Raw genomic sequence first — 43647 nt, 5'->3', positions numbered from 1 at the left:
AACAGGGGAGAATCCGTGATTTCGAATCACGGATTCTCCCCTGTTTCGGGCCTGCTTGCTTCCTAGAATTCGTTGATAAACGGCCGCATTTTTAAACAGCATGTGTACGCCTGCCCGCCTGTCCCTCATCGGCGCGGTCCCCCTACACCTTAATTACCCCCTGCCGATACTCATTAGAGAATGCCGTCTTGAATTTATCCGTGATGACGGATGTATATAGGTTTGACGCGAGTATATCGTGATAGAGCATTTTCTGCCCGATTTCGGGGATATCATCTGTCTCATAAAGGCTGGTCAGCAGCGGCAGTGTTCCATTTTTGACTACGCTGCCCAGGATTCTTTCTCGGTCTTTGCGGTAACCCAGAAGACGGGCGTAGTAGTGATAGCCTCCCTCGATATATTCTTCCACACTGTCCTTTTTGATGCCCAGCATGATGTGAAGAAGGGCGCGGTTAATGCGGGTCTGGGTGATTTCTTTTGTCTTAAGCAGCTCGCAGAACTGTTTGTAGTTGAAAAAGTTGTTGAGCTGGTTGATGATACGGTTGGCAAGCTCCACGGATACGTCCATGTAACGGCTCAGGTCATTGGCCGTCTTATTCAGAAGTTTGTACTTCATGATAAGGGAAAAGTCATTCTGGTAGACCGGATATTTCACGCGGTGGTAGTCTTTTAACAGCTCAAGACAGCTGGAGGGCACCTGGTCTTCCAGCTCATTTAATATGTTGGAAAAAGGCGTGTTTTCGAACGTGCTGCCTACGGACCGGGTGCTGATAGCGGAGCTGGAGTAGGCCAGGAGGGAACGGATGGCGGATGCGGAGCTGTAGCTGGAATTTAGTTTCTTGTCGTGGTAGTTGGATTCCACTCTTTTGATGGTATATGGGCGGATCGGGCTGTTCAGCTTTTTGAGTGCTTTTAGGTATTCGACTCCGAGGATGTTGTTCGGATCGTTGAGCAGGAAGGTATAGTCCGTGCTGCCCATATAGGCGGCCAGGGCCTCCTGCCTGGCGGCAGGGAAAGTATGACCGTTCTTTAAACCGTTCTGAAGAAAGCTTTTGTATTCTTCCGGCTCCTCATATAAGATGTCCGCAATTTTCTGAAGCCCATCCAGATCATTACATTCGCTGCCGAAACAGATGGAGTCCACGATTCCCAAGCTGTCCAGAAAGGAGACGGCGCCCATGGCGAATAATTCGGCGCTTCCGGTGGAATAGCAGACAGGCAGCTCGAAGACCGCACCGGCGCCGCATTTTAAAGCCATCTCTGCGCGTATGTATTTGGGCATGATGGCCGGGGTACCTCTCTGGACGTAATCCCCGGTCATGATGGCAATGGCGGTGTCGGCGCCGGTGACTTCCTTCGCTTTTTCTATATGGTATTGATGTCCGTTGTGAAACGGATTGTATTCTGTGATTAAACCGACAATTTTCATAAGATTCTCCTTGTATATCAATTTATTAACCATTATACTATAAAATGACAGGATGTTATAGGCTGAAATGTGTTTATTAAGGTTGATTTCTGTTAAATATAAGTAAGTACAGAGATTTTTTAGAATAATGTAGCTGTTCATGGTTCAGAACAGATACGAATAAATCAGGACAAAAGAGGGTGTATGGCATGGAAAAAACGAAGATTGAAGAGCTTCTGGAACAGCGCAGATTTAAGGAATTGAAAGAAGAATTAGAAGCCATACATCCAGTCGATATCGTGGAGATGCTGGAGGATTTTGACAGAAAACAGGCGCTCCTTATTTTCCGGCTTCTGGCCAAGGAGGAGGCGGCAGAGGTCTTTACGGATATGAACAGCGATATGCGTGAGGATCTGATCAATGCCCTTACGGACTCCGAGCTGGAAGAAGTTATGGACGAGATGTATGTGGACGATACCGTGGATGTTCTGGAGGAGATGCCCGCCAATGTGGTGGACCGTCTGCTTATGGCCACGGATGAAGATACAAGGAAGAAGATCAATGTGCTGCTGCAGTATCCGGAGGACAGTGCGGGCAGTATCATGAATGTGGATTACATCAGCCTGAGAAAAGAGATGACGGTGGCGGATGCTATCCTGAAGATCCGCCAGGTCGGCATTAATAAGGAAACGATCTATACCTGCTATGTGACGGAGAAGAAGCGGCTGATCGGCGCGGTGGATGTCAAGGATCTGCTGACGGCCGGGGATACCTGGCTGATCGAGGAGATCATGGATGAGAATGTGCTTTGCGCCAAGACGCTGGACGACCAGGAGGATGTGGCCGTTACGATTAAGAAGTACGGATTGATAGCGATTCCCATCATAGACCACGAAAACTGTCTGGTCGGGATTGTTACGGTTGACGACGCGATGTTCGTCCTGCAGGATGAGACAACCGAGGATATCAGTATCATGGCCGGTGTCAGCCCGAATGAAGATTCTTATTTTGGAACTTCGGTGTTCCGGCATGCAAAGAACAGGAGTCTCTGGCTGATGCTTTTGATGCTTTCCGCCACGGTGACAGGGGAAATCCTCGGATTCTATGAGGAGGCGATGGCGGTGATGCCGGTTCTGATTACATTTATTCCCATGCTCATGGGGACGGGCGGTAACTGTGGATCCCAAAGTTCCACCCTGGTGATCCGCGGGCTGGCCGTGGGTGAGATACAGTTCAAAGACATTTTCCGCGTTATCTTTAAAGAGATCCGTGTGGCGCTTGTGGTCAGTGTTTTGCTGGCGGTAGTGAATGGTATCCGCATTTATATCATGTATGGACAGAACATCACACTGGCAATAGCGCTTGGTATCACGATGATGGCGGTCGTTGTCATGGCGAAATGCATCGGCTGCACGCTGCCTCTGCTGGCGAAGAAGCTTGGGCTGGATCCGGCGATCATGGCAGCACCTCTGATAACCACGATTCTCGATACATGCACAATTCTGGTTTATTTTAATATCGTTACTGCTATATTTCACCTGAATGCCTGATGCAGCGGCAAGAATTGGTTTCATATGGGATTGTATTTAAAAATACACATAGTATATACTTGTATACAAAAATTCTTTGGGTTATAATGGAAAGAGTGAGAAAAAATGAAAGGTGGCATTTAAATCATGGGATTTATTGACGAAATCAAGGCAAGAGCGAAAGCTGATAAGAAAACAATCGTACTTCCGGAGACGGAAGATGTCAGGACTTACCAGGCTGCGGAAGCAGTTTTGAAGGAGGGGACAGCCAATCTGATCCTCGTGGGCAGCAAAGAGGAAGTTGAGAAAAACGGGGCGGGATATGATATCTCCGGCGCTGTGGTTGTAGACCCTGCAACGAGTGAAAAGACAGCGGCTTACATTGCAAAATTAGTAGAACTCAGGCAGAAAAAGGGAATGACGGAAGATCAGGCCAAAGAACTGCTTCTGAATAATTACCTGTATTATGGCGTTATGATGGTGAAGATGGGGGATGCGGACGGCATGGTATCCGGCGCATGCCACTCAACGGCGGACACGCTTCGTCCATGTCTGCAGATTTTAAAGACCAAGCCGGGCACAAAGCTTGTTTCTGCATTTTTCCTGATGGTGGTACCGGACTGTGATATGGGAGCGGACGGAACATTTATCTTCGGGGATTCAGGACTGGAACAGAACCCGGATCCGGAGAAGCTTGCCAACATTGCGGTTTCATCCGCAGATTCTTTCCGTACGCTGACAGGGAAAGAACCGATTGTAGCCATGCTGTCACATTCCACAAAGGGAAGCGCAAAGCATGCGGATGTTGACAAAGTAGTAGAGGCAACAAAGATTGCAAAAGAACTGGCGCCGGAACTGAAGCTGGACGGAGAGTTACAGCTGGATGCAGCTATCGTGCCGTCAGTAGGGGAATCCAAGGCTCCGGGAAGCCCGGTTGCAGGACATGCCAACGTATTGATTTTCCCGGATCTGGATGCAGGGAACATCGGATATAAGCTAGTACAGAGGCTGGCGAAAGCAGAAGCTTACGGACCGCTTACACAGGGGATCGCGGCTCCTGTCAATGATTTGTCACGCGGATGCAGTGCCGAGGATATTGAGGGCGTTGTAGCGATCACGGCAGTGCAGGCTCAGGCACAATAAACCGTTGGTAACAGTTCAAGCTTAACCGGACTGTTAAAAAGTTGTATGTAAGAGAGGCGGAGAACGCCCCTTATATAGAAATTCAGGAGGATAATAAAATGAATGTATTAGTAATCAACTGCGGAAGTTCTTCTCTGAAATTCCAGTTAATCGACTCTGAATCAGAGAAGGTGCTGGCAAAAGGCCTCTGCGAGAGGATCGGAATCGACGGCAGCCTTACCTATCAGCCGGCGGGCGGAGAGAAAGTGAAGTCGGAAAAAGACATGCCTACCCATACAGAGGCAATCAAGTACGTGATCGACGCGTTGACGGATTCCGAGACAGGTGTTGTTAAGAGCCTGGACGAGATCGGTGCTGTAGGACACCGTATGGTACACGGAGGAGAGAAGTTTGCCTCTTCTGTAGTGATCACAGAAGAAGTTAAGAAGGCAGTAGAGGAGTGTAACGACCTGGCGCCGTTACATAACCCGGCAAACCTGATTGGCGTGAATGCATGTGAGGAGCTGATGCCGAATACTCCTATGGTTGGCGTATTCGATACGGCGTTCCACCAGACGATGCCTGAAAAAGCATATATGTACGGACTTCCTTATGCATATTATGACAAATATAAAGTAAGACGCTACGGCTTCCACGGGACAAGCCACAGCTTCGTATCCAAACGGGCAGCGGAGATTTCAGGTAAGCCTTATGACGCCGTGAAGACGATCGTCTGCCACCTTGGAAACGGCGCAAGCGTGTGTGCCGTATTAAACGGCAAATCCGTAGACACATCCATGGGACTGACCCCGCTGGAAGGGCTGGTTATGGGAACACGTTCCGGAGATATTGATCCGGCGATCATGGAATTTATAGCAAAGAAAGAAAATCTGGATATCGAAGGCCTGATGAAAGTCCTGAACAAGGATTCCGGCGTATACGGTCTGTCAGGGCTGTCCAGCGATTTCAGGGACCTGTCCTCTGCAGCTGCGGAAGGAAACAAACAGGCACAGATCGCCCTGAAGGTATTCTCATACAGAGTAGCCAAATATGTCGGAAGCTATGCAGCAGCTATGAACGGCGTGGATAACATCGTCTTCACAGCAGGAATCGGCGAGAACGACCACGAAGTACGCGAAGAGGTTTGCAGTTACCTGCAGTTCCTTGGCATAGAGCTTGACAAAGAAGCCAATGCCAAGAGAGGCGAGGAAGTGATGATCTCGACTCCAGACTCAAAAGTAAAAGTCTATGTAATACCGACGAACGAAGAGCTGGCAATCGCAAGAGAGACAGTTGCACTTGTAAAATAAGGCTGACGATAAAAAGAATGAGCGGATAGATCCCATGTCTGTCCGCTCATCTGATTTGTTAGAATATTCTGAAAACGGTGCGCAAAGGGGTCAGACCCCTATGAAGATCCCCTTTATTTTACATTTTTTAGTTGACAAACTTATTTTACATGATATAATAATCTAGGTATGAATAGGAGTAATGAAGATGTTAATTAGCCTATCAGACGTTCTGTCAGACCAGCATAAGACAGTTGAAGAAACAGTGCCTGTGGAATTGGAAGAACTGCAGTTGAAGACCGGTTTGTTTCCGGTGGTCAGCAAAAAACCTGTGCACGTTGTCGTTACACACGTAAAGAACAAGGAATTACAGATCAAGGCAGAGACGAAAGTTTCGGTTATGATACCATGTGACCGTTGCCTGGAGGATGTAAAGCAGGAGTTTGTACTGGATTTTATCAAGCGCGTGGATTTGAATGTTGCGGATGCCGATTTGCCGGAAGGATTAGATGAATCAAATTTCATTGACGGATATCATCTTGACGTGGACAAAATGCTCTTTAATGAGATATTGATAGGATGGCCGACGAAAGTTCTATGCAGCGAAGACTGTAAAGGCATTTGTAACGTTTGTGGTCAGAACCTAAATATGGGTACCTGTGACTGTGAAGATACGGGGCTTGACCCAAGAATGTCAGTTGTCCGTGATTTGTTTAAGAATTTTAAGGAGGTGTAACCTATGTCTATCTGTCCAAAGAATAAATCTTCAAAAGCTAGAAGAGATAAGAGAAGAGCTAATTGGAAGATGAGTGCTCCAAACCTTGTGAAGTGCAGCAAGTGCGGAGAACTTATGATGCCTCACAGAGTATGTAAGGCTTGCGGCTCTTACAACAAAAAAGAAATCATTTCTGTTGACTAAGTACAGAGAAGACAAGGCTTCCCGGGATTCCGGGAAGCCTTTTTTCATGGGTTTACACCAATTCTGTCACTATGGAGATATATAATCATGTGAACCAAACACGTGTGCGTGATGAAATGAATAAAATCGGAAACATTCAGTGAAAGAAGTGTCTTTTCTCTATATTCCTGTTATAATATAGAATATAGAAGGAAATTCTGTTTCAAGCAGGAAGGTGATAAAATGCCTGCAATAAAAGAAAAGGCTTTTGAATTAATTGAAAAGATGCCAGATGATAAAGTGGTATATATTGTAAATATTATGGAGAATTTAGATTCTCTTTTTAATGGAACGGAACCTGATGAAGAGAAAATGCAGGCTTATGAGAATTTGAAAAAGTACAGAAGACCTGCATGTACAAGTAACCTTTTAAAAATAAGTAGAAAGGGGTGCTGATGTGTGTAGGAAGTCTGAATTTAATATCATTATAGAGCAGATGAAAAAAATTTATGAAAAGGCATTTGGAGAAAATCTTGTAAGAATATTTTTATATGGTTCCTATGCCAGAGGTGATTATAACGAATTTTCAGATATAGATTTGGCAGCGATTGCCAAAGGAGACAGAATAACTCTGCAAAAGATTCTGGAAGAGGTATGGGATGAAGCGGCTGATTTGGGGCTTGAATATGACACAATTATTTCCCCTACAGTAATACCATTTGATGAGTTTGAGCGGTATAAGGAGATATTGCCATACTACCGTAATATTGAAGCGGAAGGGGTTGTTATCAGTGCTTAGTGACGATATAATCAATTTAGTAAAGTACCGTATTACTAATGCAGAAGAGAAAATGATATCAGCTAATTTATTATTAGAGGCGGGGCAGTTTAAAGACTCAATAGGCAGATCATACTACGCGATGTTTTCAGCAGTAAGAGCACTGTTAGCTTGTGATGGAGTAGATTACTCTAAACATTTAGGGGTAATTGCATATTTCCAGAAAAACTAAATTAAAGAGGGGATATTCAATAAGAAGTATTCCAAATATATACAGAATGCTTTTCAGGTGAGAAATACCAGTGAGTATGATGATTTTTACATCGTATCAAAAGAATCAGCATTAATACAATATGAAAGAGCTGAGGAGATGCTGATGGAAGTAAAAGAATATTTGAGAAAAAGCATAGGTATAATATTGCCTTCTTCGGATAACGAATGAATAGGCTTAGAATTAGGATATGTTCAAATGGTTTCGATGATGAGGGGCTAATAGATAGGAGGAAATTATGGCTATAGCGGCGAAAGACAGAAAAAAGGAATATGAAAAAGACCAGAATGAATTATTCGCAATGCTTGACAAAGGCATTGCTGATATGAGATCTGGCAGAACGATAGAACATGATGAAGCTATGAGGATTATCAGGGAGAAGCTAGCACAGTATGATGTATAAAATACGGGAAACTCAGGAAGCAGTAAAGGATGTGACTGATTTAGCCGTATACATGATAGAAAACTTTGAAAACCCTAAAGCATCACATGATTTTCTGGAGAGGTATGATAAGGAAATCCAACAGCTAAAAACATTTCCTTTTGGTTATCGCGGGATAAGCTTTGAGTATCAGGGAATGGAGATCAGGCTGAAACCTTATGCTACATACAATATCTTCTTTGTGGTTGACCAGGGTATACAGGAGATTATTATCTTAAGGGTTTTAAAGGACAGGCAGAATTGGAAAGCCATCCTGTCAGGGGAAACAGACTATAGGCTATAACATGCAGTCTCTTTTCTCATTTACATAGTTTACACCAATCTTTACACCAAATGACTGCTGTACTGACGAAGGCGGATACAATATGATAAAAAGAGAAAATGGGCGAAACCCTTGAATTTTCGCCGTTACAGCGCGTGATAATGTATTAGGTTGATGCACCTTCGCTTAAAACAAAAAAGAAATCATTTCTGTTGACTAAGTACAGAGAAGACAAGGCTTCCCGGGATTCCGGGAAGCCTTTTTTCATCTTATGGGAAAGTTCGCCTATAAGATAAAAAAGCCCTCCCGGCGGGATACGCATTGCGGCGTAAGCATTAGATGCCGCTATGCGACAGCAGCAGACGCGAGCATCGCTGGTGAAACTCTATTTTTGTATTACAGAAAAATGAAATAAGAAACGGTTAAAAGCCAGGTGCGGAAGATTGTTCTTGGCTTATTATGATGTATGTAGACAATTGCTGAATCATAAAGGTTTCAGGAGCATGTAAAAATATGGAAATATATAAGGAATAATTCAATGTAATAAGCAGATGATAAAATATTGAATTTTCTGTATAGTTACCGCAGGAAGGAGGGATTGGCTTGCTAATCACAGCAGATAAACGAGAAGGCCTGGCAGAGATATACAATCAGCTGGTTGATCTTGTGGGCATAGAAAATACGGAAGAGATCTATAAAAACATGAAGGGACAGCAAATAACCTTCCCCATGCGGCTTTACAGAACTGACTACATATCTAAAATAGTAAATGAACGGTATGACGGTAAAAATCTGAAGGCTCTGGCGAGAGAGTACGGATATACCGAAAGACACCTTAGAAACCTCTTAAATAAGAGACAAAGTTAAACATATCTATATGGAATGCAGGTCATTCAAAAAGTAAGTAAATAAATAATGGTAACAAGCAAGTCTTAAACAAAAGATTAAGGAGGCAGGAGGTTTCGATGGGATTAGTTTTCTCTATGATACTGATTTATGTGTTCGGCAGAGTAAAAATCTGTTCGATGCGTTTTATAGCAATACTGACACTCGGTACATTTTTATGGCCGCCGGGAACAGGGGGAATCCTGATATGGATTCTAATTAAGTGTTGTAAGTTCTTATATTAGTACATCGAAAAATAAGTAATTTACTGTTAAACTGACCGAAATTTTCGATGTACAAGGGGTGTTAAAAAGCGCGTATTTTAGGTATAATAACATAGAAGTAAAATCATAAATACAGAACCAGTACATCGTAAAATTAAGAAATATATGGGGCATGTCGTTTGATTTTCCAAGGGGAGGATGGAACGATCATTTTGACGGAGCCATATCTTTTACAGGATGAATAAAATCAGGGAGGTCGTATGATGGAACACCAAAAGCATGTTGTATGTGTTGGGCAGGCATTAGTTGACTGCATCACCAGAGGGATGGAAGAGAAGCCTTATAAGAAAAATGTATACCGGGCGGATTCAATCTCGTTAAATACAGGAGGTGATGCCTTAAACGAGTCCATTGTCCTATCCCATCTGGGGCACCAGGTCAGCCTGGTGTGCGCAGTGGGAGATGACCTGGCAGGCCACATCGTGCTTCATACGGCCAGGAGCAACGGGGTAGATGTATCCCATGCGGCGGTATCAGAAAGTATCACAACCCCGGTGGCTAACCTGATGGTACAAAAAAACGGGAGCCGGCAGTCCGCTAACAGCCCTGCAACCATGCTGACGGGATACGAGCCGGACGAACGTGCCTTTCGCGGGGCAGAGGCCGTATCATTTGCCAGTTTGTTCCGGGCGCCGCTGGACAAAAGAGAAAGTATTCTTCGGTTGATGAAGGCGGCCAAAGCCGAAGGCGCAGTCGTCTGTGCGGATACCAAAATGCCCACATACAGGGAGATTTTCAGGGAGGATCTCTTAGAAATCCTGCCTTACATAGACTATCTGTTCCCGAATGAAAACGAAGCCTCCTATTACTGTCGCATTATGACGGGGGAGGAGCAGAGAACCCTTGCCGGAATGGGCAGTGTCTTCCTTCAATATGGCGTGAAGAATGTGATCATAAAGACCGGAGAGAAAGGATGCACGGCAGTCAGCGGGAACGGGAGTTTTCAGATTCCCGCCAGAAAGGTTAAGGCAGTGGACTCCACAGGGGCCGGAGATAATTTTGTGGCCGGATTTATTCACGGGCTGCTGTGTGGGTGGGACTTAAGAAAATGCTGTGATTACGGCACACACTGCGCGGCTGTGTCCGTCCAGTATGTAGGGGCGGTAACCGGGATCAAACAGCAAAAAATGAACGGCAGCCGGACAAATACAATAAAATAGATCAATGAGTCAGTGGACATCTGGAAATCATAAAGGTATTTCCAGGTGTTTTCTTTTTAGTAAAAACAGAGAAATTTTCAAGTTATAAATAGCGAAAATATACAAAAATAAAGTGAAGAGCAAAAAGCGATTGACAATTAAATATACAGGTGATATTCTGAGAAAAAGAAAGTCCGTGCACGGGCACAATAACAAAGTTATCAGAATATTCATTTGAAAGGAGAAAGTATTATGAAAAAAACTCTTTGTATGCTGCTATGTATTGGTATGGCCGCGGCCATGTGTGCATGCAGTCCGGGGGAAAAGAAAGCGGAGGAAGCGCCCAAGAAAACAGAAGGAGAGAGCAAAGGTTTAATCGGGATTACCACATCAATGTACACCAACGAAGGTCTCACGATCATGTGTGACACAATTAAAGAGAAAGTAGAAGAAGAGGGCTATCAGGCAGTCATAAAGGATGCAAACCTGGATCAGGCCCAGCAGACAAAGGATGTAGAGGATTTCATAAGCCAGGGGGCCAAGCTGATTATTGTAGAGGCATGTGATTCCGTGGGCGTAAAATCTGCATTTGAATTGTGCAACAAGGCAGATATCCCTGTTCTGAGTGTGAACCAGGTATTGGGAGATGATCTGCTGGAACTTGTGGTGGGCTCCGTTACAAGTGACAATTATACGGCAGGATATGAAGTGGGACAGGAAGTAGCCAAAAAACTTGGCGGAAAAGGCAAGGTATGCATTCTGACCTACGATGTAGCATTTGTATGCAGGGAGAGAGGCGACGGCTTCAAGGCTGCCATGGCCGAAAATGAGGGGATCGAGGTACTGGAAGTCTTTGACGGTGTGTGTACGGAAGATGCCGCCATGAAAAAGACGGAAGACTGGCTGCAGCAGTACCCGGACGTTACGGCAATCTTTGGAAATAATTCGAACTGCGGAGTCGGGATTGCGGCGGCGGTCAGATCGGCCGGCAAGACGGATGATATTTTAGTTGCAAATGTAGATGGACTTTCAGGGGATATCAGAAACATGGAAGACGGGGCCCTGGATATCACAGCGGTATACCCGATGAAGGAACTGGCGGCAGAAGCAGCAGATAAGGCGGTTGAGGTCCTGGAAACCGGAAAATGCGGTGAGGATCCGCGCTTAAAATTCAGCCTTTGTACAATAGATGACCTGGATACATACAAAGAGTATTGGGGAATTGAGTAAATACAGGTGCGTAATATATACTTGCGGCAGCGCACACGATGTACTGGTACATCGTGTGCAGCCATAAAGGAGACATAGATGATGAATGAAGAAAACATTCTGCAGATGAAGGGCATCAATAAGAGCTTCGGCGGCGTGCAGGTATTGCATGATGTGGATTTTTCCATGCACGCAGGGGAAGTGAGGGCGCTCGCGGGAGAAAATGGCGCGGGAAAGTCTACTTTAATGAAGATACTGGGAGGGATCTATGACTGTGATACAGGTGAGGTGATCATCGACGGTGTGCCAATTGGCCTGGGTTCTGTCGAAGAGGCGCAAAAACATGGTATAGCAGTCATTCATCAGGAAATCGTGCTTGTGCAGGATATGACAGTCGGTGAAAATATTTTTTTGGGAAGAGAGTTTCAGACAAAAGCAGGCTTTGTGGACTATCATCAGATGTACAAGAAAGCGGCGGAAATATTGGAAAGGATCGGCCTCTCAACCCTGAAGCCGGATACAATAGTCAGAGAACTCAGCATATCACAGAAGCAGATGGTGGAGATTGCGAAAGCACTTTCCACTGATGCCAGGATTATCGTTATGGACGAGCCGACTTCATCGCTGACCGACAGAGAAGTGGAATTTTTGTTTGGACAAATAAAATCACTGAGTGAAAAAGGGGTATCGATTATCTACATATCCCACAAGATGGACGAAATCAATCAGATTGCGGACAGTATCACGATCATGCGGGATGGCCGCCATATTGTAACAGCTCCTATCAGAGAGATCAGCTATGAGCAGATCATCCAGAATATGGTGGGGCATAAAATAGAAGACTATTACCCTGATTATGATGTGACATTGGGAAAAGAAGTGCTCAGGGTTGAAAATTTGACAACGGAAAAGGTAGAAAATATTAATTTTTCACTTTTTGAAGGGGAAATTCTTGGGATAACAGGTCTCATGGGGGCAGGAAGGACAGAGCTTGCAAAAGCTTTGTTTGGCTTAGACGAAGTTCAGGCCGGCAGTATCTATCTGGAGGGTGAAAAATGTATCATAAAATCACCGCGGGAAGCAATCCAAAAGAAGATAGCGCTTGTCCCGGAAGACAGAAAAGAAAACGGCCTGTTTTTGGAAAATTCAATTTCCTTTAATATGACAGTCACAGTAATGGATGAATTTATAAAGGGAATCTCCGTAGACGCCAAAAAGGAGCAGCAGATCTTAGATGAATATGTAAACCAGCTTGAAATAAAGATGGCGGATACCGAGCAGCTTGCGGTTGAACTCAGCGGAGGAAACCAGCAAAAGGTAGTAATATCGAAATGGCTGGCGTCGAACCCGAAGATCTTAATCCTGGACGAACCGACCAGGGGGGTAGATGTAGGCGCAAAGTCAGATATATACCATTTAATCTGTCAGATTGCAGAGCGGGGCGTGGCAATCATCTTAATCTCTTCGGAGCTGCCCGAGGTTATGAATATGAGCTCCAGAATCGGTGTCATGTGTGAGGGAAAACTGGTCAGGTTTTTTCATCCGAAGAAGGAAGAAGTCACCCAGGAACAGATCATGCATTATGCAACAGGAGGATATGAACATGAAATTTATCACCAATAAAAGCCCGGTCAGTCAGAGCCTTAGTAAATTTTTGAAGCGCAACTTTATGATATTAATCGCGCTGCTGCTGATTGTACTGGCTCTTTCGGTTTTCACAGATACATTTTTAACAGCCGATAATATTTTGTCCGTTACACGGCAGATCAGCGTGGATTCCGTGCTGGCGTTTGGAATGGCAATGGTATTGATTATCGGATGCATTGACCTGTCCGTAGGCAGCGTTCTTGCCCTGAGCGGCTGTGTCTGCGTTTCTATGATTGAAAGCGGCATCCCTACGGCTGCGGCAGTTATCATTACGCTGGTATTCGGGGCCTTCTGCGGGATCATCAATGGCCTGCTTGCAACATTTACAACCATTCCGAGTTTTATTATAACCCTTGCCACGCAGCAGTGCTTCAGAGGCGCGGCATATCTTATGACAAACGGAAAATCAATCATGTGCTATGATGAGACGTTCAGTGCGATCGGGACCGGATATATAGGACCTGTCCCAATTTTGGGGATCGTCATTATTGTATGCCTTGTATTTACCAGCATCCTGCTTAATAAGACAAAATTCGGAAGAGGCATGTATGCAATAGGAGGGAACAGAAGCGCGGCTGTATATGCAGGAATCAAGGTGAAAAAAATAACCGCCAGCGTCTTTATATTTACCGGCATCATGAGCGCAATGGCTGGCATTATGCTGGCATCGAGAGTGTATTCGGCGCAGCCTGCATCCGGTGCGGGATATGAATGCAATGCGATTGCGGCAGCGGTTTTAGGCGGCGTCAGCTTTAACGGGGGAATTGGAACGGCAGGAGGCGTGATGATCGGCGTGCTGATTATCGGGTTTATGAATAATGGACTGAATATGCTGCATGTCACCTCCTACTGGCAGATTATTGTAAAAGGACTTCTTATATTATTGGCAGTGTATCTGGATACTCTGAGGAATAACAAGCGATTACATATTAAGAAAAGGGGATAGGCATGTATACAGAAATAGAATTTATAAGACAGTATGAAAAATATTCCGTGCTGATGAAAGGAAACTGCGGGAAGGGGGAACCGGGGCTGGAAATATTTCTCGATTTTCCCGTGGTTATGCAGGACATTTCCGGCGCGAAAACAAAGCTTAGGTACGACCGTTATGAAAGTACAAAACAGGGATATCAGGCTGGGATAGAAGCCAGGGATTTATATGGAAACTGTTATACCATCACGGACGTATGGACGGCAGAGAAGGGCAGCTATAAACTGGAACGAAAAGTGTCCTGCAAAGAGGTAAAAGAGCAGACGGGGATCCGCCTGACTTCGGAATTCCGGTGCAGGGATTTAAAGGCAGCATCTTTTAACGACTATGAATTTATTATACCCGGGGCCCTGTATAACCATAATGATACGGACGGGGACGGGGTAGACGATTATCTGGGAACATTCAGCCAGGACTATAAGGACGACAGAAATCCGGCTCTTGCGGTCACAGCTTATGGAAAAAAAGGAAATTGGTCGGTATCTCTGATCAGAGGTGATTTACCGCAGGAGGATGAGACCATCACCCGGGAGCAGATCAAAGCCCGCCATTTTATTCATCATACGGATATAGGTTCTCTGGGAATCGCACCATCCCAGTATCGGACGCAGGAATTTATCCTGAGGTGTGATTATCCCTTCTATGAAAGAAATTCTTTCTGTCTCAATGTAGATGGTTCCGAGTGGTCGGCCTACAAAGAGATTGGAGAAAGCCAGGAATTTTCCATGACATATCTGCTCTGCATAGGGGAGGCAGAAAGCCTGACAGAGGCATCCTGGAATACGACACTTCTTCAGATGGACAGAATTTTGGATCAGGAGACAGCACTGCCCTTTACCTTAGAGGAGGCGCAGTATTACAGGCGTGAAATGATCCACAACAGCTTCCGGGAGTTCCCGGAAAAGAAGGGAGCGCCGGCGGGGTATTTCGTACATTTTTCTCCACGCAGCAATTATGGGGAACAAAATCTTCTGGAATATGGCTTCTGCGGGGCACAGACGCTCCTGAGCCTGGACATGCTGGCGGCGGCAAAGGACAATGGCTCCGGAGAATACAGGGAAAGGGCGCTTAAAACAGTCGATTATTTTGTGGATCACTGTATCGAGGAATCGGGACTGCCGAACGGGATTTACAATGTGGATAAGGAGGAGTATGTATACTGGTGGACGGGAATCCTGTTTCCGTTCCAGTACTCGGATGACAGGGAGGAACTGGAGGGGTATCTTGGCAGCCAGGTGGTAAGCTCTTTGATGGAAATCGCAGAGGAGCTGAAAAAGGTAAAGGGTAACTACTGCAGGTCTATGGTCGATTCCATGTACTATTTGCTGCGGTGCTATTTGTTCGAAAAGGAACAAGGAAATGAACATCCGAAATGGCTGGAAGCCGTAATCAAATTCTGCGATAAGCTGGTTGAGATACAAAATGAAGACGGTTCCTGGAACCGCGGATATTCGATGGAGGGAGCACCGCTTACAAATCCGCCGCAGTGGTTCGGGGCGTCCAAAAAGGAGCAGGGTTCCGGGGCAATCTTCCCGGCCCAGATTCTGACAGCACTGTATTCGCTTACAAAGTCGGAGAAGTACTTGAAGTCTGCCGAAAGAGCCGCGTATTTTGTGTACGGCAATTACGCTTCCCAGGTGGAATATATCGGCGGCCTCAACGATACGACACATAAAAAGTCGGTGAAAATAGACGCAGTCGGCGTGATGTTTGCCATGCGCACCATGCTGGTGGTGTACGAGCAGACAAAGGATGAGAAGCTTCTTACAGGGGCAAGGGATGCCGCCCGTATACTGGCAAGCTGGACTTACCTTTGGGACATCCCCTTCGATAAAAATACCCTCCTCGGAAAGCATGGGTTTAAAACGACAGGGTGGGCAGTATGCGATGTGATACCTGCGGGCAGTTACGTGGACTGTGAATTTGTAGAATTTATTCCGGAACTGCTGCGTATCGCCGGATACCTCAAGGACCGGGAACTGGCAGTATTGGCGAAAATCGTGACACGGGGGATGCAGCACGGCCTGTCCATGCCTCAGAATATGTACGGATATGCAATGCCGGGGGTACAGTGTGAGGGGTATATGACCTCCCTCTGGCTGGCGGATACGGAGTATAAGGGCTTTTCCGGCGCTGCAGCCAAGAACAAGGGGGATGATAACGATACCTGCAATGGACTGGTGAACGGGCAGGCGCTGTTGAACTTAGACTATTTATCACAGAAGTACCATACGATGGATTTTGACACAATCATAGAACAAACAGTGAAAGAAGGATAAAGAGTGTTCAGAACTATGAGCGGTTTCGACGGAGGTATATATGGCAGAAATAATTAAAAATCCGGTACTGAAAGGCTTCCATCCGGATCCCTGTATCTGTAGGGCGGGAGACGACTATTATATTGCAGTTTCGACGTTTCAGTGGTTTCCGGGGGTAGAAATCTATCACAGCAGAGATTTAGTACATTGGGAGTTTGCAGGCAGGCCTTTAAATGAAAAGAGACTTCTGGATATGACGGGAGTGCCTGACTCAGGCGGTGTATGGGCGCCGTGCCTGACATACGACGAGGGTATGTTCTATCTGATATATTCCAATGTAAAGACCTACCGGAATTACTATAAGGATGTGGACAATTTTCTGACATGCAGCAAGAGCATCTGCGGTCCATGGTCTGATCCTGTTTATCTGAACAGCAGTGGTTTTGATCCGTCCTTTTTTCATGATGACGACGGGAAAAAGTATCTGCTGAACCAGCGGTGGGATCATCGGGATAAATCAGCTTCATTTGATGGAATTGTTCTGCAGGAATACGACGAAGAGAAACAATGTCTGACAGGAGATCCGCAGAAGATATTCCAGGGAAGCAGTATTGGGCTGACGGAAGGGCCGCATCTGTATAAGATCAATGGAATGTACTATCTTTTCTGCGCCGAGGGCGGGACCTTCTATGAGCATGCAGTAACAGTTGCACGTGCAGGGAACATCGAAGGCCCTTACGAGCTCTCCCCCTATCATCCCTTGCTGACATCCTATGGACATCCGGAACTGGCGCTGCAGAAATGCGGGCATGGCAGCCTGGTCAGCACGCAGGATGGGGAATGGTATATGGCGCATCTGTGCGGACGGCCCAACGGGAACCAGAACCGGTGTATGTTAGGCAGAGAGACGGCAATTCAGAAGCTGGAAATGACGGAGGACGGCTGGTTCGTACTGGATCAGACATCAGGGCTGCCAAAGGAAGCGGTAACGGCTCCAAAACTGCCCGATTTTCCAGTACAGAAAAAGAGTGTAAAGAAGGTCTTTCCGGGCAGGCTCCCGGATGAATTCCAGACATTGCGCATCCCTTTGGACAGCAGGTGGATGGATTTTGACAGAGAAAAGCAGTCTCTGATCCTTTATGGGAAAGAGTCTATGGAATCACTGCATACGCAGAGCCTGGCTGGTATGAGGCGGGAACACTTTCACTTTACAGCTGAGACGAAGCTTAAGTTTGATCCGGTCCACTATCAGCAGGCAGCAGGCCTGGCGCTGTATTATGATACGACAAATTATTTTTATCTGAATCTGAGCTGGGACGAGGAAAAAGGGAGAGTCTTATCGGTGCTTGTCTGCGATCATGGAAAGATCAGGGTCAGCAAAGGCGAACGCCAGCCAGCCGGCAGTGCACAGGAACTATATCTGAGAATCGAAGTGAGAAACAGGGAGGCGCAGTTTTGCTGGTCGCCCGACGGGGAAAGGTATCAGAATATAGGGGAAATACTGGACGCTTCGCAGCTGTCGGATGATTATTATGATGAGGCAGTGCATGGACTTAGGTTCACGGGAACCTTTCTTGTTCTGTGCTGCCAGGACACTTCAGGGCGGCGCTGCAGGGCGGAATTTGAATATATGATTTATCAGCCGCTCGATGAGGAAGAGTGACGAAGAAAGAGGGAGTATTGTGTTTGCAGGCAATATTCCCTTTCATGATAAAAAGGAGGGAGTACCATGTTTATAGACTTGGAATTTATACGCCAATTTGAGGCCTATTCTCCTATGATATCCATATGGAAGACCAGAGAAGAGTCCAGTCCGGATATGAGAGTATTTGTGGACTTTCCTGTTGTGCTAAAGGATATCAAAGGGGCAAAGAAAAAAATCCGCTATGATGCCTGCGGTGTATATGAGGATGGTTTTTACGGAGAGGCACAGGCAGAAGACCGGTATGGCAATCAGTATAAGATCAGAGATATCTGGAAAATAGAAAACCAGTTGATCAGACTGGACAGAACGGCGGCATGTACCCGCTTTACCGAAGAAACAGGGATTCATCTGACCACAGAGTTTCGGGTCAGGGGCAGCAGGGAATCTTCTTTTGACGATTATCAATTCGTGATTCCGGGGGCCTTTTATAACAAAAATGATACAGACGGAGACGGCGAGGAGGATTACCTTGGGACTTACAGCCAGGATTACAAGGATGACAGAAACCCATCTATGTCCGTGACCGCATATGCACAAAAAAGCCAATGTTTTCTATCACTGCTCAGGGCAGATATCCCATGCAAAGACACGACAATTACCCGTCGGCAGATCCAGAAGCGTCATTTTATTCATGACACAGACATCGGATCCTTAGGGCTCGCCCCCTCGGAATACCATGTAGGAGAATGCATTCTGCGCTGTGATTACCCCTTTTATGAAAGAAATACATTCTGCCTGAACGTGGACGGCTCCGAATGGGCGGCTTATCAGGGGGTGGAAGAGGGAACAAAATTACAAATGTCCTATCTGCTGCAGGCGGGGGAAGCAGAGAGGCTTACGGATGCTTCATGGCAGACCACGTCCCTCCAGATCGACCGGCTTCTGCAGGAAGAGGTGCCTCTTCCATTTACCTTAGAGGAATCCATACAGTACAGGAGGGATATGGTCCTCAATAGTTTCCGGGAATTTCCGGATAAAAAGGGAAGACCGGCGGGTTACTTTATCCATTTTTCGCCCCGTCAGAGTTATGGGGAACAGAATCTGCTCGAATATGGGTTCTGTGGTGCGCAGACACTTCTTGCATATGACATGCTGTCGGCTGCATGGGAAAAAGGACAGCACGGTACAGAACGTTTTTTGCAATACAGAGAGAGTGCACGAAAGACATTGGACTATTTCGTAGAAAACTGCGTAGAGGAATCGGGGCTGCCGATCGGCCTCTATTCTGTAGATAAAGAAGAAATTGTCTACTGGTGGACGGGGATTCTGCTTCCTTTCCAATATTCCCATGACAGAAAAGAGCTGGAAGATTATCTCGGGAACCAGATTGTGGGGGCTTTGATGGATATCGCCGGGGAGCTTGCAAAGGTAGAGGGCAATTACTTCAGATCCATGACCGATACGATGTTCTATTTGATGAAATCATATCTGATCGAGAAAGAAAATGGACAGGGGCATCCGGAGTGGCTGCAGGCGGTTTTGAATTTCTGTGAAAGGCTCCTGAGGATACAGAATGCCAATGGTTCCTGGAATCGAGGATATACGATGGAAGGAGAGCCTTTGGCGCATCCGCAGGAGTGGTTTGGGCGGTCAGAAAAGGAACAGGGGTCAGGGGCGATATTTCCGATACCGCTTCTGGTAGAAGTGTACCGCTATACAAAGGAAGAAAAGTATCTGGAATCAGCCAGAAAGGCGGCCGGGTTTATCCTTCGCCAATATATCGGGGACACCACATATATTGGCGGCATTAACGATACCTCCCACAAAAAATCCGTAAAGATGGATGCCGCGAGTGTGATGTTTGTTATGAGAAGTATGCTCGCATTATATGAGCAGTGCGGCGATGCAGTATATCTTTCGGGTGCGGCAGATGCGGCCAGAATCCTTGCGGGCTGGACGTATTTGTGGGACATTCCCTTTGATGCGGATACGCTGCTCGGAAGGCATGGCTTTAGGACCACAGGCTGGGCGGGCTGTGACGTGATTCCGGCCGGCAGTTACGTAGACTGTTCCTTTGAAGAGGTTGTCCCGGAATTTCTAAGAATTGCAGAGTATTGCCATGACGGCAGGCTGGCAAGAGTGGCGGAGGCCGTGACGAGAGGGATGCAGCAGGGGCTGTCAACGCCCGCGGACATGTATGGATATGCCATGCCTGGTGTCCAGTGCGAGGGATATATGACCTCCCTTTGGCTGGCGGATACGGAGTATAAAGAATTTTCCGGCGCTGCCGCAAAGAATAAAGGAGATGATAACGATACCTGCAATGGTTTTGTAAACGGCATGACACTTCTGAACCTGGATTCCTTGAAAAGAAAATATGGGACCCTGGATTTCGGAAATATTTGTAAAAATCTGTATAATAAATAAACAAGATTGGCAGAATGCGTGGTATAATTCATTTTGAAGAAAATGAACTGTGTACTGACACATTGAGAGTTAGCCTAATATCGTAGAATATAAATGTGTCAGTACACTGGCCGGAAGAGGAATGAACTATGGTAACGATTAAAAAGATTGCAGAAATAGCAGGAGTATCCAGGGGAACCGTGGACCGGGTATTAAATAACCGGCCGGGAGTAAATGCAGAGACCTATCACAAGGTCAAGGAAATAGCAGACAAGTTAGGATATGAGCCCAATATGGCCGGGCAGATGCTGGCGGCCAGAAAGAAAAAAATCAGACTTGGATTCGTAGTATGTGATACTCCGGTGGATTTGTTTTTTGCGGATGTTTACCGGGCGGCAAGGAAAAAGGCAGAGGAGCTGAAGACCTTTGGTGTCACCGTCCATTTTTATCTGATCAAAGAATTGTCGGATCAGTTTATTGCGCCCCTTCTTCAGGAAGCAGAGGACGATGAACTGGATGGAATCGCATTAGTGCCTCTTAATATGGACTCCATCAGGCAATTTGTTCAAAAGATGAATAAGAAAAATATCCCAATGGTCTTTTTTAATCTGGATATGGAAGATGCCAGGAGGCTCTCTTACGTTGGATGCAATTACCATGATTCCGGAAAAGTTGCGGCCGGTCTGGTCGCGCTTGTGACCCGTGAAAAGGGGAAGATCGCCCTGGCAACCAGTTTTGACGAACAGTCGCCTTCCTTTCTCCAGAGGCTGGATGGGTTCATAGAGGAGCTGGATGAAGGATACCCGCAGATCGAGATTGTAAACAGGGATTCGAATATTGTCTTTCAAAAGGGAGAATATTCAAATGTACTTGAGGTCGTGAAAAAAAATGCAGATTTAGATGCGCTGTATATCATCAACCCGGGTGACTACAGCATATGTGAAGAAGTCGAAAAGCTGGATAAAGAAAGAAGAATCAAGATGATCACCAACGACGTAATCAATAAGCAGAAACCCTTTATGGACAGAGGGGTCATAGCCGCAACCATTGGGCAGCAGCCGGAAAAACAGGGTGCACTGCCGCTGCAGATTTTGTATGATTATATCGGGCTGGGGATAGAACCGTCGGAACAATATTTAACAGAGCTCTCCATCCATATCAGACAAAATATATCGTGGAAGCGGGAGGGATAGGATGGGGGGGACGCTTACCGGCAGCCGTGACGTGCTGAGAAAAGCCCCTGTCCTGTTGGAAATACAGGCCGCTGCGTCAAGCAGCAGTAAGTGGAAATCCGCAGAATCAGCCGGAACCGAACACATTCACCGCTTAATCTGATGATTAAGCGGCTCAGGTGTTCTGAAAAGCTGCTTTGGTGAGCAGCTTTTCTCCGGCTGATTCTGCGGATTTCCACTAACTGCTGCTAGGCTCGCTGGAAGCATTTCCAACAGGACAGGGGCTTTTCTCAGCACGTCACGGCTGTCGGTAAGTTGGTGCTTCCAAGCGGCAGGTAAGGGGGTGCGCTCCGGGGGAGCTTGGACCGTGGCGGCGTATGGGGATGACTTTATGGGGGGATTAGGAGGAGTTTGGCTGTGAATGAAGTTGGAAGGGAGATTGAGTATGGAGATGACACGAGTTATTGTTTTGCCTTATGATGCTAAGTGGAAAACGGATTTTGAAAATATCAGGAAGGAAATTGTAGATGCTGTTGGCGGTTTGATTATTGGCATTGAACATGTTGGCAGCACTTCAGTGGAAGGGCTTTCTGCTAACCCCTGTATTGATATTGATGTGATGATCAAGGATTATTCGGTTTTTCATGTTGTTGTCAGCAGATTAGAAACAATCGGCTATATCCATGAAGGCGATCTTGGAATAAAAGACAGAGAAGCTTTTCGATATTGGGATAAACCACATCTGCAAACCCACCATTTATATGTGTGTCCGCAAACATCCGAAGAATTATACCGTCATATCACATTTAGAGATTTTCTCAGACGGAATCCGGATGCAGCAAAAAAGTATGGCAAGATCAAAGAAAAAGCCGCCCAATTATTCCCGTATGATATGGACCAATATATAGCATACAAATCTCCTTGCATAAAGGAGCTATATGCAAGGTGTGGCTTAAAATAATTTCAGCCAACCCCCATCCACTGCACCCATCCGGGTCTGGTACGCCGACCATTGGGAGCGTCCCCCTCCGACCACAAAAGCAGCGAATCCCCTCACAACTATTTCCAATTTCTTGTTGATTTTTAGATTGATGTCTAGTAGAATTAATGCAGTAGCGTTAGGAGGAAAGAAAATGTCTGATATTACAAGAATCGCGTTAGATGCCATGGGCGGGGACAATGCCCCCGGCGAGATGATTAAGGGCGCGGTAGAGGCTGTCCGGCAGAGGAAAGATATTAAGGTTCTGCTTACGGGACAGGAGGTACTGCTTAGGAAGACGTTATCAGAATATACTTACCCGACAGATCAGATTGAGATTGTGAATGCAACAGAGGTTATTGAGACTGCAGAACCACCGGTTATGGCGATTCGCAGGAAGAAAGACTCTTCCATTGTAGTAGCCATGAATCTGGTGAAAAAGGGCGAGGCAGATGCATTTGTATCTGCGGGAAGTTCTGGTGCGGTACTGGTCGGAGGCCAGGTGATTGTAGGTCGCATAAAGGGCGTGGAGAGACCCCCTTTGGCTCCGCTGATCCCGACTGCAAAGGGCGTATCACTGCTGATAGACTGCGGGGCCAATGTGGATGCAAGGCCGTCGCATCTTGTCCAGTTTGCTAAGATGGGATCCATCTATATGGAGAATATTATCGGAAAGAAGAACCCCACCGTCGGCATTGTGAATATCGGGGCAGAGGAAGAAAAAGGGAATGCTCTTGTGAAAGAGACCTTTCCGCTGCTCAAGGAATGCAGGGATATTAATTTTGTGGGGAGCGTAGAGGCAAGGGATATACCGGCGGGAGCTGTGGATGTAGTCGTCTGCGAGGCATTTGTGGGCAACGTGATCCTGAAGCTCTTTGAAGGCGTAGGCGGAACTCTGATCAGCAAGATTAAGGGAAGTATGATGACCTCACTGCGGACAAAGATAGGCGCGCTTCTGGTCAAACCGGCGCTCAAATCCACACTGAAAGACTTTGATGCCAGCGAATACGGCGGAGCGCCGCTGCTGGGATTAAACGGACTAGTTGTCAAGACACATGGAAGCTCTACTTCAAAAGAAGTATGTAATTCAATTATTCAATGCGTCACATTTAAGGAGCAGCAGATCAATGAGAAGATAAAGGCTGCCATCCAGGCGCAGGAAGAAAAAACGACAAATTAATGTAACGAAGAAAGGGAAGAGGACTATGGAATTTGAAAAATTACAGGAAATTATTGCAGACGTATTAAATGTTTCTACTGAGGATATTACGATGGAAACAACATTTGTAGATGATTTAGGGGCAGATTCATTGGACATTTTCCAGATAATCATGGGTATTGAGGAAGAATTCGACATTGAGATTGACAACGATGAGGCAGAGAAGATTACAACAGTGGGAGATGCTGTTGAGCAGATTAGAAAGGCTGTAGAATAAGTGGTAACAGATGAAAAAGCCCCTATGGGCTTTTTCATTTTAACTGAAAGGTGAAAAATATGAAAGATAGTTTAAAAGAACTGGAGAGTAAGATCGGTTATAAGTTCCGGGATTTTTCTCTGCTGCGCCGGGCCATGATGCACAGTTCCTATACGAACGAGAAGCATCTTGAGAAGTACCACTGCAATGAACGCCTGGAGTTCCTTGGAGATGCGGTGCTTGAACTGGTTTCCAGCGAATATCTGTTCCTGGAATCTCCGAAGGTGTCGGAGGGGGAACTGACAAAGACAAGGGCCAGCATGGTATGTGAGCCGTCCCTGGCTTTCTGTGCAAGGGATATAGACCTGGGCTCCTATCTGCTGCTTGGCAAGGGAGAAGAGGCAACCGGCGGAAGGCACCGGGATTCCATCACATCGGACGCACTGGAAGCCCTGATCGGGGCGATTTACCTGGACGGTGGTTTTACTAATGCAAAAGAGTTTATTCATCGGTTTATACTGACGGATTTAGAAGATAAAAAGCTCTTTTTCGATAGCAAGACTATTTTGCAGGAGATTGTGCAGGCAAGAATGGCGGGGAGTATTTCGTACCGCCTGATCAAGGAAGAAGGGCCTGATCACAATAAGGCTTTTTTCGTGGAGGTCATGATTGAGGAAAATGGCTACGGCATAGGAAAGGGAAGAACCAAAAAGGCCGCGGAACAGGAAGCTGCATATAAAGCAATACTAGCATTGAGAAAAGAAAAATAGAGCAGGTGTTATATGTATTTAAAAAGCATTGAGGTACAGGGCTTTAAGTCTTTTGCCAACAAAATCAAATTCGACTTCCACAACGGAATAACCGGCATCGTCGGCCCGAACGGCAGCGGCAAGAGCAACGTTGCCGATGCGGTACGCTGGGTTCTCGGTGAACAGCGGGTAAAGCAGCTTCGGGGCGGGAGCATGCAGGATGTCATCTTTTCCGGCACAGAGAACCGAAAGCCGCTGAGCTATGCATCGGTAGCCATTACGCTGGACAATTCGGATCATCAGCTCCCGGTAGACTACGAGGAGGTTACGGTTACGAGAAAGCTGTACAGGTCCGGTGAGAGCGAATATCTGATAAATGGCGCAGGATGCCGTCTGAAGGACATCAATGAGATGTTTTATGACACCGGCATCGGGAAAGAGGGATATTCGATTATCGGACAGGGGCAGATCGATAAGATTCTGAGCGGAAAGCCGGAGGAGAGAAGAGAGCTGTTCGACGAGGCTGCGGGGATTGTTAAGTTCAAGCGGCGCAAGAACCTGTCGGTCAGAAAACTGGATGAGGAAAGACAGAACCTGACCCGTGTCAATGATATTCTCTCAGAGCTTGAAAAACAGATCGGGCCATTAAAACGGCAGTCCGAGGTAGCGAGGGAGTATCTTAAGAAAAAGGAAGAACTCAAGACTTACGATATTAACATGTTTCTGCTGGAGACGGAGCGGATCAAAGAACAGATTCGTGATCTGGACAGTAAGTATCAAATCGCTTCGGACGAGCTTGAAGAAGCAAACGTCCGGTATGAAGAGATGAAGACGGAGTACGAGGCCATTGAGGAGGAAGTGGACAGCATCGACTTCTCCATTGAAAAGGCAAAGAGCCAGCTCAATGAGACGACCCTTCTCAAGCAGCAGCTGGAGGGACAGATCAATGTCCTGAAAGAACAGATCAATACGGTTCGGATGAATGACGAGCACTATGATAACCGTCTCAATACGATCCGCGTGGAGATAGAGACCAGACAGGCCCAGCGGGCGGAACTTGCCAGGGAGCAGACCTCCGTAAGGGCCAGGCTCGCGGAAGTTGCAAAGAGCGATGCACAGGCAAAGGAAGCGCTGGTGGATGTGCAGAGCCGGATTGCCTCGGGTACGGCGCAGATAGAACATAGTAAGGCTGAGATCATAGAGCTTTTGAATAACAGGGCTTCCACAAAGGCTAAAATCCAGCATTATGCAACGACACAGGAGCAGATTACAACGAGAAAATCTGAACTGGGCAGGCTGATCCTGGAGGTATCGTCAGAGGCGGAGAAACAGAATGAAGTACTCGCCGCTTACGAAGAAGAGCTGCAGCAGATTTCCGGGAGAATCCATGCTTATACGGAACAGATCAGCACGAATGAGCAGGAGATCGATAAGCTCCAGCAGGAACTGTCCGGGAAGCAGGAGCAGCTGCGTATTGGGCAGACCGCTTACCACAGAGAGTCTTCCCGGCTGGAATCCTTAAAGAACATAACCGAGCGTTATGACGGATACGGCAACAGCATCCGCAGGGTCATGAGCAATAAGGACAGGGAAAAGGGACTGATCGGTGTTGTTGCGGATATTATTAAAGTAGAAAAAGAATATGAGATCGCCGTGGAGACGGCTCTGGGAGGCAATATCCAGAACATTGTCACCGACAATGAGGAGACCGCCAAGCGGATGATCGCCTATCTTAAGCAGAACAAGTTCGGGCGTGCCACGTTCCTGCCTCTGACAAGCATGCATGGAGGCGGCGGGATCCGCCAGCAGGAAGCACTGAAGGAGCCCGGTGTGATCGGCCTTGCCAGCACGCTGGTGCAGGTTGAAGACCGATTTATGGGGCTGGCTGAACAGCTGCTTGGCAGAACCATTGTAGTGGATAACATAGATAATGGAATCCGCCTGGCCAGAAAATACAAACAGTCGCTCCGGCTTGTCACTCTGGAAGGGGAACTCATGAATCCCGGAGGATCCATGACCGGGGGCGCTTTCAAGAATTCCAGCAACCTGTTGAGCAGAAGGCGGGAGATAGAAGAATTCGAAAAAACGGTCAGGATGCTGAAAAAAGAGATGGATGACTGTGAGCAGTCGGTAAACGAGATCAAGGCAAAACGTACCGCATGCTACAGCGCTATTGATGAGATCCAGCAGAAGCTCAGAAGAGCATCCGTCAAAGAGAACACTGCGAAGATGAATGTGGAGCAGGTTCAGAACCGGCAGCGTGAAGCGAAATTACGCTGTGAAGGGTATCTCAGGGAGCAGGAGGGCTTAGAACTAAGGCTGCAGGAGATCCTGGATAATGAGGACTCCATTCAGATGGAACTAGAGACGTCAGAAGCCCTGGAGAAGGAACTGAACAACCGGATCGGCGAGCTGCAGGAAAGCCTGGAATCCGACAAGGAAAAGGAGACCGTCCAGCTGAGACATTCGGAAGAAGTGCACCTGGCATATGCGAGCCTGGAACAGCAGAATGCGTTTATTCTGGAAAACATAACGCGAATTCAGGAAGAGACGGAAAAGTTCGAGACAGAATTAAAGGAACTGGACATCAATAAAGGCAATGCTTCCGAAGAAATTCAGGAAAAAGAGGACAAGATTCAGGACCTTAGAGAGACCATTGAAAATTCAAAAGAGCTGTTTGAGGAGATAAACACAGAGATCAAGAGCCAGGTCGCCAAGCGGGAGGAGCTGAACCAGAAGCATAAGGCATTTCTCGGAAAGCGGGAGGAACTCTCCAAACACATGTCCGAACTGGATAAGGAGTGCTTCCGGCTGAGCAGCCGCAGGGAATCCTATGAGGAGGCCTCTGAGAAGCAGATCAACTATATGTGGGATGAGTATGAACTGACCTACAACCATGCGATGGAGCTGCGCAATGAAAATCTGACGGATCTCTCCTATATGAAGCGCCAGATCCAGGTGCTGAAAGGCGAGATTAAGAAACTGGGTTCCGTAAATGTCAATGCAATCGACGACTATAAAAGTGTATCGGAGCGCTACGAGTTCCTCAAGGGGCAGCACGATGACCTGGTGGAGGCGGAAGCGACGCTGATGAAAATCATAGATGAGCTGGATGCTGCCATGAGAAAGCAGTTTGAAGAACAGTTCGCGCTGATTTCCAAGGAGTTTGACATTGTATTCAAACAGCTTTTCGGAGGCGGAAAAGGAACGCTGGAACTGATGGAGGACGAGGATATCCTGGAAGCAGGGATCCGGATCATTGCACAGCCGCCGGGCAAAAAGCTTCAGAATATGATGCAGCTCTCCGGCGGGGAGAAGGCGCTCACAGCAATTTCTCTGCTGTTTGCGATACAAAACCTGAAGCCCTCTCCGTTCTGCCTTCTGGATGAGATTGAGGCGGCCCTGGATGACAACAACGTAGTGCGTTTTGCACAGTATCTGCACAAATTGACCAGGAACACGCAGTTCATTGTCATTACCCACAGAAGAGGAACCATGACTTCTGCGGACAGGCTGTACGGGATCACCATGCAGGAGAAGGGGGTGTCCACGCTGGTATCCGTGGATCTTCTGGAGGATGAACTGGAAAAATAGACAGCAGTTCCGACTTATCTGAACTGTTAAAAAAAGATAGCGAGGGAGAAGAAAATGGAGGAAAAGCAGGGTTTTTTTAAACGGCTGGTATCCGGCCTGACCAAAACAAGAGATAATATCGTCTCCGGCATGGACAGCATTTTCCATGGCTTTTCAAAAATAGATGATGATTTTTACGAAGAGCTGGAAGAGACACTGATCATGGGAGATCTGGGTGTCCACACGACCATGGAGATCATGGAAGACCTGAAAGCAAAAGTGAAGGAAAAGCATATCAAAGAACCAATCGAATGCAGGGAGCTGCTCATTGAAAGTATCAAGGAGCAGATGAATGTGGGGGAGACTGCGTACGAATTCGAGAACCGCACTTCGGTCGTATTCGTGATTGGGGTCAATGGGGTCGGCAAGACAACTACAATTGGAAAGCTGGCCGGCAAGTTCCGTGAGCAGCACAAGAAAGTAATACTGGCGGCTGCGGATACATTTCGTGCGGCAGCGGGAGAGCAGCTGAAAGAGTGGGCGAACCGGGCGCAGGTAGAGATGATAGGCGGTCAGGAGGGCGCGGATCCCGCCTCCATAGTCTTTGACGCAGTGGCGGCAGCAAGGGCAAGAAAGGCCGATATCCTGCTGTGTGATACGGCGGGACGCCTCCACAACAAGAAAAACCTGATGGAGGAACTGAAAAAGATCAACCGGGTGATCGACAGAGAATATCCGGAGGCACATAAAGAAACGCTGGTTGTTCTGGATGCCACCACAGGGCAGAACGCACTGTCGCAGGCAAAAGAATTCAACGAAGTATCCGATATTACAGGAGTCATACTCACGAAGATGGACGGAACTGCAAAAGGCGGAATTGCAGTGGCAATCCAGGCGGAGCTGGGAATCCCCGTTAAATATATCGGCGTGGGCGAGACCATAGATGATTTACAGAAATTTGATGCGGATGAATTTGTAAACGCGCTATTCTATAGTGACTCAAAAGAAGAGAACAGCGGGGAATAGCCTAAGAAAGAAGGGGTAAAATGTTAACATTAGAGAAGTTTGAAGAAGCAAGCGAAATCGTAAAACAGGTAACAAACCAGACCAAGCTGATCTACAGCGATTATCTGAGCGAGGCGAGCGGCGGCAAGGTATATCTGAAGCCCGAGAATATGCAGCATACCGGTGCATATAAGCTCCGGGGCGCCTATTACAAGATCAGTACCCTGTCTGAGGAAGCCCGGCAGAAAGGCCTGATTACCGCATCCGCCGGCAACCATGCCCAGGGAGTTGCCTACGCCGCTAAAAAATACGGATGCAAGGCAACGATTGTCATGCCGACAGTTACACCTCTGATCAAAGTAAACCGCACAAAGAGTTACGGGGCCGAGGTCATTCTTTACGGGGATGTATATGACGATGCCTGCACCTATGCCTTAGAACTGGCCGAAAAGCACGGCTATACCTTCGTCCATCCATTTGACGACCTGGACGTTGCAACCGGCCAGGGAACCATTGCCATGGAGATCGTCCAGGAACTGCCGACGGTGGACTATATCCTCGTCCCCATAGGGGGAGGCGGCCTCATATCCGGAGTGGCCACGCTGGCAAAAATGCTGAATCCGAAGATCAAAGTGATCGGTGTGGAGCCGGCGGAGGCAGCCAGCATGACGGCGGCCCTTCAGGCCGGGGAAGTGGTGGAACTGGAGAGCGCCAACACAATAGCGGACGGCACTGCGGTGAAAGCCGTCGGAGTTCAGAATCTGCCCTACGTACAGGAAAATGTGGACGATATCCTTCTGGTTGAGGACGACGAGCTGATCGGCGCCTTTCTGGATATGGTGGAGAACCACAAAATGATCGTGGAGAATTCCGGGCTGCTCTCTGTAGCTGCATTAAAACAGCTCGAGTGCAAGGGCAAGAAGGTTGTCTGCCTTCTGAGCGGCGGCAACATGGATGTCATAACCATGTCTTCCATCGTACAGCACGGCCTGATCCAAAGAGACCGTATCTTCTCCGTATCCGTACTGCTTCCGGACAAGCCGGGTGAGCTGGTGAGTGTGGCCGCTACAATTGCGGACGAGCAGGGCAATGTGATCAAGTTGGAGCACAACCAGTTTGTAAGCACAAACAGAAACGCAGCGGTGGAACTTCGTATAACAATGGAGGCTTTCGGCACAGAACACAAACATAAGATACTAAATGCCCTTGAGAAAAAAGGCTTCCGTCCGAAACTGATCAGCGCAAAGTTATACTAAAGAAAAAATGATATTGAAATAGCAGCAGCCGGCAGATGAATGTAAATTGATTTGCCGGCAGTTTTGATAAACAGCAGGCCCGACTTTCGTAGCACTGCTTTTGTCCCGCGGGATGTAAGGTCCAAGAACCAGTAGTTCTTACTACTGGAATTAAAGAGTAGAAAAGGAGAGTTTCATATGAGCCGCAAAAGACCAGAAGAGGGAGAAATTTACACACATTTTAAAGGAAAATGCTACAAAGTACTGCACTTAGCAGTGCACACGGAAACAAACGAGGAGCTGGTGGTGTATGAAGCCCTCTACGGCGGACACGGCATCTATGCACGTCCTCTGGACATGTTCCTAAGCCCGGTGGACCATGAAAAATATCCGGATGCCCTCCAGGAATACCGCTTCGAACTGACCGGCATTGTAAAGCCAGGGGAGCCGTTATCCGAAGAAGAGCCGGTACAAGAAGAAGTCCCCCTGATCATCCGCTTCCTGGATCTGGATTCCAATGAAGAAAAACTTAAGTTCCTCCAGCGCCACAGGGCGGAGCTGAACCAGCACTTCCTGAGTACAGCGGCCGAAAGCCTGGGATACACAGAAACAGGAAAAACACCCGAACTGCAGTTTGAGGGAGTCATCAATTGCCTGCGAATGAAAATCAAGTACGAGACGGGGAGGCTTAGATAAGGCGGGAATGTGGCTGGTATGGGGACGCGTCAGTCCTGCTGTGCCGGTGCGGGGGCTGGCCGGGCGTGAACGTTTTCTAAGCGGAAAAACCGGGCAGGATGCGGACACCACTGACATTCAACGTGAAACCTGGATGGTTTCACGTCTCAGGTCAGCTTGAATCGTGATTTGGAAATCACGATTCAGTCCGCATCCTGCCCGGTTTTTCCGCTAAGAAAACGTAATAAGCCCTCTGAAGCCCCCGCACCGGCACAGCAGGACTGACGCTGGACATTCCCGCCGGAATGCCTGATCCTGAAGCCGACGCACCCTTTTACGGGGGAGGTGGATCTTGGTTGTCTGGTTTGGAGACATTATTTACACTGGCATTAGGCATATAGATACGCATCCGCCGGTAGACATCCGCTGCTTTCCGTCCCCGAAAACACCTGCCCCTTCTCTGAGACGGCCCCGTGAGTCGACACCCTCCTACCCCCTGCGCTTTTTTTCGAGGAGTGCGTGGATTTTGTCTGTTGGATTCAGTACGGATCCGATGGAGGTGTCGTGGTTCAATGAATCTATGATGAGTGCCAGGAATTTGCTCATATCTGCTTTTACGAAGTAGGGTTTTTCGTTTACGATCGGCGGCAGATAGGTGAGGTTTGTTGTGATTACCCGGTCGATGTAGCCGTTTTCGTAGTATTCGTCGAATTTTTCGAAGCCGTCCGTGAAGAGGCCGAATGTGGTGCAGACGAAGACTCTGGCCGCGTGGCGGTCTTTTAGCTGTTTGGCTACATCCAGCATGCTTTCACCGGAGGAAATCATGTCGTCTACGACGATGACGTCTTTTCCTGTTACATCGTCGCCGAGAAATTCGTGGGCCACGATGGGGTTCTTGCCGTTGACTACAGTAGAATAGTCGCGGCGCTTGTAGAACATACCCATCTCTACGCCGAGGATGTTGGAGAAGTAGACTGCACGGTGCATGGCTCCCTCGTCAGGACTGATGATCATCAGATGTTCCTTATCTACCCGTAAATCTGGCACTGAGCGGAACAATGCCTTCATAAACTGATAGGGCGGATTGAAGCTGTCGAACCCTTTCAGCGGGATCGCGTTCTGAACCCTGGGATCGTGCGCGTCAAAGGTCACGATGTTGGTGACGCCCATGGCGGTCAGTTCTTCCAGGGCAATGGCACAGTCGAGGGACTCCCTTTTGGTCCTTTTGTGCTGACGGCTCTCATACATGAATGGCATGATGACATTGATCCGCTTTGCCTTGCCTGTAGCCGCGGAAATGATCCTTTTGAGATCCTGGAAATGATCGTCCGGGGACATGTGATTGATATGTCCGTTGACCGTGTACGTAAGGCTGTAGTTGCATACATCGGTCATGATAAACAGATCCGTGCCCCGGATTGTCTCCTTCAGGACCCCCTTTGCCTCACCGGAGCCAAAACGGGGACAGCAGCAGTCCACCAGATAGTTACGTGATTCATAGTTCACATAGAGGGGGGAGGAGGATTTTACTTCGCAGATCGTATTCTCCCGGAAGGATACGAGGTAGTCATTGACCTTTTTCCCCAGTTTTTCACAGCTTTCCATGGCCGCCAGCTTGAGGGGGGCAACGGGAAGCGTTTTTTCTAATAATTCAATATTTGACATGATTTTCTCCTATGTTTGACGAATTTGACGGGCTGGAATCCAGCCTGCTACCTATATATGGTTATATCATTTTTTATGCTGAAATTCAAGCACAGCTTGCGCAAACCGCGAATTATGATATAATGAGGTTACTGTGCGCACCCGCAGGATTTGAACAGTAACATGATGAAAAGCGAGCCGGACAAGTCTATTCCGGACTTTGAGGAGATAGAAGATGAAACATGAGCATATTGTGAGTACCGTACATCCGGGAAGCATTGGGGAAGAGATGGGGATCGAGCCCGGGGACAGGCTACTGGCCATCAACGGCAATACGATAGAGGATGTATTTGATTATCACTACTACGTTGACGATGAAAATATTGTATTATTGATAGAGAAACCCGACGGAGAACAGTGGGAGCTGGAGATTGAAAAGGACGAGGACGAAGGACTGGGGCTGGAGTTCGGGCAGAGCCTGATGGACGAGTACCGTTCCTGCCGGAATAAATGCATGTTCTGCTTTATAGACCAGATGCCCGCAGGAATGAGAGAGACGCTGTATTTTAAGGACGATGATTCCAGGCTCTCCTTTCTGCAGGGGAATTATATTACCCTGACAAATATGAGTGATCATGATGTGGAGCGGATTGTGAAGTACCATCTGGAACCGATCAACATCTCATTCCACACAACCAATCCCGAACTGCGCTGTAAGATGCTGCATAACCGTTTTGCAGGCGATGCCCTGAAGAAAGTGGATATCCTGTATCAGGGAGGGATTGAGATGAACGGGCAGATTGTACTCTGCAAGGGCGTGAATGACGGGGCAGAGCTGGAGCGAAGCATCCGTGACCTGACCGGCTATCTGCCGTATCTCAAGAGTGTTTCCGTGGTGCCTGTGGGGCTGACGAAGTTTAGGGACGGTCTGTATCCTTTGGAGCCATTTACGAAGGATGATGCAAAGGAAGTCCTCCGGGTGATCCATAAGTGGCAGGAGCAGATATATGAGGCTCATGGGATTCATTTCATCCATGCAGGGGATGAGTGGTATATCCTGGCAGGGGAGGAATTGCCCCGGGAGGAAAGATACGACGGTTATCTCCAGCTGGAGAACGGCGTGGGTATGCTGCGTCTGCTAATGGATGAATTCGGGGAAGGACTGGAGCGCATCAAAGGGGACGACAGGAAGAGAGAGCTGTCATTCGCAACCGGGCGGCTTGCTTACCCCTATTTAGAGCGCATGCTAAGCAGACTAAAAGAGAAGTTTCCTAATATAACCCTGCACCTCTATGAGGTAAGGAATGACTTTTTCGGAGAACTGATTACGGTATCCGGGCTGATCACCGGGCAGGATCTGGCCGCGCAGCTTAAAGGCAGGGAGCTTGGCGATACACTGCTGATCCCCTGCAATATGTTAAGGACCGGCGAGGATGTATTTCTAGATGATTTTACCGTGAAGGATGTGGAGAAGGCTTTACAAGTGCCGGTAGATATTGTAAAATCAAGCGGGCAGGATCTGATCGACGCAGTTCTGGGCCGAAACTGATAATTTGAAAATGAGAAAGGTAGCAGATAAATATGAGTAAACCAGTAGTAGCGATTGTAGGAAGGCCGAATGTTGGAAAATCTACATTGTTCAATGCTCTGGCAGGCGAGATGATTTCGATTGTAAAGGATACGCCTGGTGTCACCAGGGACCGTATCTATGCGGATGTGAGCTGGCTGGACCGGGAGTTCACTTTAATTGACACCGGAGGAATTGAACCGGACAGTAAGGATGTGATTCTGTCACAGATGCGGGAGCAGGCACAGATCGCCATTGACACGGCGGATGTTATTATTTTTATAACAGATGTAAAACAGGGATTGGTAGATTCCGACTCTAAAGTGGCGGACATGCTGCGCAGGTCGGCAAAACCGGTGATCCTTGTTGTAAATAAAGTCGATAATTTTGACAAGTTTATGCCGGATGTATACGAATTCTATAATCTGGGAATCGGTGATCCGGTTCCGATCTCAGCCGCTTCCAGGCTGGGGCTGGGAGACATGCTGGATGAAGTTGCGGCACATTTCCCGGAAGGCTCGGGGGAAGAGGAAGAGGATGACAGGCCGAGGATTGCCATTGTGGGCAAGCCGAATGTCGGGAAATCTTCTATTATCAATAAACTTTTGGGCGAGAACCGGGTGATCGTTTCTGACGTGGCGGGTACCACAAGGGATGCCATTGATACCGAGATTCTTCATGACGGCAAGGAGTATATTTTTATTGACACGGCGGGGCTGCGCAGAAAGAGCCGGATCAAGGAAGAGCTGGAGCGCTACAGCATCATCCGGACAGTTACTGCAGTGGAGCGTGCCGATGTGGTCCTGGTGGTCATTGATGCCGCAGAGGGCGTGACGGAGCAGGATGCGAAGATTGCAGGGATTGCCCACGAACGCGGAAAAGGGATTATTATCGTTGTAAATAAATGGGATGCTGTAGAGAAAAATGATAAGACGATGCGCGAATACGACAATAAGATCCGCCAGGTGTTATCCTATCTGTCTTACGCGGAGATTATGTATGTTTCCGCAGAGACCGGGCAGCGTCTGAACAAGCTCTATGAGATGATTGACATTGTGATCGAAAACCAGACTCTGAGAGTGGCGACAGGAGTTCTCAATGAGATCATGGCGGAAGCGGTGGCTATGCAGCAGCCGCCGTCGGACAAGGGGAAGAGGCTGAAGCTGTATTATATTACGCAGGTGTCCGTAAAGCCGCCGACATTTGTTATATTTGTAAATGATAAAGAATTAATGCATTTCTCTTATACCAGATATCTGGAGAATAAGATCAGGGAGGCATTTGGTTTCCGGGGAACATCGCTGAAATTCTTTGTCAGGGAGAGAAAAGAAAAGGAGCAATAGTTATGGAACGTATTATCTGCCTTTGCATAGGATATGTCTGCGGGCTTCTGCAGACAGGTTATCTTGTGGGGAAGATCAATCATATCGACATCAGAAAAGAGGGAAGCGGCAACGCCGGCTCCACCAACGCGGTGCGCGTCATGGGGTGGAAGGCCGGGCTGCTGACATTCGCCGGGGATGTTGTAAAATGTATGGTTGCGATTTTTATTGTCCGTTATATTTACAGGGGAAGCGAGTATCTTCCTCTCTTAGCGATGTATGCCGGGCTGGGGGCTACCCTGGGCCACAATTTTCCATTTTATCTGCGCTTTAAAGGCGGGAAAGGGATTGCTGTGCTGGCAGGGCTGGTTGTTTCGACGAATCCGCTGCTGGTGCCGATTCCGCTTGCGGGGTTCCTGATTGCGGCTGTTTTTACAAGATACGTGTCTTTGGGCTCACTACTTGCATCTTCACTGTTTTTTCTCGAGATACTATTATTCGGGCACCTGGGTGAATTCCATATGGCTGCCCCTTATACATATGAGCTGTATATCTTAGTACTTCTGCTCACAATACTTGCATGGTACAGGCATAAAGCAAATATCGGCCGGCTGCTTGCCGGTACGGAGAACAGATTTGGTTCAGGCAAGAAAAAAGAAGCAAAATAACAGATATGAAAAAGGGAGGAACATTATGGCAAATGTAGGTGTATTAGGAGCTGGCAGCTGGGGGACCGCGCTGTCGGTTCTGCTCAGCGAGAACGGGCATCAGGTTACCGTGTGGTCAATCGACAAAGAGGAAGTAAAGATGCTGACCGAAAAGCGGGAGCATGCAGCAAAGCTTCCGGGCGTAAGGTTGCCGGAGAATCTGGTGGTTACAAATGAACTAAAAGAGGCAATCGACGGAAAAGACTTCCTGGTGTTGGCGGTGCCGTCCCCATTTACAAGGGCTACGGCAAAGAAGATGAGTCCGTACGTAAAAGAGGGGCAGATCATTGTGGATGTCGCCAAGGGGATTGAGGAAACTACGCTGATGACGCTTTCCCAGCAGATTGAGCAGGAGATTCCGCAGGCGGATGTGGCGGTGCTGTCCGGCCCCAGCCATGCGGAGGAAGTGGGCAGGAAGCTGCCGACGACCTGTGTGATCGGAGCAAAGAGCAGGAAGACTGCGGAGTATCTCCAGTCCATGTTTATGAGCCGTGTCTTCCGTGTCTACACGAGCCCGGATATCCTGGGGATTGAACTGGGTGGTTCCTTAAAGAATGTCATAGCGTTAGCGGCCGGTATTGCGGACGGACTGGGCTATGGGGATAATACAAAGGCAGCTCTGATTACGAGAGGCATTGCGGAAATTGCAAGGCTGGGCGTGAAGATGGGAGGCAAGATCGAGACATTTACCGGGCTGACCGGGATCGGCGACCTGATCGTGACCTGTGCCAGCGTGCACAGCCGCAACAGAAAGGCTGGGTATCTGATCGGGCAGGGAAGAACTATGGAAGAGGCAATGGAAGAAGTTAAGATGGTCGTGGAAGGTGTGTATTCTGCGAAAGCGGCCGCAAAGCTAGCCATTGAATACGATGTGCCGCTTCCGATCGTGACGCAGGTTAATGCGGTGCTATTTGAGGGCAAGAACCCTGCGGAGGCGGTAGACGAACTGATGCTGCGGGAACAGAAAAGCGAGCATTCGGCTCTGCCGTGGCCGGAAGACAAATAAGACGTTCAGTCCGGATGCCGCACAGTCAGGAAGCAGGACAGACCGGAAGTGGAAAGACGAAGCCGGGGCGTAGCGCCTGCGGAGAAATTTTGGCATGTATAAAAAGAAAGATGCATAAACCCCCTTATCTGCGCATAAATTGGTATCAGCAGAACAAGGGGGTATTTTTATGGATTCATTTCAGTTATACAAAGACATGAAAGCTAGAACAAACGGAGAGATTTATATTGGAGTGGTTGGTCCGGTTCGGACAGGCAAGTCAACCTTTATTAAACGTTTTATGGATTTACTTGTACTCCCCAATATGACAGATGAACATGCAAGAGAAAGGACAAAGGATGAACTGCCCCAGTCCGCGTCCGGCACCACAATCATGACTACGGAACCCAAATTTGTACCGAAGGAAGCGGCTGCCATCAAGCTGTCGGACGACGTGGAAGTCAAGATCCGCCTGATCGACTGTGTGGGGTATATGGTAGACGGCGCCTCAGGGCATATTGAAAATGATACAGAGAGACAGGTGAAGACACCCTGGTTTGAGTATGAGATTCCATTTACCAAAGCGGCAGCCATAGGTACACAAAAAGTAATCCACGATCATGCGACGATCGGTATTGTGGTTACAACGGACGGGAGCATCGGTGATCTTCCGAGAGAAAACTACATAGCGGCAGAAGAAAAGACAATTAAGGAGCTCCAATCGATCGGCAAACCATTTATCATATTGCTGAATACGCAGAAGCCTTATACAGATGAGGCGAAAGCACTGAAAGAAGAGCTGGAGGAAAAATACGGGGTATCCGTGCTGCCTGCCAACTGTGAGCAGCTTCGGACAGAGGATATCCACAACATTATGCGCCAGGTGCTGTACGAGTTCCCGATAGCAGAAGTGGAGTTCTACATTCCCAAATGGGTGGAAATGCTTTCAAGAGAACATCGGATCAAGGCAGATCTGCTTCAGAATGTAAAGTCTGTTATGGGAGAGATGAAAGATATCCGCAGTGCGGCCAGCAAAGCCCCGCAGACGGATAGCCCCTACATAGACCAGGTGAATGTAGAAAAGATCGAGATGGATACCGGAAGGGTCAAGATACGGATCGGCTTTGCAGAACAATATTATTATGAGGTACTCAGCGAGCTGACAGGCACAGACATCAAGGGCGAGTATGAACTGATCTCGGCCATGAAAGAACTGGCTGCCATGAAAGAAGAGTACACGCAGATCAAAGACGCATTTGCAGACGTAAAAATGAAGGGATACGGGGTGGTCAGCCCGAAGAAAGAGGAAATTGCACTGGATGAGCCGCAGATCATCAAGCAGGGCAATAAGTACGGAGTGAAGATCCACTCGGAAGCACCATCGATCCATATGATAAGAGCCAACATAGAGACAGAGATTGCGCCGATTGTAGGAAATGAAAAACAGGCCCAGGATCTGGTAGAATACATCAAAGCAGAAAGCGAGACCCCCGAGGGCGTATGGGGAACCAACATCTTCGGAAAATCGATCGAAGAACTGGTCATGGACGGAATGCGTAACAAAATCACCATGATCAACGACGAAAGCCAGGCAAAACTGCAGGATACCATGCAGAAAATAGTCAACGACAGCAACGGAGGACTTGTCTGCATTATCATATGATGGCTGGGAGAGGTTAGTGGAGGAAGGGGGCCGCTGTATGGAATCGTAACAGGGCTCTTTTGGATACGGGTTTCGGGGATAACTGTCCCTAATCAAAATGAAAGCCGGCATGATGAACACCGACGACAAACACGGGAATGCAAGATGCATTCCCGTATAAGTCGTCTTTTCCGCAGGACTGGTGGTCCTGCGGAAAGTTCATATGCCGGCTTTCATTTTGATGAAGGGACAGTAATCCCCGAAACACGCATCCAAAAGAGCCCTGTTACTATTCCATACAGCTACATTCATCCAACCACTGATTTTCCCGCCTCGTGGGGCATGAGGCGGGGGCAGTGGATCAGACTGGATTTGTGGGGGAAGTTGGCTGGGGACGTTGAGCTGGATATGCGGACAGCAAGATTCTTGCTTGAGGCATTATTACCCGCATATCCAGCTCAATCCGCTGCTACCGTCAGAATTCCCTCCCGTGGAGCTAACCCCGCGCCTTGAAGCACATAGCCAGCGGGAGAGGGACTTCCGAAGGGCAGGAGAACAAGAAGGGGCCCTATCGGGATGCATAGAATGCGCGTTAGAACGGCTTAATGGAAATCCTGCCGGATGTTGAGGCTGAAATCGGCTCACAAAGCCGATTTCAAAGAGGCCTGAGCTGCATAATCATCAAGATTATGCAGTGAATGCCTCTGATGCCTCAACATCCGGCAGGATTTCCATTTAGCCGTTCTTAGCAAATGGACTGCATCCCGATAGGGCCCCTTCCTGTTCTCCTGCCCTTCGGAAGTCCCTCTCTCCGCTGGCGTACCGCCTTCTCCGCCGTCCAGCTCCCCAAAATTCCTCTTGTGGGATTTGGGGGGACGGGGTATAATATTTTCAGGTATTTATTTTGGATTAATGATGAGGAGAGTCGTTATGAGCAGACAATTTGAAAAGGTGATGAAGTGTTATGAGTACTATCAGTCCGTAACAGCATTTAAGCCGCGTGTGGGATTGATTCTTGGCTCCGGGCTGGGCAATTATGCCAGAAATATGCAGGTGGAGTGTGAGATTCCGTACGGAGATATCCCGGGATTCCCGGTGTCCACGGTGGAGGGGCATGACGGGAGGTTTCTGCTGGGGTATATTGGAACGGTGCCGGTTGTTGTTATGAAGGGACGGGTGCACTACTATGAAGGGTATTCGATCGAAGATGTTGTGCTTCCAGTCAGGCTGATGAAGATGATGGGGATTGAGGTTTTGTTTCTCACGAATGCTTCGGGCGGGATCAACCGGTCCTTCCATGTTGGGGATTTTATGATGATTACGGATCAGATTTCGAATTTTGTGCCTTCGCCTTTGATCGGAGAGAATGTGGCGGAGCTGGGAACCCGGTTTCCGGATATGACACACATTTACGATGTGGAGCTGATGGAAGTCATCCGGGCCACGGCCGAAGAGGAGAAGATACAGATTCAGGAAGGGGTTTATGTGCAGTCTTCGGGACCGAATTTTGAGAGTCCTGCTGAGATCAGGATGTTTGCGGCCATAGGGGCAGATGCGGTCGGTATGAGCACTGCCTGCGAAGCGATTACTGCGCGCCATGCCGGTGTGCGGGTGTGTGGGATTTCCTGTATTTCAAATATGGCGTGTGGCATTACAGGGGAAGAACTGAGCCATCTGGATGTGCAGGCTGTGGCGGACAAGCGCTCCGAGGAGTTTGAACGGCTGGTAACGAAGATAATCGAAAAAATATAACATGGTTCCAGTGAAGCGGATATTAAGAAGATATTGGATGGAAAAATTTCAGATAAGAGGGATAAGGATATGAATATTCGAATTTATAATGTGAGAATTCTGACGATGGAAGCAGGAAAAGGCATTTTCAGAGGTGAGGTATGGGTGAAGGGCGATAAGATTGCCTATGCAGGGCCGGTTGTTCTGGATGCAAAGGAAACATGGGACAGGGAGATTGACGGTCAGGGGAATCTTTTGATGCCCGGTTTTAAAAATGCACATACGCATTCTGCCATGACATTTCTGCGTTCACATGCGGACGATATGAAGCTGGATGAATGGCTGAACACCAGGGTATTTCCGGCAGAGGCCAAGCTGACGGGCGAAGATATTTACTGGCTCAATAAGCTGGCAATTATGGAATATCTGACCAGCGGTATTACTTCTATTTTTGATATGTATATCAATAAACCGGCTGGAGAACGCGCGGCAGTAGATACAGGATTCAGAACGGTGATCTGTGAGAGCATCAACGATTTCGGCGGGACGCTGGAAGAGGTAGAGGCGGACTATAAGCGATATAATCAGGATCCGGACAGGCTGGTTTCCTATCAGTTGGGATTTCATGCGGAGTATACGACCGGCCGGGAGATGATGGAGGGGCTGGCAGGGCTTTCCGAAAAGTACAAGATTCCGGTTTATGTACATTGTTCAGAGACGAAAAGAGAAGTGGAGGACTGCCGCAGCAGGACAGGCATGACGCCTGTGGCCTATATGGATTCGCTGGGGTTGTTTGCGCACGGCGGCGGGCTGTTTCATGGCGTACACCTGGATGACGCTGATTTTGACATTGTGAAAGAGCGTGGGCTTTATATCGTGACGAACCCTGCATCCAATTTGAAACTGGCAAGCGGCATTGCACCGGTAAAACGGTATCTGGACATGAATATTCCGGTAGCCATAGGTACGGATGGGCCGGCGAGCAACAACTGCTTGGATATGTTCCGTGAAATGTTCCTTACAACGGGGCTTCAGAAGGTGCTCTGTGATGATGCGGAAGTCGTTCCTGCCCTGGAAGTTCTGAAGATGGCTACAGTAAACGGCGCACATGCGATGGGACTGCCGGAGTGTGATATTATAGCAGAAGGCAAGAAGGCCGATCTGATCCTCATTGACCTTCAGCAGCCAAACATGCAGCCGATCCAGAATCTGGAGAAGAATCTGGTCTATAGCGGAAGTAAACAGAACGTGAAGCTTACTATGGTAGCGGGAAAAGTACTTTACGAAGATGGAAAATATTACCTGGACTCAACAAAAGAAGAAATATTTGCAAGGGCAAACGAATCTGCACGGCGCATTTTGGGGTAATTATCAGATAATTGATGGCAGATGTTAAGAGATGATGAGAAATAACAAGAGAAATAACAAAGGAAAAAATGTTGCTTAACAGAAGAAATGCACGTATAATAAAGAGAATGGTAAAAACCATTCTCTTTATTTTGCGAATATTCAGAAAACGGACAGCAAAGGGGTCAGACCCCTATGGAAAGGAGTACTTATAGATGAAAGCAGCAATTTTTACGTTAAATACAGGTTTATATAAAGCAAAAAAGGACAGCGCCGCAGCCACTGCATTGAAACGCATGTTGGAGCAGGTAGGGTTTGAGGTGAAGGCGTCGGGAGTCCTGCCGGAGGATAAGAAGGTGGCGCTGGCAGTACTGAAGAGGCTGGCAGACACGGGGGCAGTGGAGTTGATTTTGACTACCGGGGCAACGGGAATACGGAAAAGAGATTGTGCGCCGGACGTGGTGATAGAAGTCTCAGAGAGGCTTCTTCCGGGAATTCCCGAGGCGATCCGCGCTTATAATATACGGTATTCGAAAAAAGCGATTCTGGACCGCTCAGCGGCGGGGATTCGGAACCATACGCTGATGGTAAATCTGCCGGAGGGGGCAAAGTCGGCAAAGGAGAGCCTGGAGTACATCCTGCCGGAATTAGTACATGTTGTGGAGATGCTGAGTTTATGATGCGGATTACATATTTAAGCCACAGTGGATTTCTAGTGGAGCTGGAAACAGCATATTTATTGTTCGATTATTACAAAGGAGATCTGCCCGAGCTGAATACGGGGAAAAAGTTTTATGTTTTTGTCAGTCATGCCCATTACGATCATTTTAAAAAAGATATTTTTAAACTGAGGGAGTATCTGCCGGATGTTTACTTTATCCTGTCCAACGATGCCGAGCCCGATGGGGGCGGGGATGTTATGCATATAGGCCCTAATGAAGAGCGGAATTTGGATGGCTGCAAGATTCGTACGCTTCGTTCTACGGATGAAGGCGTTGCATTTCTGGTGGAGTATGACGGGAGGATTCTATATCATGCCGGAGATCTTAACTGGTGGCATTGGGAGGAAGAAAGTAAGGCTTACAATACCATGATGCGGCGGAATTATCAGCATGAGATCAATAAGCTGCATGGTGTTAGGATTGATGTTGCGTTTGTGCCGGTTGACCCCAGGCTTGGGGAGCAGTATTATTGGGGGCTGGACTGCTTTATGAAACGTACAGAGACCAGGGCCGTATTTCCCATGCATTTCTGGGGCAATTACGGGATATTTGACCGTCTTGCGCTGGAAAAGAATGCCGGAGAATATGCAGATAAAATACACCGGATTGAAAAAGAAGGACAGGTGTTTGAACTGGAAAAAGGCGGGCAGGTCCTCTAAGGGAAGTGTCAGGAATAGTATGCAGCAGGAGAAACCTTCGAAAGGAAGGCAGATC

The 43647-nt window shown here is 47.7% G+C and carries 40 protein-coding genes; 38 read left to right on the top strand and 2 right to left on the bottom strand.

All coding sequences use genetic code 11. The annotated features are described in order from the left end of the window. Positions 1–142 precede the first annotated feature (142 nt). A complete protein-coding gene (locus ARB69_RS04315) occupies positions 143–1429 on the bottom strand; it encodes a nucleotidyltransferase (protein WP_055151335.1) in 1287 nt (428 codons plus the stop codon). A gap of 188 nt (positions 1430–1617) precedes the next feature. Between ARB69_RS04315 and mgtE the strand changes: the two genes are divergently transcribed. From mgtE to ARB69_RS04180, 29 genes are all read left to right on the top strand, one after another. Continuing rightward, positions 1618–2958 (top strand): magnesium transporter, encoded by a 1341-nt coding sequence (mgtE, locus tag ARB69_RS04310; protein WP_050642502.1) that lies wholly within the window; start codon positions 1618–1620, stop codon positions 2956–2958. 126 nt (positions 2959–3084) lie between these two features. Then, entirely contained in the window at positions 3085–4080 is a 996-nt protein-coding gene (pta, locus tag ARB69_RS04305) for a phosphate acetyltransferase (RefSeq protein WP_050642501.1), read from the top strand. 98 nt (positions 4081–4178) lie between these two features. Then, positions 4179–5369, top strand: a complete 1191-nt coding sequence (locus ARB69_RS04300; RefSeq protein ID WP_050642500.1) for an acetate/propionate family kinase — start codon at positions 4179–4181, stop codon at positions 5367–5369. A gap of 187 nt (positions 5370–5556) precedes the next feature. Next, positions 5557–6084 (top strand): YceD family protein, encoded by a 528-nt coding sequence (locus ARB69_RS04295; protein WP_055151332.1) that lies wholly within the window; start codon positions 5557–5559, stop codon positions 6082–6084. Between the two features lie 3 nt (positions 6085–6087). Then, positions 6088–6267 carry a 50S ribosomal protein L32 gene (gene rpmF, locus ARB69_RS04290; RefSeq protein ID WP_004068723.1) on the top strand — a complete coding sequence of 60 codons (180 nt, stop codon included), beginning with the start codon at positions 6088–6090 and terminating at the stop codon, positions 6265–6267. A 222-nt stretch (positions 6268–6489) separates the two neighbouring features. Continuing rightward, positions 6490–6702 (top strand): hypothetical protein, encoded by a 213-nt coding sequence (locus ARB69_RS04285; protein ID WP_050642498.1) that lies wholly within the window; start codon positions 6490–6492, stop codon positions 6700–6702. A gap of 1 nt (position 6703) precedes the next feature. Next, the gene (locus ARB69_RS04280; RefSeq protein WP_055151329.1) at positions 6704–7045 is read left to right on the top strand and encodes a nucleotidyltransferase domain-containing protein; all 342 of its coding nucleotides are present in this window, start codon (positions 6704–6706) and stop codon (positions 7043–7045) included. Continuing rightward, positions 6969–7256: a HEPN domain-containing protein gene (locus tag ARB69_RS28210; protein WP_278312359.1), complete on the top strand. Its 288-nt coding sequence runs from the start codon at positions 6969–6971 to the stop codon at positions 7254–7256. The genes ARB69_RS04280 and ARB69_RS28210 overlap by 77 nt, the downstream gene beginning before the upstream one ends. 57 nt (positions 7257–7313) lie before the next feature. Beyond that, positions 7314–7466: a hypothetical protein gene (locus ARB69_RS27590; protein ID WP_242843904.1), complete on the top strand. Its 153-nt coding sequence runs from the start codon at positions 7314–7316 to the stop codon at positions 7464–7466. Positions 7467–7533: 67 nt separating this feature from the next. Then, positions 7534–7698, top strand: coding sequence for a hypothetical protein (locus tag ARB69_RS27085; RefSeq protein ID WP_167702481.1), 165 nt, complete (start codon positions 7534–7536; stop codon positions 7696–7698). After that, a complete protein-coding gene (locus tag ARB69_RS04270) occupies positions 7688–8020 on the top strand; it encodes a type II toxin-antitoxin system RelE/ParE family toxin (protein ID WP_055151325.1) in 333 nt (110 codons plus the stop codon). The genes ARB69_RS27085 and ARB69_RS04270 overlap by 11 nt, the downstream gene beginning before the upstream one ends. A gap of 582 nt (positions 8021–8602) precedes the next feature. Beyond that, positions 8603–8866: a Mor transcription activator family protein gene (locus ARB69_RS04265; protein WP_050642495.1), complete on the top strand. Its 264-nt coding sequence runs from the start codon at positions 8603–8605 to the stop codon at positions 8864–8866. A 98-nt stretch (positions 8867–8964) separates the two neighbouring features. Further along, positions 8965–9129 carry a hypothetical protein gene (locus ARB69_RS26595; protein ID WP_154253325.1) on the top strand — a complete coding sequence of 55 codons (165 nt, stop codon included), beginning with the start codon at positions 8965–8967 and terminating at the stop codon, positions 9127–9129. A 239-nt stretch (positions 9130–9368) separates the two neighbouring features. Continuing rightward, a complete protein-coding gene (locus ARB69_RS04260) occupies positions 9369–10328 on the top strand; it encodes a carbohydrate kinase family protein (RefSeq protein ID WP_083487013.1) in 960 nt (319 codons plus the stop codon). Positions 10329–10559: 231 nt separating this feature from the next. After that, positions 10560–11537: a sugar ABC transporter substrate-binding protein gene (locus tag ARB69_RS04255; protein ID WP_055151319.1), complete on the top strand. Its 978-nt coding sequence runs from the start codon at positions 10560–10562 to the stop codon at positions 11535–11537. A 78-nt stretch (positions 11538–11615) separates the two neighbouring features. Next, complete coding sequence (locus ARB69_RS04250) at positions 11616–13139, top strand: sugar ABC transporter ATP-binding protein (protein ID WP_242857523.1); 1524 nt, start codon at positions 11616–11618, stop codon at positions 13137–13139. Next, entirely contained in the window at positions 13120–14109 is a 990-nt protein-coding gene (locus ARB69_RS04245; RefSeq protein WP_050642491.1) for an ABC transporter permease, read from the top strand. The genes ARB69_RS04250 and ARB69_RS04245 overlap by 20 nt, the downstream gene beginning before the upstream one ends. Positions 14110–14111: 2 nt before the next feature. Continuing rightward, a complete protein-coding gene (locus ARB69_RS04240) occupies positions 14112–16433 on the top strand; it encodes a hypothetical protein (RefSeq protein ID WP_055151313.1) in 2322 nt (773 codons plus the stop codon). Between the two features lie 40 nt (positions 16434–16473). Then, positions 16474–18075 (top strand): glycoside hydrolase family 43 protein, encoded by a 1602-nt coding sequence (locus ARB69_RS04235; protein ID WP_050642489.1) that lies wholly within the window; start codon positions 16474–16476, stop codon positions 18073–18075. A 66-nt stretch (positions 18076–18141) separates the two neighbouring features. After that, complete coding sequence (locus tag ARB69_RS04230) at positions 18142–20484, top strand: hypothetical protein (protein WP_055151310.1); 2343 nt, start codon at positions 18142–18144, stop codon at positions 20482–20484. 128 nt (positions 20485–20612) lie between these two features. Next, a complete protein-coding gene (locus ARB69_RS04225) occupies positions 20613–21656 on the top strand; it encodes a LacI family DNA-binding transcriptional regulator (protein ID WP_055151308.1) in 1044 nt (347 codons plus the stop codon). A 424-nt stretch (positions 21657–22080) separates the two neighbouring features. Then, entirely contained in the window at positions 22081–22596 is a 516-nt protein-coding gene (locus tag ARB69_RS04220; RefSeq protein ID WP_055151347.1) for a GrpB family protein, read from the top strand. 172 nt (positions 22597–22768) lie between these two features. Beyond that, complete coding sequence (gene plsX / locus ARB69_RS04210; RefSeq protein WP_055151302.1) at positions 22769–23794, top strand: phosphate acyltransferase PlsX; 1026 nt, start codon at positions 22769–22771, stop codon at positions 23792–23794. 25 nt (positions 23795–23819) lie between these two features. Next, positions 23820–24050, top strand: coding sequence for an acyl carrier protein (gene acpP / locus ARB69_RS04205; RefSeq protein ID WP_025657667.1), 231 nt, complete (start codon positions 23820–23822; stop codon positions 24048–24050). A 59-nt stretch (positions 24051–24109) separates the two neighbouring features. Then, positions 24110–24799, top strand: a complete 690-nt coding sequence (rnc, locus tag ARB69_RS04200; protein ID WP_050642484.1) for a ribonuclease III — start codon at positions 24110–24112, stop codon at positions 24797–24799. A 12-nt stretch (positions 24800–24811) separates the two neighbouring features. Then, the gene (gene smc, locus ARB69_RS04195) at positions 24812–28372 is read left to right on the top strand and encodes a chromosome segregation protein SMC (RefSeq protein ID WP_055151299.1); all 3561 of its coding nucleotides are present in this window, start codon (positions 24812–24814) and stop codon (positions 28370–28372) included. Between the two features lie 54 nt (positions 28373–28426). Next, positions 28427–29377, top strand: a complete 951-nt coding sequence (gene ftsY, locus ARB69_RS04190; RefSeq protein WP_050642482.1) for a signal recognition particle-docking protein FtsY — start codon at positions 28427–28429, stop codon at positions 29375–29377. A 20-nt stretch (positions 29378–29397) separates the two neighbouring features. Next, positions 29398–30612, top strand: coding sequence for a threonine ammonia-lyase (ilvA, locus tag ARB69_RS04185; RefSeq protein ID WP_055151296.1), 1215 nt, complete (start codon positions 29398–29400; stop codon positions 30610–30612). Between the two features lie 177 nt (positions 30613–30789). Next, complete coding sequence (locus tag ARB69_RS04180) at positions 30790–31287, top strand: DUF1653 domain-containing protein (RefSeq protein WP_055151293.1); 498 nt, start codon at positions 30790–30792, stop codon at positions 31285–31287. A gap of 468 nt (positions 31288–31755) precedes the next feature. Here ARB69_RS04180 and ARB69_RS04175 read toward each other — a convergent pair whose 3' ends face one another. Next, entirely contained in the window at positions 31756–32931 is a 1176-nt protein-coding gene (locus ARB69_RS04175; protein ID WP_050642479.1) for a ribose-phosphate pyrophosphokinase, read from the bottom strand. Positions 32932–33145: 214 nt separating this feature from the next. On the opposite strand from ARB69_RS04175, the gene ARB69_RS04170 reads away from it, so the two are divergent. From ARB69_RS04170 to ARB69_RS04120, 9 genes are all read left to right on the top strand, one after another. Then, positions 33146–34459 carry a DUF512 domain-containing protein gene (locus ARB69_RS04170; RefSeq protein ID WP_055151290.1) on the top strand — a complete coding sequence of 438 codons (1314 nt, stop codon included), beginning with the start codon at positions 33146–33148 and terminating at the stop codon, positions 34457–34459. A 32-nt stretch (positions 34460–34491) separates the two neighbouring features. Continuing rightward, entirely contained in the window at positions 34492–35820 is a 1329-nt protein-coding gene (gene der / locus ARB69_RS04165) for a ribosome biogenesis GTPase Der (protein ID WP_050642477.1), read from the top strand. Between the two features lie 2 nt (positions 35821–35822). After that, positions 35823–36467 carry a glycerol-3-phosphate 1-O-acyltransferase PlsY gene (gene plsY / locus ARB69_RS04160; RefSeq protein ID WP_055151286.1) on the top strand — a complete coding sequence of 215 codons (645 nt, stop codon included), beginning with the start codon at positions 35823–35825 and terminating at the stop codon, positions 36465–36467. Between the two features lie 25 nt (positions 36468–36492). After that, the gene (locus ARB69_RS04155; protein WP_050642804.1) at positions 36493–37512 is read left to right on the top strand and encodes an NAD(P)H-dependent glycerol-3-phosphate dehydrogenase; all 1020 of its coding nucleotides are present in this window, start codon (positions 36493–36495) and stop codon (positions 37510–37512) included. 169 nt (positions 37513–37681) lie between these two features. Further along, positions 37682–39154 (top strand): stage IV sporulation protein A, encoded by a 1473-nt coding sequence (spoIVA, locus tag ARB69_RS04145; protein WP_025657656.1) that lies wholly within the window; start codon positions 37682–37684, stop codon positions 39152–39154. A 909-nt stretch (positions 39155–40063) separates the two neighbouring features. Next, positions 40064–40885 (top strand): purine-nucleoside phosphorylase, encoded by an 822-nt coding sequence (locus tag ARB69_RS04135; protein ID WP_050642473.1) that lies wholly within the window; start codon positions 40064–40066, stop codon positions 40883–40885. A 69-nt stretch (positions 40886–40954) separates the two neighbouring features. After that, positions 40955–42232, top strand: coding sequence for an amidohydrolase (locus ARB69_RS04130; RefSeq protein WP_050642472.1), 1278 nt, complete (start codon positions 40955–40957; stop codon positions 42230–42232). A 194-nt stretch (positions 42233–42426) separates the two neighbouring features. Then, entirely contained in the window at positions 42427–42891 is a 465-nt protein-coding gene (locus tag ARB69_RS04125; protein ID WP_055151283.1) for a MogA/MoaB family molybdenum cofactor biosynthesis protein, read from the top strand. Further along, positions 42888–43592, top strand: coding sequence for an MBL fold metallo-hydrolase (locus tag ARB69_RS04120; RefSeq protein WP_055151281.1), 705 nt, complete (start codon positions 42888–42890; stop codon positions 43590–43592). Before ARB69_RS04125 ends, ARB69_RS04120 begins: the two co-directional genes overlap by 4 nt. The last annotated feature ends 55 nt before the right edge of the window (positions 43593–43647 follow it).

The sequence above is a fragment of the Faecalicatena contorta genome (assembly GCF_001404335.1).
Classification (GTDB): Bacteria; Bacillota; Clostridia; order Lachnospirales; family Lachnospiraceae; genus Faecalicatena; species Faecalicatena contortus_B.
Note: the sequence above shows the minus strand (reverse complement) of the source record. Positions and strands in the feature narration are given on the sequence as shown.

Bases quoted from the DNA above. Each gene is read 5' to 3' on its own strand.
- ARB69_RS04315 (WP_055151335.1), bottom strand. From the start codon at position 1,429: ATGAAAATTGTCGGTTTAATCACAGAATACAATCCGTTTCACAACGGA.
- mgtE (WP_050642502.1), top strand. From the start codon at position 1,618: ATGGAAAAAACGAAGATTGAAGAGCTTCTGGAACAGCGCAGATTTAAG.
- pta (WP_050642501.1), top strand. From the start codon at position 3,085: ATGGGATTTATTGACGAAATCAAGGCAAGAGCGAAAGCTGATAAGAAA.
- ARB69_RS04300 (WP_050642500.1), top strand. From the start codon at position 4,179: ATGAATGTATTAGTAATCAACTGCGGAAGTTCTTCTCTGAAATTCCAG.
- ARB69_RS04295 (WP_055151332.1), top strand. From the start codon at position 5,557: ATGTTAATTAGCCTATCAGACGTTCTGTCAGACCAGCATAAGACAGTT.
- rpmF (WP_004068723.1), top strand. From the start codon at position 6,088: ATGTCTATCTGTCCAAAGAATAAATCTTCAAAAGCTAGAAGAGATAAG.
- ARB69_RS04285 (WP_050642498.1), top strand. From the start codon at position 6,490: ATGCCTGCAATAAAAGAAAAGGCTTTTGAATTAATTGAAAAGATGCCA.
- ARB69_RS28210 (WP_278312359.1), top strand. From the start codon at position 6,969: ATGAGTTTGAGCGGTATAAGGAGATATTGCCATACTACCGTAATATTG.
- ARB69_RS27085 (WP_167702481.1), top strand. From the start codon at position 7,534: ATGGCTATAGCGGCGAAAGACAGAAAAAAGGAATATGAAAAAGACCAG.
- ARB69_RS04270 (WP_055151325.1), top strand. From the start codon at position 7,688: ATGATGTATAAAATACGGGAAACTCAGGAAGCAGTAAAGGATGTGACT.
- ARB69_RS26595 (WP_154253325.1), top strand. From the start codon at position 8,965: ATGGGATTAGTTTTCTCTATGATACTGATTTATGTGTTCGGCAGAGTA.
- ARB69_RS04260 (WP_083487013.1), top strand. From the start codon at position 9,369: ATGATGGAACACCAAAAGCATGTTGTATGTGTTGGGCAGGCATTAGTT.
- ARB69_RS04255 (WP_055151319.1), top strand. From the start codon at position 10,560: ATGAAAAAAACTCTTTGTATGCTGCTATGTATTGGTATGGCCGCGGCC.
- ARB69_RS04250 (WP_242857523.1), top strand. From the start codon at position 11,616: ATGATGAATGAAGAAAACATTCTGCAGATGAAGGGCATCAATAAGAGC.
- ARB69_RS04245 (WP_050642491.1), top strand. From the start codon at position 13,120: ATGAAATTTATCACCAATAAAAGCCCGGTCAGTCAGAGCCTTAGTAAA.
- ARB69_RS04240 (WP_055151313.1), top strand. From the start codon at position 14,112: ATGTATACAGAAATAGAATTTATAAGACAGTATGAAAAATATTCCGTG.
- ARB69_RS04235 (WP_050642489.1), top strand. From the start codon at position 16,474: ATGGCAGAAATAATTAAAAATCCGGTACTGAAAGGCTTCCATCCGGAT.
- ARB69_RS04230 (WP_055151310.1), top strand. From the start codon at position 18,142: ATGTTTATAGACTTGGAATTTATACGCCAATTTGAGGCCTATTCTCCT.
- ARB69_RS04225 (WP_055151308.1), top strand. From the start codon at position 20,613: ATGGTAACGATTAAAAAGATTGCAGAAATAGCAGGAGTATCCAGGGGA.
- ARB69_RS04220 (WP_055151347.1), top strand. From the start codon at position 22,081: ATGGAGATGACACGAGTTATTGTTTTGCCTTATGATGCTAAGTGGAAA.
- plsX (WP_055151302.1), top strand. From the start codon at position 22,769: ATGTCTGATATTACAAGAATCGCGTTAGATGCCATGGGCGGGGACAAT.
- acpP (WP_025657667.1), top strand. From the start codon at position 23,820: ATGGAATTTGAAAAATTACAGGAAATTATTGCAGACGTATTAAATGTT.
- rnc (WP_050642484.1), top strand. From the start codon at position 24,110: ATGAAAGATAGTTTAAAAGAACTGGAGAGTAAGATCGGTTATAAGTTC.
- smc (WP_055151299.1), top strand. From the start codon at position 24,812: ATGTATTTAAAAAGCATTGAGGTACAGGGCTTTAAGTCTTTTGCCAAC.
- ftsY (WP_050642482.1), top strand. From the start codon at position 28,427: ATGGAGGAAAAGCAGGGTTTTTTTAAACGGCTGGTATCCGGCCTGACC.
- ilvA (WP_055151296.1), top strand. From the start codon at position 29,398: ATGTTAACATTAGAGAAGTTTGAAGAAGCAAGCGAAATCGTAAAACAG.
- ARB69_RS04180 (WP_055151293.1), top strand. From the start codon at position 30,790: ATGAGCCGCAAAAGACCAGAAGAGGGAGAAATTTACACACATTTTAAA.
- ARB69_RS04175 (WP_050642479.1), bottom strand. From the start codon at position 32,931: ATGTCAAATATTGAATTATTAGAAAAAACGCTTCCCGTTGCCCCCCTC.
- ARB69_RS04170 (WP_055151290.1), top strand. From the start codon at position 33,146: ATGAAACATGAGCATATTGTGAGTACCGTACATCCGGGAAGCATTGGG.
- der (WP_050642477.1), top strand. From the start codon at position 34,492: ATGAGTAAACCAGTAGTAGCGATTGTAGGAAGGCCGAATGTTGGAAAA.
- plsY (WP_055151286.1), top strand. From the start codon at position 35,823: ATGGAACGTATTATCTGCCTTTGCATAGGATATGTCTGCGGGCTTCTG.
- ARB69_RS04155 (WP_050642804.1), top strand. From the start codon at position 36,493: ATGGCAAATGTAGGTGTATTAGGAGCTGGCAGCTGGGGGACCGCGCTG.
- spoIVA (WP_025657656.1), top strand. From the start codon at position 37,682: ATGGATTCATTTCAGTTATACAAAGACATGAAAGCTAGAACAAACGGA.
- ARB69_RS04135 (WP_050642473.1), top strand. From the start codon at position 40,064: ATGAGCAGACAATTTGAAAAGGTGATGAAGTGTTATGAGTACTATCAG.
- ARB69_RS04130 (WP_050642472.1), top strand. From the start codon at position 40,955: ATGAATATTCGAATTTATAATGTGAGAATTCTGACGATGGAAGCAGGA.
- ARB69_RS04125 (WP_055151283.1), top strand. From the start codon at position 42,427: ATGAAAGCAGCAATTTTTACGTTAAATACAGGTTTATATAAAGCAAAA.
- ARB69_RS04120 (WP_055151281.1), top strand. From the start codon at position 42,888: ATGATGCGGATTACATATTTAAGCCACAGTGGATTTCTAGTGGAGCTG.